Raw genomic sequence first — 54,671 nt, 5'->3', positions numbered from 1 at the left:
AAGCTGCCCGTGTTGTGGTGACCGAGCAGCACCACGAGCAACTGTCGCATCGCGACCGGGAGCTGGGCGAGGTTCATCAGCACGATGACCGCGACGGCTCGACCGGGTAAATTCATAACTTATGAATCTACCCGAGGACGCCGCCCCGAACCTCCTCGGCGCTCTGGCGCTCGCCGTGAACTCCCGGATGCGGGCCGCGGTCGTCGACGCGGCCGGCGCCGGCGGGGCGCTGGCCGAGGCGGTCGTCGTGATCAAGGACCAGCCAGGCAGCACCGCCGAATGGCTCGGCCAGGTGCTCGGCCTCACCCAGCCCGGCGCGGCCCACCTGGTCCGCCGCCTGGTCGACCAGGGCTGGGTACGGCGGCAGCCCGGCGCCGACGGCCGCAGCCGGGCGCTGCACCTCACCGCCGCCGGCCGGGTGGCCGCCGAGCGGATCCTGCGGGCCCGGCAGGTCGCGCTGGCCGACCTGGTCGGGCTGCTCACCGCCGAGCAGCGCCACCAGCTGGCGCGGATCGCCGGCAACCTGTTGCGGTGCGAGGCGGGCGACCGGCGCGAGCTGGCGCGGCTCTGCCGGCTCTGCGACCGGTCCCGCTGCCCGACCTGCCCGGTGCACGACGGCTACCGGGGCGCACCGTGCGCCGGTGCCGGCGCCTCCGGCGGCGCAGCCGGGGCCACCGAGGACCCGACCCCGGCACGGTAGGAGGCGAGCGGCGGCACGGGTCGGGCGCGGTTGTGCGGCGAGCGGCCGGACGGGTCTGGGGCTCGGTTGGGCGGCGAGCGGCCGGAGGCCCGGTTGTGCGGCGAGCGGCGGACGGCTGGGGCGCGGTAGGCGGCGAGCGGCCGGACCGTCGAACTAGCGGCGCCGGGGTGGGCCGGGGCGGCGGGCGCCGGCGCGGGGGGTGCGGCGTACCGGGGTGAGCGGCAGCGCCGACCAGTGCGCCGGCCGGGTGAGCGTCGCCGGCAGTTCGGTGTGCCGGTCGCCGCGGGCCGCGTCGAGCTGCGACTGGTGCAGGAAGAGGCTGCCGGACAGGTCGGCCCCGCGCAGGTCGGCGCCCCGCAGGTCCGCGCCGGTCAGGTCGGCCAGGCGTAGGTCCACCCCGCGCAGGTCCGCCCCGATCAGCAGCGCGCCGCGCAGGTTGGCCGCCCGCAGGTCGGCCCGGCGCAGGTCGGCCCCGAACAGCCGGGCGCCCCGGTGGTCGGGGCCCGGCCGGCCGGCGCGCGCCCGCACCAGGTCGCCGGTGCGCGACAGCAGCGCGTTCACCCGCCCCCGGTACGCGTCGACGTCCAGCCCGAGCAGCGTCTCCGGGCCGGCGTTGGCCAGCCGGGTGGTCTCCGCCAGCGCGGCGGTCAGCTCGTCGGGCAGCGGCCGCGGCGGGCGCAGCGCGACCGCCTGGGTGAGGTACCAGAGCAGCTCGTGCAGCGGCCGCATCACGGCGAACGTGTCGAACATCCGGGCGGCCGTCTCCGGAGCCTGCCGCCAGTCCCGCCCGCCGAAGGTCACCTGGGCCACCTGCTGCCCGGCGCCGAAGCAGTCGAAGACCGTGCAGCCCGGGAAGCCCCGCTCGCGCAGCTCGGTGTGGATGCCGCAGCGGAAGTCCGGCCCCAGGTGCCGGCAGGGCTGGCCGGCCGGCTTGTCGACGGCGAAGTCGGCGGACGCGGCGAAGGCCGGCGCGACGCAGCAGAGCCCGAAGCAGCGGGCGCAGTCGGCGCGTAGCTCGCCGGCCGGCGACGGGGCCTGGGCGGTTACCGACACGCTGACCGTTCTCCTGCCGATCGGGGGACCCTCCCGCCCGGCGGCGGCGCGGGCGGACCTCCCCATTGTCCCAGCCCCGCCGGTCAGCGTTCGGGCGGCGGGGCCCCCTCGGCGGAGCGGGGAGCGGGGGCGCGGTCGTTCGCCCGGCGATGTGGCACCAGCCGCAGCACGGCGCGGCTGCCGTCGGCCGGGCCGTACTTCTGGTCGAAGAGCCGGGCCACCACCGGGGGTGGGACCGGATCGCCGTCGGCCGGCTCCGCCAGCCCGAACACCCCGGGGGTACGCGCCGGCGGCCGGGCCCGCACGGTCAGCGGCCGGACCAGCTTGAACGCCTGGCAGTCGAGGTAGTGCTGCCCGTCCACCGTCACGTACGGCACCTGCACCTCGACCAGGTCGGAGTCCTCGTCCTGCAGGGTGACGGTGGTGGTCCAGTAGCGCTCCAGCGTCGAGGTGGCCTGCTCGTGCTCCCACAGCTCCTCGAACCGGGCGTGCACGAAACCGCCCCACGGGCTGTCCATGTCCACCTCCAGCTGCGGGACGTTGAACGACAGCTTGCCGATCGGGAAGAACGAGATCAGCGCGTGCCCGTCCCACTGGTAGAGCTGGATGGAGGGGGAGGCGTCGTAGACGCGTACCTGGAACCGGCGGGCCAGCTTCGGCCGCAGCCGTAGCGACTCCTGGAACGCGGCGAGATGGCGCAGGTTGGCCCGGATCTGCCGGGGCACGTCCACCCGCTGCCGTTCCAGTTCCTCCGAGCGCTGCTGGGCGGCGGTGCAGTCCGGGTCGAGCAGGAGCAGCTGCACCTCGGCGCCGGACTCCAGGGCCGCCTCGACCGCCCGCAGCGTCTCCGCCCGGTGCTGGTCCTCCAGCAGGATCGTCCAGGTGTCCAGGATCCGCACCCGGCGGCCGGTGCGGCACAGCCGGTCGACGAACGCCTTCTGGTCGAAGCTGAGGTGCTCCTGCACCCGGGCCTTGCGGGCCTCCTCGAACAGCGGGTCGAAGATGACGTACGAGATCGCCGCGAGCACCACGCTGGCTCCGAGGTTGAGCAGCAGGTCACTGGCGAAGCCGGTGCTGCGCCAGGCGGCCAGGAGCATGACAGTGGCGACGACCAGCAGCCCGCCGCCGCCGACGAGCGCCCGCCGCTGCCGGCCGGTGCCCCGCCAGCGACGCCACCCGCCCGCCCCCGCCATCCGGCCCCCTCGGCATCGCGCCGGTCGCGCCGGCCCGCGTGATCACCCGGAAAGCGGAGGATACGTTGCCGTGATCCGCCCGCGCTGTCCCGTTCGCGACCGGTGCGCCGGTCCGGCGACGCGGTGCGGCGCCCGCCGAGGGGCGGACGCCGCGCGGCGTGCGGGTCAGAAGGCGAACAGCGATCCGGTCTCGCGCAGCAGCGCGCACCGGTTGCCGAAGGTCTTCGCCCAGGACACCGGCCGACCCTGCCAGAAGCCGAGCGCGCGGGCGGTGACCGGCGCGTACTCCAGGGTGCACGGCCCCGGTTCGGGGGTCATCGCGCCGAGGTCGCCGTGCACGGCCGCCACCGCCTGGCAGGCGGTCGTCGCCGCCGGGTGCGTCCCGCCGGCCGGGTGGCAGCGCAGCGCGGCCGCCCGCGGTTCGCCGTGCACGTGCGGCAGGACGGTCAGCAACAGCACCGACGTGGGCCGGTCGGTGGCGGCGGCGCGGGCGGCGCGGGGGGTGGTCGCGGCCGTGAGCGCGCCGGTGGCCAGGACGGTCACCGCGAACAGGGCGGCGACCCGCTGGACGAAGGGCATGGTGTGTCCTTCCGGTCGGGGCCCCGGGTGGGGGCCGGCGATCGGCCCGGCCGTCGTGTGACCGGGCCGCCGACCACGCTAAGTGGACACTGTGAACCGGAATGGTCACCAACTGTTACGAGGACTCGACCCGCCGCCAGTCGTCCGACCGCAGCGCGTTGGCCTGCGGGCCCATCATCAGCATGCCGCCGTCCACCGGCCACGAGGCGCCGGTGACGTACGCGGCGGCGGGGGAGGCCAGCAGCGCGACCACCGCGGCCACCTCGCGGGCGTCGCCCGGCCGCCCGACCGGTACGCCGGGGCGCTCCTGGGTGAACGGGTCGACGTCCTCCTGGCCGGTCATCGGCGTGGCGATCTCGCCCGGGGCGACCGCGTTGACGGTGATGCCGTCGGCGGCCAGTTCCTGTGCCATCACCTTGGTGAGCAGCCCGAGCCCGCCCTTCGCCGCGCAGTACGCCGCCGAGCCCACCCGCGGCGCGTGCTCGTGCACGCTGGTGATGTTGACGATCCGCCCGCCGCTGCCGTCCGACCGCATCCGCCGCGCGGCCCGCTGGGAGCAGAGGAAGGGCCCGTCCAGGTCGACCGCGAGCACCTCGCGCCACTGCTCCCAGGCGGTGTCGACGAACGGGACGGAGGTGCCGGTGCCGGCGTTGTTGACCAGCACCCCGATCCCGCCGAGCCGGTCGGCCAGCTCGTCGACCACGGCGGCGGCGTCGGGCAGCCGGGTCAGGTCCAGCCGGGCGACCTCGCAGCGACGCCCGGTGGCGCGTACCTCGGTGGCGGTCCGGTCGGCGCCCTCGGCGTCGGCGTGCCAGGTGACGCCGATGTCGAACCCGGCCTCGGCGAGCGCCACCGCGCAGGCCTTCCCGATGCCGGAGTCGGCGCCGGTGACGATGGCGATTCTCGGATAGTTCTCGTAGCGAGCTGGCATGCGGCCGCAATACCCGTCGTATGCGAATGCAACCATCCGTCGAGGTCGGTCCGTGCAGGGGATTGTCGGCGGCCGATCGCTCTGACATTCTCCAGCGTGGACGCTGCCAGTGACGGTCGCCAATCCGGTGCCGCGCTGCGGCGACGCCTTTTCGTGCCGGAGGGACCCTCGTGAAGCGCAGACGTCGCCATCTCTTCGCAGGACTAGCGGTCGCCGCCCTGGTGGCGTCGACGGGTGCCGCGGGCATCCACTTCACCGGCGCCGAGGTGCCGGCCGCCGCGGCGGTGGGCGACGGCGAGATGCCGGGTGCCACCGGCGCCCACCTCGAGCGGCTGCGCCAGGCGGTGCCGGGCAGCGACGGGATGTCACCGGAGGGGCCGGGCAACGCCGCCCAGCAGGAGTTCCTGGAGCGCGCGTACCCGGCCGACTCGATCAGCATCGCCCAGGTCGACCGGTCCAAGGCCGCCTACGCCGCCGCCGAGCGGCGCCTGCGCGGCAGCCAGCGGTGGACCAACATCGGGCCGAGCGAGGCGCTCTACCCGTTCACCGAGTTCCGCAACGCCTACAACTACGTGCCCGACGAGTACGTCGCCGGCGGGCGGGTCACCTCCATCGACATCGCCCCGGACTGCAACGCGCTGCTCTGCCGGGCCTACGTGACCCCGGCCGGCGGCGGCGTCTGGGGCACCCTCAACGTGCTCGCGCCCGAGCCGAAGTGGTTCTACCTCGGCGGGCCGCTGGGCATCAACGCCGCCGGCTCGGTGAAGATCGACCGTAACGACAAGACCGGCCTGACCATCTACGTCGGCACCGGCGAGGCGAACACCTGCGCCTCCGGCTGCGTCGCCGGCGTCGGCCTGTACAAGTCGACCAACGGCGGCCTGACCTGGCAGGGCCCGCTCGGCAAGGACGCCCTCGCCGGCAAGGGCATCGGCGAGATCACCATCGTCCCCGGTCAACCGAAGACGCTCTACGTCGCCACCACCACCGCGCTGCGCGGCATGTCCAGCTCCTGCTGCACCGGCGTCACCCGACCGGTGCCGGACGCCGCCAAGTGGGGCCTGTACAAGTCCACCGACGGCGGCAAGAGCTGGCGGTTCATCCACAACGGCTCGGCCGACGCCACCCAGTGCACCGGCAGCGCCGCGGAGTACAACAACACCGCCGCCTGCTCGCCGCGCGGGGTGCGCTACGTCAAGCTCGACCCGCGCGACTCGAAGATCGTCTACGCCTCCTCGTACGCCCGCGGGGTGTGGCGCTCGCCGGACGGCGGCGCCACCTGGACGCAGATCAAGTCCTCCCTCAACAGCGCGGTCTTCCAGACCCGGGCCGCGATCGACGTGACGGCGCTGCCCGGCGGCAAGACCCGGATGTACGTCTACGAGGGCAACCTGGGCAACCCCTACTCGCGGCTGTTCCGCAGCGACGACGTGGCCACCGGGGCGCCCACCTTCACCGACCTGACCAGCGCCAACCCGGCCGACCCGGGCTTCGCCACCTACAACCAGTGCACCGGCCAGTGCTGGTACGACGTCTTCGTGCACACCCCGGCCGGGCACCCGGACATCGTCTACACCGGTGGCTCCTACGTCTACGGCGAGACGGTGGCGCACAAGCGGGCCGTGGTGCTCTCCACCGACGCCGGGGTCAGCGGCACCGACATGACCTACGACGGCACCGACGAGCTGCACCCCAACGGCCTGCACCCCGACCAGCACGCGCTGGTCACCAACCCGCGCAACCCGTACCAGTTCTTCGAGGCCAACGACGGCGGCGTGATGCGCTCCAGCGGCCAGTTCGTGGACCGCTCGGCGTGGTGCGACAACCCGGACCGCAACCTGACCACCCAGGCGCAGAAGGACCGCTGCCGGCAGATGCTGTCCCGGATCCCGTCGAAGCTGGACGGCATCAACAAGGGCATGAACACCCTGCAGTTCATCAGCCTCTCGGTCAGCCCGCACGACCACCGGATGCTCCAGGGCGGCACCCAGGACAACGGCACCTGGGAGAACAAGGGCCAGCGGGCCCGCTGGGTGAACACGATGATCGGTGACGGCGGGGCGTCCGGCTTCGACGTCGGCCGCCCGGAGTTCCGGTTCCACACGTTCTACGACGCCACGCCCGAGGTGAACTTCAACAACGGCGACATCGGCAGCTGGATCTCCATCTACGACGGCGTCTTCGGCCAGGCCGGCACGCTCTTCTACGCCCCGGTGATCACCGACCCGAAGGTCAGCGGCACGATGTTCGCCGGCACCGCCCGCTCGGTGTACCGCACCAAGACCTTCGGCCTCGGCGACCGGTCGCTGGCGGAGGCCAACCGGATCTGCAACAGCTGGACCGGCACCTTCGAGGCCCGGTGCGGCGACTGGGAGCAGTTGGGCGGCGTCGCGCTGACCGACGCCGCGTGGGGCGACCGGGCCGGCGGCGCCGTCTCGGTGGTCCAGCGGGTCGCCACGGACTCCTCGACGGCGTACGCGGCCACCAGCACCGGCCGGGTCTTCGTCACCCGCAACGCCGACGCCGAGCCGGCCGCCGCGGTGACCTGGACCCGGATCGACACGCCGAGCACGCCGAACCGCTTCGTGACCAGCATCCACGTCGACCCGGCCGACCCGGCCCGGGCGTGGATCTCCTACAGCGGGTTCAACTCGAACACCCCGACCACCCTCGGGCACGCGTTCGAGGTGCGGCTGGCCGGCACCGGGGCCACCTGGGCCGACCGCTCGTACGACTTCGGCGACCAGCCGATCACCGACCTGGTCCGCGACGACGTCACCGGCGACCTGTACGCGGCCACGGACTTCGGTGTGCTGCGGCTGGCCAGGGGGACGACGAGCTGGGTCAAGGCGGCCGGCGGGATGCCGAACGTGGAGGTCGCCGGGCTCACCATCGTGCCGGGCAAGCGGATCCTCTACGCCGCCTCGCACGGTCTCGGCGCCTGGCAGCTCCCCCTGCGGTAGGCGAACATCGGCACCAACCGGGTGAGGGGCCGCGCGAGCGGCCCCTCACCGCTGCCCGAGCGGGCCGCGCGTGTCTGGCGCACGCTCGGCGCGGCCTTCGTCCTCCTCGTCTTCGTCCCGCCGCTGCTGCTGCTGGTCTCCGGCTCGCTCACCGAGCCCGGCCTGCCGCCCTCGCCGACGCCGCAGCTGGTGCCGGAGCCCGTCTCCACCACCGGTTACCAACAGGCGGTGGAGCTCGGCGGGCTGCTGCGCGCGTCGCTGAACTCGGTGCTGGTGGCGGTGGTAGCGGTGCCGCTGAGCGTGCTGGTCGCCGCGCTGGCCGGGTTCGCGCTGGCCCGGGTCGCCCCGCGCACCACCGCCACCGTGGTCGCGGCCTCCCTGGTCGCGCTGATGGTGCCGGCCACCGCGCTGCTGGTGCCGCGGTTCGCGATCTTCCGGATGCTCGGGCTGACCGATACCCTGGTGCCGTTGATCGCGCCGGCGCTGGTGGGCACCTCACCGCTCTACGTCCTGGTCTACTACCTTGCCTTCCGGGCGCTGCCGGCCGACCTCTACGACGCCTGCCTGGTGGAGGACCTCTCCCCGATGCGCATCTGGTGGCGGGTCGCCCTCCCGCTGGTCCGCCCGGTCACCGCCGCGCTCACCGCGCTCACCTTCGTGCTCACCTGGTCGAACTTCCTCGACCCGTTGGTCTACGTCTACGACCGTGACCTGTTCACCCTGCCGCTGGCGCTGCGCTCGCTGTCGGTGCTGGACCCGACGAACTTCCCGGTGTTCCTGGCCGGGGCGGTGCTCGCCACGGTGCCCGCGCTGGCCGTGTTCGTGCTGGCCCAGCGGCGCTTCCTCCACCACGACGACCCGACGGGACGGAACCGATGAGACCGAAGGCCCTGCTGGCACTGCTGCTCTGCGCCGTGCTCCTGACCACCGGCTGCGGGTCCGGGTCGGGTTCGTCCGCCGACGGCCCGGTGCGCCTGCTGGTCTTCGGCGCGCCCGAGGAACTGGCCGCCTACCGCACCCTGATCGAGGCGTACGAGAAGGCCCGGCCCGGCGCCGACGTGCAGCTCGTCGAGGCCAGCGACCGCAAGGACCTGCTGGCCCGGCTGGCCACCTCGGTGGCCGGCGGCGCACCGCCGGACCTGTTCCTGATGAACTACCGCTTCTACGGCCAGTTCGCCGCCAAGGACGTGGTCGAGCCGCTGGACGACCGGATCTCCGCCTCGGACGCCGTCGACCCGGCCGACTACTACCCGGTGGCGATGGACGCGTTCAAGTGGAACGGCAAGCAGCTCTGCCTGCCGCAGAACGTGTCCAGCCTGGCCGTCTACTACAACCGGACGCTCTTCCAGAAGTACGGCGTGTCGGAGCCGAAGCCCGGCTGGACCTGGAACGACCTGGTCGGCACCGCCACCGCGATGACCCGCGACGCCCGCGGCGTGGTGGTCAAGGCGACCGAGAGCGAGGGCGCCGCGCTGCGCCCGGCCGTGCACGGCCTCGGCGTCGAACCGTCGATCATCCGGCTCGCCCCGTTCGTCTGGTCCAACGGCGGCGAGATCGTGGACGACCCGGCCAGGCCGACCCGGCTGACGCTGGACACGCCCGCCGCCCGGGAGGCGCTGAAGAACCTCGTCGACCTGCGGCTGGCGTACGGGGTGGTGCCCACCGACGAGGAGGTGGAGGCGGAGGACGACGAGTCCCGGTTCGCCAACGGCCGGCTGGCCATGCTGATGAGCTCCCGCCGGTCCACCACCACGTTCCGCTCGATCACCGACTTCGAGTGGGACGTCGCGCCGCTGCCGGTCTACAAGGAGCAGGTCGGGGTGCTGCACTCCGACGCGTACTGCATGACCCGGGGCGCCAAGCGCAAGGACGCCGCCTGGCGGTTCCTGGAGTTCGCCATCGCCGAGGAGGGGCAGCGGATCATCGCGGCCACCGGCCGCACCGTGCCGTCGCACGTCGCGGTGTCGCAGTCCCCGGCGTTCCTCGGCCCGGCCCAGCCGCCGCGCAGCGCCAAGGTCTTCCTCGACGCCATCCCCACCGTCCGGGCGCTGCCCACGGTCTCCACCTGGCCCGAGATCGAGGACGTCACGTACGGGATCCTGGAGAACGCGATGCACCGCGGCGACCGGCTCGACGACGTGATCCGCGACCTCGACCAGCAGACCAGGCCGCTGTTCGCCCGGGGGGAGCACGGGTGAGCGAACCGGGGCTCGTCCTCGACGGCGTCAGCGCCGCCTACCGGTCCTCGACCGTGCTGCACGAGGTCGACCTCGCGGTGCGCCGCGGCGAACTGCTCGTCGTGCTCGGCCCCTCGGGGGCCGGCAAGTCGACGGTGCTGCGGGTGGTGGCCGGGCTGGAGCCGGTCACCACCGGCCGGGTCTTGATCGCCGGGCGGGACGTCACCGGCGACCGCCCCGGCCGGCGCAACGTGTCAATGGTCTTCCAGTCGTACGCGCTCTTCCCGCACCTGAGCGTGGCCGAGAACATCGCGTTCGGGCTGGAGGTGCGGGACACCCCCCGGGCGGTCGCCCGGGAGCGGGCCCGGGTCGCGGCCGAGTCGGTCGGCTGCGCGGCGCTGCTCGACCGCCGCCCCGGTCAGCTCTCCGGTGGCGAGCGGCAGCGGGTGGCGCTGGCCCGGGCGCTGGTCCGGGAGCCGGACGTGTTCCTGCTCGACGAGCCGCTGTCCAACCTCGACCTCGCGCTGCGGGTGGAGATGCGCGCCGAACTGCGCGCCCTGCACGACCGGGTGGGCGCCACCATGGTGCACGTCACCCACGACCAGACCGAGGCGCTGGTGCTGGCCGACCGGATCGCCGTGCTGCGGGACGGCCGGATCGAGCAGGTCGGCACCCCGGACGAGATCTGGCGTGCCCCGGCGAGCACCTTCGTGGCCCGCTTCGTCGGTTCCCCGGCGATGAACCTGCTGCCGGCGGACGGGCCGGTGCGACCGGCCGGCAACCCGCCGCCCGGGGCGCCGGTCACCGAGACCGGCCGGCTCGATCTCGGCTTCCGGCCCGAGGCGGTCACCGTGGCCGGAGCCGACGCCGAGGGCACCCCGGCCACGGTGGACCGGGTGGACGTGGTCGGCGAGGACGCGTACGCGTACCTGCGGCTGGCCGGCGGCGAGCCGGTGGTCGCCCGGGTGCCGGCCGCCCGCCGCCCCGACCGGGGAGCGGCGGTACGGATCGCCGTGCGCTGGGCCGACGTGCACGTCTTCCACGCCGGCTCCGGGCGACGGTACGCCCCGTGACGCGACCGGACACCCGCTCCCGCCGGCAGTTGGCGCTGATGCTGGCGCCGTACCTGGTCGGCCTGGTCGCCCTGGTGCTGCTGCCCGCCGTGGTGACCCTGGCGCTGGCGTTCACCGAGTACGACCTGCTGCGTCCGCCGACCTGGGTCGGGCTGGACAACTTCACCGCGCTGGTCGACGACCCGGTCTTCCGGGTGTCGCTGACCAACTCGCTGGTGTTCGGGCTGGTGGCCGTACCGCTGCGGGTGCTGCTCGCGCTCGGCCTGGCGCTGCTGCTGCACCGCCGTGCCCTCGGTGTCGGCAGTGCCCGCACCGCGGCGGTGCTGCCCACCGCGGTGCCGGAGATCGCCTACGGCCTGCTCTGGCTCTGGCTGCTCAACCCGCTGTACGGGCCGATCAACCAGTTGCTGCGCACCGGTGGCGAGAACGGGCTCACCGCGCTCGGGCGCACCCCGCCGCAGTGGCTCACCGACCCGACCGACGCCCGGGCGGCGATCATCCTGATGAGCCTGTTCACCATGGGCGAGACCTTCGTGGTGCTGCTGGCCGCACGCCGCGCGCTGCCCCGCGACGTGTACGAGATGGCGGCGATCGAGGACGCCACCGGCTGGGACGTGTTCCGCCGGATCACCCTGCCGCTGATGGCCCCGGTGCTGGCCCTGCTCGCGGTGCGGGACCTCATCCAGAGCCTGCACTTCTCCTTCGTGCCGGCGTTCGTGGTCACCGACGGCGGCCCGCCCCCGTACGCCACCACCTACCTGTCGCTGTTCGTCTACCGCAACGCCTTCGAGTACCTGCGGTACGGCTACGCGGCCGCGGTGACCCTGGTGATGATCCTGCTGACCGTGGCGGCGGTGCTGGTGCAGTGGCGGCTGGTCCGCCGCTACCGTGCCTTCTACGGCGTCTGAGGAACCCGGTGCCCGGCCGGACCGTCCCAGCTGGCGGAGGTGTGGTGTCATGCGCAGAGCGTTCCTGCTGCTCACCGCGATCGGTCTGGGGTTGTCGGTGACCGCCTGCTCCACCGGCGACGCGCCCGATGCGGCGGCCACCGGCCAGCCACCTTCCGCGCCCTCGCCGTCCACGGGCCCCCCGTCGCCGCCCGCCGACCCGACCACCGCGCCGGCCCGGCCCACACCACCGGGGGCGACGCCGCCGGGTGGCGGCGAGGTGCCCGGGCCGCTGCCGTTCGGCGCCCGCACCCTCACCGGCACGGTGGAGCGCGAAGGCGAATGCACCATGCTGCTGGTGGGCGAGCGGCGCTGGGCGTTGACCGGCGAGGTGGCGGCGGCGCTGCGCCCCGGCGCGCGGGTGACCGTGCGCGGCAACGTGGCGCCCCGCCCGGCCGCCTGCGGCGACCGGGACCTCGCGCAGACCGTCGCCGTCACGCGGGCCGACCCGGCCTGACCACGACGGGGACCGGTGCCGGCCCGGGGCCGGCCGGCGGAAACCCGGGGCCGGGGTCACCGGGCCCGTGCGATGATCGCCGACCGGGACGGGCAGGGGAGGTCGGGATCGTGGAGATCGAGGTACGGCGGATCGGGCCGGAGCTGGCCGGTGCGGCGGCGGAGGTGCTCGCCGAGGCGTTCGACGGCTACCCGTGGACCGCGTGGACGGTGGCGGCCGACCGGCACCGGGAACGGCTGGCTGGCCTGTTCGCCGCCACCATCTCGGCGGTCGGCCTGCGGTACGGGGACGTGTGGGCGGCGCTGGACGGCGGCGGCCGCCCCCGCGCGGTGGCCGTGTGGCTGCGGCCCGACCGGCCGGTACCCGACCAGGTCTGGGCCGAGGTGACCGAGCGCGGCGCGGAGCTGGCCGGCGAGCGGTACCCCGCCCTGGTCGCCGCCGAGGCGGCGTGCGCCCCGCTGCGGTCACCGGAGCCGGCCTTCCTGCTGGCCACGGTCGGGGTGTGCCCGGCGGACCAGGGGCGGGGGATCGGCGGACGGCTGCTGCGCCCCGGCCTGGCCGAGGCGGACCGGACCGGCCGGCCGGCGGTGCTGGAGACGTCGTCGCCGGCGAACGTCCGGTTCTACCAGCGCCTGGGCTTCGCGGTGACCGGGGAGGTCGCCGTGCCCGGCGGTGGGCCGCGGGTGTGGGCGATGCGCCGTCCCGCCCCCGGCGTGTAACGCCCGCCGCACCGGGTAGGTGGCGCGGATGGAGCTGGTGGAGGAGTCGCCGTACCGGTTCCGGATCGACCGGCACGACCCGATGCGGGTACCGGGGGTGGTCTTCGCGTCCCGGTCGCTGCTGCCGGACGCCGGGGCGGACAAGTCGCTGGAGCAGGTGGCGAACGTGGCCACCCTGCCGGGCATCGTCGGCGCCTCGTACGCGATGCCCGACGTGCACTGGGGCTACGGCTTCCCGATCGGCGGGGTCGCCGCCACCGACGTCTCCGCCGGTGGGGTGGTCTCTCCGGGCGGGGTGGGCTTCGACATCTCCTGCGGGGTCCGGCTGCTCGCCGCCGACCTCGACCGCGCCGAGCTGGGCTCCCGGCTGGAGGCGCTGATGGACGGGCTGGGCGCGGTGACCCCACGCGGCATGGGCAAGGGCGCGGTGTGGCACCTGTCCCAGCAGTCGGAGCTGGACGCGGTGCTGCGCGGCGGCTCCCGGTACGCGGTGGAGCGGGGTTTCGGCGTCGAGCGCGACCTGGCCCGCTGCGAGGACTACGGTGCGGTCGGCGACGCCAACCCGACCGAGGTGAGCGAGCGGGCGGTGGAGCGCGGCGCCCGTCAGGTCGGCAGCCTCGGCTCCGGCAACCACTTCCTCGAGGTGCAGGCCGTCGAGGAGGTGTACGACGACCGGGTGGCCGCCGCGTTCGGGCTGCGCCCGGGCCAGGTCTGCGTGATGATCCACTGCGGCTCCCGAGGGCTGGGCCACCAGATCTGCACCGACTACGTCCGCCGGATGGAGAAGGTGATGGCCCGGTACGACATCCACGTGCCAGACCGCCAGCTGGCCTGCGCGCCGGTCGACTCGCACGAGGGGCGCGCCTACCTGGGAGCGATGGCGGCCGCCGCGAACTACGCCCGGGCCAACCGGCAGCTGTTGCACGACGCGGCCCGCAAGGTGTTCAAGCGGGAGACCGGCCGGGGGCTCGACCTGGTCTACGACATCTCGCACAACCTCGCCAAGATCGAGACGCACGGGGTGGACGGCGGTCGGCGCAGTCTCTGCGTCCACCGCAAGGGGGCCACCCGGGCGTTGCCGCCGGGCCACCCGGATCTCCCCGACGACCTGCGCGACGTGGGGCAGCCGGTGCTGATCCCCGGCTCGATGGGCACCGGGTCGTACGTGCTCACCGGGGTGCCCGGGGCGCCGGCGTTCGCCTCCACCTGTCACGGTGCGGGCCGGGTGCAGAGCCGCAAGCAGGCGGTCAAGGCCGAGAAGGGGATGGACCCCCGCGCCCAACTGGAGGCCCAGGACATCGTGGTACGCGGCGCGTCCCGGCGCGGGCTGGCCGAGGAGATGCCGGCGGCGTACAAGGACATCTCGGCCGTGATCGAGGCGGCCGAGGGGGCCGGGCTGTGCCGGAAGGTCGCCCGGCTGGCGCCGATCGGCGTGGTGAAGGGCTGACCCGCCGCTTCGCCCCCGCCGGGCGCCGACCGGCCTTCAGACGTCCAGGGTCACCGCGCAGGACCAGCGCCCGTCCTCGGGGCCGAAGCGCAGCTCGTGCAGGGCGACCGCCTTCGGTACCGCGCCGACCAACTCGACGGCCTCGGTGTCGGTGGTGCGCCAGCGCACCAGCAGGCCGCCCGCGCCGTCGTCGGTCACCTCGGTGCTCAGCGGCAGCTCACCCTCGGTCTCCATCCGGAAGATCACCTCGTCGAGGACGCTCACCAGCAGGTCCTCGTCGTCACCGGCGGGCGCCCGGAACTCCCGTTCGGCCGCCGGCCGCGCCCCGGCGGTGTCGGTGAACGTGTCGACCAGCGCGGTCACCGCCTCGGCCACGCACGCCTCCCGGCTGGGCGCCCACGCCTCGATCCGGACGTCGGCGGTGTGCGGCACGCATCGGTGTCCCCGGTCCGCTGGTCGCTCCATGCCCCGATCATCCGCCCGGTGCCCGGGCGCGGCAGGCGGTTGTCGGGAGCCGGCCCGGACGCTCGTCCGGGGGAACCCGGAGCGGCCCCGGAAACCGGCCGGATCCACTGGGCAGGCGCGCCATATGCAGTCACGCTACAGGTACCGAACCTACGGGAGGTGCCAGCGTGGTGGCCGGACGACGATCCCTGGCCCGGGTGACCATCGGCGTGCTCGCCGTCGTGCTCGTCCTCTGCTGCGGCGGGGTGGCCGTCGGCGGCTGGGCCCTCGCCCGGGGCGGCACCGACACCGTCGGCCGGGTGGACTTCGTCCGCCCGCTGGCCGTGCCGCCGCTGGCCGAGTCCCGGGTCGACGAGCGCGGACGGCGGGTGTTCGACCTGCTCGCCCGGGAGGGCCGGCGCGACTTCCACGGCGACGGGCGGCTGACCCGCACGGCCGGCTTCGACGGCGACTTCCTCGGCCCCACCCTGCGCGCGAAGCGGGGTGAGCAGGTCGTGGTCAACGTGGTCAACCGGCTCACCGAGGAGACCAGCGTGCACTGGCACGGCATGCACCTGCCGGCCCGGATGGACGGCGGGCCGCACCAGATGGTCCGCCCCGGTGCCACCTGGTCGCCGACCTGGACGGTGAACCAGCCGGCCGCCACCCTCTGGTACCACCCGCACCCGCACGGGCAGACCGAGGAGCACGTCTACCGGGGACTGGCCGGGATGTTCATCCTGGACGACGACCGGGAGGCCGCGCTGCCGCTGCCGCGCCACTACGGGGTGGACGACATCCCGGTGATCGTGCAGGACCGCGACTTCTCCCGCGGCGGCCAGTTCAAGAAGACCCGCAACATGATCGCCGGGATCGGCGTGCTGGGCGACACCCTGCTGGTCAACGGCACCGTCGGGCCGTACCTGGACGTGCGGACCGAGCGGGTGCGGCTGCGGCTGCTCAACGGCTCGACCGCCCGCACGTACGACTTCGGCCTCTCCGACGACCGGCCGTTCGCGCTGATCGGCAGCGACGGCGGGCTGTTGCCGCGCACCGCCCGGGTCGACCGGGTGCAACTGTCGCCCGGCGAGCGCGCCGAGATCGTGGTGGACGTCCGGCCGGGGGAGCGGGTGACCCTGCGCAGCACCCCACCCGAGCTGGGTGCCGGTGCGCTGGCCGACCGCTTCGCCGGCGGTGCGGACCGCTTCGACGTGCTGCAACTGCGCGCCGCGGACACCCTCGCCGCGTCGCCGCCGGTGCCGCAGACGCTGGCGCCGACCGAGCGGCTGGACCCGGCCGACGCGGAGCGGACCCGCCGGTTCACCCTCACCGGCCGCAGCATCAACGGCCGCTCGATGGAGCTGGACCGGATCGACGAGACCGTCACCCGCGGCAGCACCGAGGTCTGGGAGGTGTCCAACCGGGACGGCACCCCGCACAACTTCCACGTGCACGACGTGCAGTTCCAGGTGCTCTCGGTCGGCGGCTCGGCTCCGCCGCCCGCCCTGAGCGGCTGGAAGGACACCGTCTACCTGGCGCCCAACCGGCCGGTGCGGCTGATCATGCGGTTCACCGACCACAGTGACCCGGACATGCCGTACATGTACCACTGCCACCTGCTGTACCACGAGGACGCCGGCATGATGGGCCAGTTCGTGGTGGTCGAGCCGGGCCAGCGAGCCGGCCGCCCGCCGCGGTCGGGCGACCACAGCGGCCACGACTGAGCGCGCCCGCCGTGCCGGTGGCGGCGCGGACCCGGCCGGGCGCCGGTGGCGCCGCGGTCCCTGTCGAGCTGCCCCACCGGTAGGACCATCCGAGCCTGCCCGCCGCCGGCCGGCAGCAACCCGCCCCGGGTCCGGGGGCAGCTCGACAGGGCGGACGAGGGTGAGCGCCACGACGACCACCGCACCCCGCCGCGCCGGCGTCGGCGCTTGGCGGGACGGCAGTTGGCGGGACGGCAGTTGGCGGGACGGCAGTTGGCGGGACGGTGGCGGTGGACGGTAGGGCGTACGGTCGGCGGGTGCGGATCATCAAGTACACCCACGCCTGTGTCCGGATCGAGCTCGACGGGGCGGTCCTGGTGATCGACCCGGGCACCTGGAGCGAGCCGCGGGCCCTGGCCGGCGCGGACGCCGTGCTGGTCACCCACGAGCACACCGACCACATCGACGTGCTGCGGCTGGCCGGCCTCGGGGTCCCGGTCTTCGTCCCCGAGCAGGCGGTGCTGCCCGACCTGGCCCCGCTGCCGGTCACCCGGGTCCGCGCCGGGCAACGGTTCACCGCCGCCGGCCTCAGCGTGACCGCGTACGGCGGGCGGCACGCCGCCATCCACGACGGGCAGCCCGACTGCGCCAACCTCGGCTACCTGGTCGAGGAGAGCGTCTACCACCCGGGCGACTCGCTGCACCGCCCCGAGCAGCCGGTGCCGACGCTGCTGGTGCCGGCGCAGGCGTCCTGGCTGAAGCTCACCGAGGCGATCGACTTCGCCCGCGCGGTCGGCGCCGGGCGGGTGTTCCCGATCCACGACGCCCAGCTCAACGAGCGCGGGCTGGCCAGCGTCAACGGCTGGTTCGGCGAGACGGTGCCCGGCTACCGGTACCTGGCTCCCGGCGACGCCGCCTGAGCCCTGCGCCGTTCCCCCGGCCGCGCGATGGTGGTCTCGGCGCACTGGTACATCGGGGCCACCGCGGTCACCGCCATGCCCCGGCCACGGACCATCCACGACTTCTACGGCTTCCCCCAGGAACTGTTCGACGTGCGCTACCCGGCGCCCGGCCTGCCCGAGCTGGCCGAGGAGATCAGCGACGTGGTGCACCCGACCTGGGTGGGCGCCGACGTGGACTCCTGGGGGATCGACCACGGCACCTGGTCGGTGCTCACCCACGCCTTCCCCGAGGCGGACATCCCGGTCGTCCAGTTGAGCATCAACGCCTTCAAGCCGCTGGACTACCACCTGGAGCTGGGCGCGCGGCTCGCGCCGCTGCGCGAGCGCGGCGTGCTGGTCGTGGCCAGCGGCAACGTGGTGCACAACCTGCGCGGGGTGAACCCCGGAATGGTCGACGAGGGCTTCGACTGGGCGCACCGGTTCGACGAGGCGGCGAAGGAGGTCATGCTCGGCCGGCCGACCGAGGCGGCCATCCTGGACGCCCACCGCGACTTCGACCTGGCCGTACCGACGCCCGACCACTTCATCCCGCTGCTCTACCTGGCCGGCCTGGCCGGCGCCGCCGGCGACGGGTCCACCGTGCTGGTGGACGGGTACGCCTACGGCTCGCTGTCGATGACCGCGTACACGGTGGGCCTGGCCTGCGAGGGCGCCGGCCCGGCGACCGGGGCGCCGAGGCTCCCGACCGACGTGCCGGCCGACTCGTCCAACATCTGACGCGGCCCGTTCCCCCCGCCCGCCGGCCGGCAGGGCGGCCCGGCGGGCGCGGGGGACTCAGAACTCGAAGCGCGGCGCGGCCGGGGTCAGCAGGGTCGTCCGGGACGGCGCGGACCAGCCGCGACGCAGTTCGGCGGCGATGGCGTCGAGCACCCGCGGCACGTCCCGCCCGGCGCCCTCGTGCATCGCCTCCACCACCACCAGGATCGACGCGGTGTCGTCGCGCACGGCCGACCAGCCGCTCTGCCGGTTGGTCCAGCGTCGGGCGTGCGCCCGCCCCTGCGGATCCGCGAAGATCACCTCGCCGGGGTCGGGCCGTTCCTCGGCGCCGGCGAAGGTCAGGTAGCGCTCGTCACCCCGGGCCGGGCGCACCTCGATGCCGCCGCCGATCCGCGTCACGTCCAGGATCCCCACCGGGATGGCGTACGCGGCGGAGACCGCGTTGCCGAGGTCGACCAGCGGGTGCACCTCGGGCAGGTCACCCTCGGTGCGCAGCCGGCGCAGCAGCGACTCCGACGCGCACCGGTATCTCGTCGGGGCGAGTCCCATCCGGGCGAACGCGCGCCGCCACGCCTGGATCTCCGGGAAGCTCGCCTCGGTGCCCCCGGCCAGCCGGTCCCGGGCCACCGCGTGCAGCTCGGCCAGCGGCAGCTCGGCGCGCGGCTTGCCGGCGACGCCCTCGGCGTAGAGCAGGCCGGCGACCAGCCCGGGGTGCGCGGCCCAGACCTCGGGGGAGTGCTGGAAGTACATCGCCGCCCTCCCTCACGCCTCGGCGCGGGCCAGCAGCAGCCCGAGCGCGACGAACGAGCCGGCGAAACCCCGGCGCAGCCAGCGGGTCACCGCCGGCCGGGCCAGCACCCGGTCGCGCACCGCGCCGGCCAGCACCCCGTAGGCGGCGAACACCACGAAGGTGAGCGCCATGAACACCGCACCCAGGCCGAGCATCCGGGCGAACTGGTTCGGCTCGCCGGCCCGCACGAACTGCGGCAGGAACGCGAAGAAGAAGATGGTCAGCTTCGGGTTGAGCAGGTTGGACAGCACCGCCACCGAGATCACGCGGGCGGCCGACGGGGCCGGCTGCGCCGGGTCGACGGCGAACCCGTCGCGGTCCCGCAGGGTGGCCCAGGCCAGGTAGAGCAGGTACGCCACACCGGCGTACTTGAGCACCTGGAAGGCCGTCGCGCTGGAGTGCAGCAGCGCGGCCAGCCCGGTGACCGCCGCGGCCAGGTGCGGGGCGACGCCCAGGGTGGAGCCGGCGGCGGCGAGCACGCCCGCCCGGGGGCCCCGGCCGAGCCCGGCGGCGAGGGTGTAGAGGGCCCCGGTGCCCGGGGTGGCGATCACGACGAGCGAGGTGACCAGGAACGCGATGGTCATCATCGTCCTTCCGACGAGTGGGTGGTGCTGTCTCGCCACCCACTCTGCTGCCATCATGGTCCAATGAGCAGGGCCAAACCACGTTCGCCCGAGAGGTCCATAACCGCCGGGTCGGACTTCCTTCACCTGGACATCGCCGAGGCGCCGCCCGGCGGCCGCGCCGACTGGCTGGCCGCCCGGCTGCGCCAGGCCATCGCCGACGGGCGGCTCCCGGTCGGCGGCCGGCTGCCCGCCACCCGGGTGCTCGCCGCCGATCTCGGCGTCTCCCGGGGCGTGGTCACCGAGGCGTACCAGCGGCTGGTCGAGGACGGCCAGGTCGCCGGGCGGGGGCGCGCCGGCACCGTGGTGGTCGCCGCCCCGGCCGCGCCGCCCGCGCCGCCCCCGGCCGCGGCGCCCGCCCCGGGCACGCTCTTCCCGCGCGCCCCGGGCACCCACGTCTTCGACGCCGTACGGGCGGTGCCGGCGCGGATCGACCTGACGCCCGGCGTACCCGACCTGGCCGCCTTTCCGCGTGCGGCCTGGCTGCGCGCCGAACGGACCGTGCTGCGGCGGTTGGCGGCGTCCGACTTCGGCTACGGCGACCCGCGTGGGGCGCCCGCGCTGCGCGCCGCCGTCGCCGCCTGGCTGGCCCGCAGCCGCGGCGTCGCCGTCGATCCCGCCGAGGTGATCGTGACGACCGGTGTCTCCCAGGCGCTCGGCGTGCTCGCCCAGGCCCTGCGGCCGTACGGCATCACCCGGATCCCGGTCGAGGACCCGGGCTCGCTCGGGGTACGCCAGCACCTGAACAACTGGGGAGTGGACACCCCGCCGGTCGCGGTCGACGACGCCGGCCTGCGGGTCGACGAGCTGGCCGCGAGCGGCGTGGCCGCGGTGATGCTCACCCCGGCCCACCAGTTCCCGACCGGCGTGGTGCTCGACGGCGAGCGCCGCCGCCAGCTCGTCGCCTGGGCGCGGGCCGGCGGGCTGATCGTGGAGGACGACTACGACGCCGAGCACCGCTACGACCGCCCGCCGGTGCCGGCGCTGCGGGCGTTGCTGCCCGACCAGGTCTGTTACGCCGCCAGCGTGTCGAAGCTGCTGGCGCCGGCGTTACGGGTCGGCTGGCTGCTGGTGCCGTCGCGCTACCGGGAGGCGGTGGTGGAGGCCCGGCGCAACGCCGACCTGGGCAACGCGGTGCTGCCGCAGCTCGTGCTCGCCGAGCTGATGACCTCCGGTGCGCTGGAGCGGCAGCTGCGGATGCTGCGCCGGCGGCACGTCCGGCGGCGGGACGCGATGATCTCCGCGCTGGCCCGGCATCTGCCGGGCGCGACCGTGCACGGGGCGGCGGCCGGGCTGCACCTGATGGTCACCTTGCCCGGTGACGTGCCGGACACCGAGGTGGCTGCGGCCGCGCTGGAACGCGGGGTGAAGGTGCAGCCGCTGTCCTGGCACTGCCAGCGGGCACACCGGCCCGGGCTGGTCCTCGGGTACGCGGCGAACCCGGCCTCGACCATCGAGGAGGGGATCGCCACCGTCGGCGCCGTGCTGCGCGGCTAGCTGGGGCCGCTGCCGGCGGGGGCGACCGGTACCGGCCGCGCCGCCCGCTCGGCGGTCAGGGCGTGGTGGGCCAGCCCGACGAGCCAGGCCAACCCGGTGAAGAGCGACAGGCGCTGGAGCAGGCCGGCGGGCGCCGGAGTCCACACGCCGGCGTAGTCCAAGCCGACGAGCGTGCCGGCGCCGAGGAACAGCACGAGGACGGCGACGCCCGCCGCGATCCCGTACGGCCGGGCGAACCGGCGGGCGTAGGTGAAGGCGGTCAGTGCCAGGGCGAGGAACACGGCTGGGCCGGCGACGTCGTGCAGCGCACCGTGCCACGAGGCGGTCGCTGCCGCGCCGGGCGGGTAGTCCAGGCCGGGATCGGTGACGAAGACCCCGGCGGCGAGGAGCGCGACCCCACCGGCGGCGACCCAGCGCGGCCCCCAGACCGCCGCGGGGCCGGAGCGGATGGTCCGCCGCAGCCCGGCCGCGAAGGCGATCAGCAGGACGCCGGTGACCACGAAGTTGGCGATCTGGATCCAGCCGCGCCCGGTGAGGGCCAGCTCACTGATCCAGTTCCGCAGCGGGTCGTAGTACGGCCGGGCGGCGCCTTCGACCAGTGCGACGGCGGCGAACAGCAGGGGGCCGGCGACGCCGGCCCAGAGGAGTCTGCGAGACCACATCTCTTCTCCAAACATAATCTGCACCATGCAGATAAACGATGTTGCAGATTATGCGGCGGTAGAGTCGGGCCATGTCAAGAGCGCGGCAGGAACTGCTGCTGGAGCTGCAGGCCACGCTGACCCAGGCGGTGGCCGACGCGATCCTGGTGCAGCAGGCGGCGGCCGACCGGCTCGGTCTCGGGCTGGCTGATTTCAAGTGCCTCACCGCACTCACCGAGCAGGGCTCGGCGACGGCCGGGGAGATCGCCCAGCGCACGGGCCTGACCAGCGGCGCGGTGACCCGGATGATCGATCGCCTGGAGCGCGCCGGGTGGGTCCGGCGCCGGCACGACACGGTGGACCGCCGCCGGGTGATCGTGGAGCCGGTGCCGGAGCGGCTGGCGGAGATCGAGCCGCTCTTCGCCGGCATGGCAGCCGGCTGGTCGGCCGCGCTCGCCGACTACGACGACGCGCAGTTGCGGCTGCTCATCGACCTGTTCGGCCGGATGCGCGCGCTGGCCCGGCAGCAGGCCGCGGCGATCCGGGTCGACGCCTGACGGCGCCCGCCGGTGCTACCGGCTCCGGAAACGGTTCGACGGCCGGCGCCACCGCCGGGGTGCTCGACCCCGCCGGTGGTGCCGGCCGCCGTCGGTACGCCGGGTTGGCGTACGTCAGAGGCGCTTCGCGACCTCGACCAGCTGGTCCAGGGCCGCGCCCCAGCCCTCGATGAAGCCCATGTCCGCGTGCGCCTTCTTCGCCGAGGCGTCGGCATGGATGGCGGTGGCGGTGTACTTCGTGCCGTTGCCGGCGGGTTCGATGTGCACGACGGCGGTGAACGGGAAGCCGTCCTCGCTGGCCTGCGGCCGGAAGCCGGGGCCGAGGGCCGAGGTGAAGACCAGCGTCGAGTTCTCCTCGACCAGCAGCACGCAGCCGACGTTGGGGAACTCCTGACCCTCCGGCGAGCGCATCACCGTGTTGAACTTGCCGCCGGGGCGCAGGTCGAGCTCGCAGGACGTGGTCGACCAGGGCTTCGGGGTGAACCACTGCACGATCAGCTCGGGCGTCGTCCACGCCTTCCAGACCAGCTCGGGCGCGACGTCGACGGTGCGCTCCAGGACGAGGTCGAGGTTCGGGTCCGCGGAGTAGGTGGTCATTTCTGCTGCTCCTTCAGGTTGTGGAGTAGTGCGTCGAGTTGATCCAGGCGTCGGGTCCACAGCGCGCGCTGACCGGCGAGCCAGCTGTCGACCTGTTCCAGCGGCGCGGGTGTGAGGCGGTAGGTGCGCACCCGTCCCTTCTTCTCCGACGTCACCAGGCCGGAGCGCTCGAGGACGCCCAGGTGCTGGGTGAACGACGGCAGTGCCATGTCGAACGGACGGGCCAGCTCGCTGGTCGTCGCGGGCCCCCGGCCGAGGCGTTCGACGATCCGCCGGCGGGTGGGGTCGGACAACGCGTGGAACACGCCGTCCAAGGCCGGGTCCGCCGGCCCGCCTCCGTCGCCAGATCGCTTAGGCATGTACCTAAGTATGGGGGCGAACGAAGCTTAGGTCAATACCTAAGTATTAGGCGCGTCGGAGGCTTGCGATGCCGTGACCGCCGCCGCCGCAGGGGAGGTGCGCCTTGACATCGGCGGCGCCCGCTGCCCAGCATCGGGGGCACCGGTGTCGCGACCTCGGCGGCCAGCAGGCCGTACGGGCTGAAACGTCGACTCTTCGCGAAGGGACGACGTGATGCACCCGATGCTGCGACGGCTGGACGACCTCGCCGCCCACCTCGCCACCCGCCCGGACGTGGTCGCGCTGCTCGGGCTGGGCTCCGCCGGCGCCGAGCACGACCGCCTCGACGACTACTCCGACCTCGACTTCTTCGTCGTGGTCGACGCGCCCGCCAAGCCGCGCTACCTGGAGTCCGTCGACTGGCTGCAGGCACCGTGCCCGGTGGCGTACAGCTTCGCCAACGACCGCAACGGGCGGAAGGCGCTCTACGCCGACGGCGTCTTCGTCGAGTACGCCGTCTTCACCGTCGCCGAACTCGCCCGGTTGCCGTTCACCGGCGCCCGGGTCGTCTGGCAACGCGACGACGCGCCCGCCGGGCTGGCAGACGCCGGCCCGCCGCCCGCCGCGGTTCCGTACGACACCGTCGAGTTCCACCTCAACGAGGCGCTGACCAACCTCTACGTCGGCTTGCTGCGCGACCTGCGCGGTGAGCGGCTGACCGCCGCGCGGTTCATCCAGTCGTACGCCGTCGACCGGGTGATCGGGCTGCTGAACCTGACCCACCCCGAGGCCGGGCACCGCCGCGACCCCTTCGACGCCAGCCGGCGGGTCGAGCAGGCGTACCCGCCGGAGGTGCTGCCGCTGGCCGCGATGGTGCCCGGCTACCAGCACAACCGGCGGGCGGCGGCGGTCACGCTGACCTGGCTGGAGGTGCGCTTCGCCGTGGACCGGGTGATCGCCGACGCGATCCGCCGGCTCCTGGCCGCCGGATCCTAGACCCGGCCGCCGAAGAAGACCCAGACCTCGGCCACCCGGCGCTGCCGCCCTGCCGAGTTGACCATTTTCTGGGAGCGCCGGCGACCGGGCGCCCACCGTCCCCAACGACTGGGAAGCTGTCCGGCAGTTGCCCGCGGAGAGGAGCCCGGCGTGTTCCCGCCGTCGACCGTCACCGACCCGGAGCTGGTCAGGGACCTGCAGGAGCGGGCCGCCCGGGGCCAGCCCGCGACGCTGATCGAGGACGCGCGCGGGTGGTGGTTGCGCCTCGCCCCCGGCGGCGCCTGGTGGGTGGGCAGCGTCCTGCCGCATCGTCCGGCCCGGGGAGCCGACCTGGCGCAGCGGGTCGCGGCGGCCGAGGAGTTCTACCGGGCCCACGGCGCGCCGCCGGCGTTCCAGATCAGCCCGCCGGCGTGCCCGGACGGGCTCGACGAGCTGCTGGCCGCGCGCGGCTACCGGCGGGAGTGCCCGGTCTCGTTGCAGGTCGCCCGGACCGTGGAGGTGCTCGACCGGTTGGCACCGGGCGCGCTGCGGGTCGAGCTGGACGACCGGCCGAGCCGACCGTGGCTGGACACCTGGCTCGCCGTACACGCGCCCGGTGGCGACCCCGGCGGCGAGCGGGAACTGCTCGACGGGGTGGCATTGCCGTCCGGCTACGCCCGCGCCCTGGTCGGTGACGACGTGGTCGCGGCCGGCCGGGCGGTGGCCGACGCCGGCTGGGCGGGGGTGTTCGGCATGGTGACGCTGCCCGGGGCGCGCGGGCGGGGCGCCGCCCGCGCCGTGCTGGCCGCGCTGGCCGAGTGGGCCGCTGCCCACCACGCCGACCACGTGTATCTCCAGGTGGAGCGCGGCAACGTCGCGGCGCGGCGGCTGTACGGGCGGGCCGGCTTCACCGAGCTGTGCGGCTACCACTACCGCATCGCGGGGTGACGGTCGCCCTGCGTCGGTGACAATCACCTGGTCCATGACTGCCGGGTCGCCCGCGCGCGTCATCGACGCCCACGCCTGTCGGTTCCCGACACACCGGCACCGCCCGACGTGTCGGCCCCGCTCATATCGGGTGTGCTCGATGTCACGCTAGCGTCTGGCCACGCCGACACCACCGCCGGCGCTCGCCGAACCGGGAGCGTCCATGACCACACCGCTGAGGGCCACCGCCGCCCTGGTCACCGCCCTGCTGCTGACCCTGACCACCGCGACCCCCGCCCAGGCCGCCGACCCGTCCACCAAGACCCCGGTCGCCGGTTCGCTGCGCGCCTACAACGTCTCCGCCGTGTACGTCGCCGGAGTCTCCTCCGGTGGCTACATGGCTACCCAACTGCACGTCGCCTACTCGTCCCGGATCCGCGGCGCGGCCGTCTTCGCCGCCGGGCCCTACTACTGCGCCCAGAACAACGTCGCCCAGGCGCTCTACGGCTGCGGCGACAACCAGTACCCGACCAACCTGTCCGCCCTGCAGACCTACACCCGCACCTGGGCCTCGTACGGCTGGGTCGACCCGGTGGGCAACCTCTCCGGCGACCCGGTCTACGTCTTCCACGGCGCGAACGACAACACCGTCAAGAAATCCGTCACCGACGACCTGGTCCGCTACTACCAGCACTTCGGCGCCAGTGTGCAGTACGACAGCGGCTCCTCGGCCGGGCACGCCTGGGTCACCCCGTACGGCACCCGCGGCTGCACCGCGACCGCGTCGCCGTTCCTCAACAACTGCGGCACCGACCCGCAGCAGGCCCTGTTGCGCAAGCTGCTGGGCAGCGTCGCGGCGCCGAACACCGGAGCCCTGGGCGGCACGCTCATCCGGTTCAGCCAGAACACCCACGCGGTCAACGGCTACGCCCCCGGCCTGAGCATGGACGCCAACGGCTTCGCGTACGTGCCGTCGTCGTGCGCCGCCGGCCAGTCCTGCCGGCTGCTGGTCGCCCTGCACGGCTGCCTCCGGGCGTACGGCTCGGTCGGCACCGCGTTCGTGGACCGGGCCAACCTCAACCAGTACGCCGACACCAACAACCTGATCGTGCTCTACCCCCAGGCCGCCACGGCGGGCACCAACCCCAACGGCTGCTGGGACTGGTGGGGCTACCTCGGCGCCACCAACTACCCGATCAAGGGCGGCGCCCAGGTCGAGACGATCATGAACATGGTCCGCCGCCTCGACGGCTGACCCGCGCGAGGTGGCCCCCGGCCGGGTCCCGATCAGGCGTGCTCGTCGGCCGGGGCGTCCACCCCGGCCAGCCGGGCGTCCGCCTCGGCCTGGCCCTCGGCGTCCCGGGCCGCCTCGCAGATCGCTGCGGCGTCCACCCAGTGCCGCCGCGCCTCGTCCGGGTCGCCGAGCGCGGCCGCCGCGTCGCCCAGGTACAACAGCGTCCGGCCCAGCCCGGCGGTGGCCGGCCCGCCCTCGCGCAGCCGCCGGCTCTCGGCCAGCATCTCGTACGCCTGCCGGGCCTGGCCGGGCGCGGCGCCGAGCAGCGTGGCACCGGCGTTGAGCAGCGCGGCGGCCCGGTTCGTCGGGTCCGCCACCGACTCGTACTCGCGCAGCGCGGCCCGCCACGACTGCGCCGCGTCCAGGTGCTCGCCCATCTCGGCGTGCACCAGCACCAGGTTGGTCAGCGCCGCCGCGTAGCCGCGGGCGTCGCCGAGCGAGCGGAAGGTGTTCGCCGCCCGCACCAGGTGGTGGTGGGCGATCTCCAGTTCGCCGCGCGCCAACTGGGCGGCGCCGAGGCCGAGCTGGGTCAGCGCGTGCCCGGCCCGGTCGGCGCTGGAACGGTGCCGGCGGGACAGCTCCAGGTGTTCCACCGCGTCGTCGAGCTGACCCAGGTCGAGCAGGACCAGGCCGAGGTTCATCCGGGCCTGGGCCGTGCCCCGGCGGCCGCGCTCCGCCACGGCCAGGGTCAGCGCGGTCGCCGCGCCCTGCGGGTCGTGCCGGCGCCGGCGCAGCACGCCCAGCTCGTTGTGCGCCCAGCCGGCGATCTCCGGCCGGTCGTCGGCGGTCGGCGTGGCCAGCACGGTGCGGCACACCTCGTCCCACTCGTCCAGCCGCTCGACGTGGGCGAGCCAGCCGCACAGCGCGACCGCCAGCCGGAACCACCAGCGGCGGACCCGCCGGGGCAGCGTCTCGGCCGCGCCCGCCGGCACCTTGACCACCGCGAGCAGCAGCTCCTGGTGCAGGTCGAACCAGCCGTACGGGTCGTCGTCCAGCGGCAGCGGCCGGTCCCGGTCCAGGGTGGACGCGGCCACCGCCAGGCTCGCCACGTGCCGGTCGGCCCGCCGGGCCAGGTGCCGGGTGAGCCGGGCCTGCGCGGCCACCCGCCGGCGCACCGGCTCGTCGTCGCGCAGGTGCATCCGGGCGTACGGGCCGAGCAGCGGGCGCACCTCGTACCGGTCGCCGGGCGCGCCGACCACGAACGCCCCGGCGGCCAGTTCGTCCAGCAGGGCGGCGATCCGGTCCGGTCGCCGGTCGGCGAGCGCCGCGATGGTCGGCCGGTCCACCGGCGCCGGGCTGAGCGACATCAGCCGCCACAGCCGGCGGGCCTCCGCCGAGAGCGCGTGGTAGGCGGTGTCCCGGGCGGTCACCAGCAGCGTGGCCGGTGAGGCGTCGATCTCCTGGTGCGGGGGAGTCCCGACCGCCCGGCGCAGCGCGTCGAGCACGTCGGCGTGCCGCCACCCGTGCTGCGCGGTGCGTCGCCCCAGCTCCGCCACCGTACGCGGCTGCCGCCCGCACAGCTCCACGATGTCCCGCACCGCCGGGTCGGTACGCGGGTCGGGCCGGTGCGGCCGGGCCGCCGGCGCCGCCGCGCCGGCCGCGGCGAACAGCTCGACGGCGTCGTCGGTGTCCGGCTCGCCCAGCCAGTGCGCCGCCACCCCCTGGCTGGCGGCCAGCGCGCCGGTGCCGGCCAGCAGCAGCCGGCAGGTCCGCGCGGTCGGCGGCAGCAGCGGCCGGACCTGCGCCGGGTCGTCCACGTTGTCCAGCACCAGCAGGATCCGGCGGCCGTCGAGCTGGCGGCGCACCTCGTCGGCGGCGTGCGCCAGGTCGTCCGGGCGGCCGGACGCCGGCGGCCGGGTGCCCAGGATCCGGGCCAGCGCGGCGAGCACCTGCCGCGCCGACCGGCGCCGCCCGCCGCGGCGCAGGTCCAGGTGGTAGAGCCCGTCGGGGAACTCGGCCCGGCACAGGTTGGCCGCCTGGATCGCGCACCACGAGGTGCCGACCGCGCGGCGGCCCACCACCGCCACCGCGTGGTGCTGTTTCAGCTCGTCGACGACGGCCTGCACCTCGTCGTCGCGCCCGGTGAACCCGGCCGGGTAGGGCAGGGTGGGCGGCCCGGCCGCCGCCGGCGCCTCGGCGTCCGTCTCGTCCGGCTCGGCGAGCTGGTCGCGCCGGCGCCGGCGCCACTCGACCAGGAAGGAGGCGAGCAGGCCGAGCACCACCACGCCGACGCTCGCCGAGCCCAGCACCTGGACCGACAGCTCGGAGAGCAGGTTGCCGGCGACGTTGCCGAGCAGCGCGCTGACCCCGCCGCCGAGCACCCCGCCGACGGCCAGCAGCACGCTCAGCCGGCCCGGCCCGCGCGACCGCCCGGCCGGCCGGCTCACCGCACGCCCCCGGCGACCAGCCCGGCGACGAGCTGGCGGCGGGCCAGCACCACCAGCAGCACCGGCAGGATCGACGCGACCACCGAACCGGCGGCGAGCACCCCGCTGTTGGCCACGAACCCGCGGGTCTGGCCGGCGAGGAACAGCCCCAGCGGCGCCGCGCCCGGCCCGCTGAACAGCAGGCCGACCACCAGGTCGTTCCACACCTGTACGAACTCCAGTACGGCGACCGCGATCACCGCCGGGCGGTTGTGCCGGGCCAGCAGCCGCAGCGTGCTCCACCAGTGCCGCCCGCCGAGCCGTACCGCGCGCACCTGCTCGGCGGGCAGGTCGGCGAAGGCGTTGCGCAGCACCAGCACGGCGAACGGGATGCCCAGCGCCACGTGCACCAGCGCCAGCCCGCGGGTGGTGCCGGAGGAGAGCACCGCGCCGAGCACCTCGTTGACCGGACCGGCGATCACCTGCACCGGCACCACGCTGGCCGCCATCAGCAGCAGCCCGGTGGCCTGCGCGGGCGGGCCGGTCAGCCAGGCCAGCGGGTACGCCGCCAGCAGCGCGATGCCGAGCACGGCGGCGGTGACGAGGGTGGCCAGCACCAGGGTGAACCCGAGCGTGCGCCACAGCTCGGGACCGCTGGCCAGCTGCCGGTAGGAGTCCAGGCTGGGCGCGCTCGACCACCAGGCCCGGGCGGCCGCGTCGACCGGCCGGTGCAGCGAGGTGGCCAGCAGCACGCCCAGCGGCACCAGCCAGGCCAGCGCGGCGCCGGCGGCGAGCAACCGGATCGACCGGCGCGGCGGCGCCGCCGGCTCCGGGTCGACCGGCCCCGGGTCGCGCGGTGGCGGCCACGCCTGCCGGACGAAGAGCGCCGCCACCAGCATGCCGGCCGCCACCGCCGCCAGCCAGATCACCCCGAGTGCGGCGCCCTCGCCGGTGGTGGTGCCGCCGGAGGTCTGCCAGACCCGCAGCGCCAGCACCGACGCCTCGTCGCGCACCGAACCGGGGGTCATCACCAGGATCAGGTCGAAGGTGCGGCTGGTGCCGAGCGCCACCAGGGCGAACACCACCGCGACGGTGCGCAGCAGCAGTGGGCGCCACTGCGCGTCCCAGAGCACGTCGCGCCGGTTGCCGCCGTAGGCGCGGACCGCGTCGCCGAGGCTCGGCGGCACCGCGTCCAGCGCGGCCCGGAACACCAGCACGGCCAGCCCGACCCAGGCCCACACGAACGCCGACATCAGGGCCACGGTGACCAGGCCCGGGCCGAGCAGCTGCGGCACCTGCTCGGCGGGGCGCCCGGTGAGCCGGGCCAGCAGCAGGGTGGCCAGCCCGCGCTGCGGATCGGGGTCGTAGAGCAGCCGGAAGGTCACCCCGGTGACCACCAGCGGCAGCGCGGTCGGCACCACCAGGATGAGCCGGACCAGCCCGCCCTCCTGGGAGCGGCGGGACGCGGCGGCCAGCAGGTAGCCCAGCACGGTGACCACCGCCGGCACCAGCAGCGCCCAGAGCACCGTCCGGCCCACCACCGCCGCGGTGCCCGGCGCGGCGAACGCGGCCCGGAAGTTCGCCGCGCCGACCCACCGGCCGTCGGTGACCACGCTGGCGTGCAGCGTCCGCAGCACCGGCCAGGCCACCAGCCCGCCGAGCAGCAGCAGCGCCGGCAACAGCAGCGCGGAGGTGGCCCCGGCGGCCGGATAGGCCCGGCCGCGTCGGGGCGGCCCGACGTCGTCGAGGACCGCCAGCTCGCCGAGGACCGGCCGGGTCATCGCCCACCCCCGGCCGCCCGGGCCGCCGCGGCCAGCTGGCCGGTGGCCCGGCGTACCGCCTCGGCGGCGGGCACCCCGCCGGTGACGTCGGCGAAGAAGTCCTGCATGATCCGCCAGATGCCCACCCCGTCCGAGCCGGTGAACGGGCCGGGCAGCCGGTCGGAGAGGTCGAAGCGGACCGACTCCGCGTCGCGCAGCTCGGCGGCGAGCGCGCGGCGCATCGGGTCGTGGTAGCTCTCCAGCGGGACCGTGACGTTCGGGGAGAGGTAGCCGCCCGCGCGCAGCCACGGCTGGAACGCCTCCCCTCCGCTGAGCCAGCGCACCAGCTCGGCCCCGCGGGGCGACCCGGCGAACGCCACGGCCGCGTCGCCACCCAGGATCAGCGGACGGTCCGCCGCCCGCGACCCCGGGAACCGGAAGGTGACCGGCTGCTCCGTACCGCGCTGGAACCGGGCGCTGACGTCATCGACGAAGTCGGCCTCGAACACCATCGTCGCCCGGCGGTGGTGCACCACCTGGATCACCGACTCCTCGTACTGGGTGAGCAGGGCGCGGCGGGGGCCGCCGGGAAATGCGCCGTCGATGCTCCACAGCTCGGCGAGGCGCTCCAGGGCGATCCGCACCGAGCGGCTGCGCCAGTCGGCCTCGCCGCTGGCCAGCGCCTCGTAGAAATCGGGCGCGGCGATGTCGGCGAGCACGTTCTCGAACCAGTCGGTGAGCACCCAGCCGTCGGCGGCGCCGATCGCCAGCGGCGCCGGGGCGATGCCGGCCCGGGCCCGGGCGCCCAGCCGACGGGTGATCGCCACCAGCTGGTCCCAGGTGGCGGGGGGCTCGGAGAGCATCGAGCGGAAGTACCAGAACAGCGACTTGTGGGCCGCCTTCACCCAGACCCCGTAGCGGCGGCCGTCGGTGGCGAGCAGGTCGGCCATCCCGGGCGGCACGGCGTAGCTCGCGGCGGGGGCGAGTTCGCGCAGCCAGCCCCGGCGGGCGTACTCGACGACCAGGCCGGAGCGGGGCAGGATCGCCACGTCGGGGCTGGTGCCGGCGAGGTGCCGGGCGCGCAGGAACGCGTCGATGTCGTTACCGGCGCTGACCACCCGCACCGGGGCGCCGTAGCCGGCCACCACCTGCCGGAACCGGGCCAGCTCGGTGCCGCTCCACACCACCGCCACCTGCACCGCCGGCTCGCCGCGGGAACAGGCGGCGGCGGCCGTGGCGGTGCCCGCCGCGGCGGCGGCGCGCAGCAGCGTACGGCGGCGCAGCCTCACCGGCCCGCCTCCGTGGCGGCGTCGGCCGGCTCGACCCGGACCGGCTCGCCGAGTTCGGCGAGCACGGCCTCGTCGGCTGTGCAGACCAGCACCGCGAGGCCCGGCGCGTCCGGTGGGGCGAGCCGCCCGACCAGGTCGGTGAGCCGCCCGCCGTCGGGGGCGCCACCCGGCAGGTCGATCACCAGCACCTCCGGCAGGCAGGCCATCGCCCGGGCCAGCGCCGCCCGGAACCGCTGGCCCTCGGAGAGCAGGTGCGGCCGCAGGTCGAGGGTCGGCGCCAGCTCCAGCTGCTCGACCACGGCCGCCGCCCAGCTGTCGGCCACCTCGCGCACCCGTTCCCGCTTGCGCTGGCCGTAGGCGATGTTGCGGCGCACGGTCAGGTGGGGCAGCAGGGCGCCGCCGGCCGGGACGTACCCGATGCGGCGGCGCAGCGGCGGCAGGTCGGTGACGTCCCGGCCGCCGACCAGGACGGCGCCGGCCGCCGGCGCGGCCAGCCCGACCACCACCCGGGCGAGCGCGGTGCCGACCCGGGGCGGGGCGGCCAGCGCCACGGTGGCGCCGGCGGGCACGTCGAGGGTCACCGGCGTGCCGGCGGGCGGCACGACGAGTTCGCAGAGTCGTAACGTGACCATCACCTCCGGTGACCCGAGTCGTCGCCCCCAGGGTGGCACATCCGGACGACGGACACGCCCCCGCACCCTCCCTTGTGGAGGCGCGAGCGGCCCTCACCCGTCGGTGGGGCCTCGGCCGGAACGGGCACCGGGCCGGCCCGCTGCCCCCTAGCCTGGCGCTGAGGAGCACCACGGGATCGTCGACGGAGGTCAGCGGTGAGCATCGAGGACGCCAGGGACGCCTTTGCCGGTGCCGAGGAAGTGGAGATCACCGTGACCGGCCGGCGGACCGGCCGGCAGATCTCCCACCCGGTGTGGTTCGTGCAGGAGGAGCAGAGCATGTTCCTGGTGCCGATCACCGGGTCGGACAGCGACTGGTACAAGAACGTCCGGCAGACGCCGCTGATCGAGGTGGCCGTGAACGGGACGGCGGTGAGCGCGCCCGCCACCCCGATCACCGACGCCGACCGGGTCGACCACGTGGTGGAGATGTTCCGCGCGAAGTACGGCCGCCAGTACGTGGACGAGCACTACCCGAGGCGCGACGTCGCCGTCCAGGTCTCCCTCGGCTGAGCCGGGTGCTCAGCCCGGCGGCTCGCGACGATAGAGCGCGGCCAGCGCGGCGGCGGTGTCCGCGAGCCTGGCCCGCAGCTCGGCCGGGGCCAGCACCTCCACCTCGGCGCCCAGGCGCAGCAGGTCGCCGTGGGCGTGGGTGAGCGACTCGATCGGCACCAGCGTGGTCACCCAGCCGGCGGCGTCCGGCGGGCCGGCGTTGCGCTCCGCCGCCCCGGCCACCACGTCGCTGGCGATCTCCCGCAGCCGCTGCCGGCCGCGCGGGGTCAGCCGGATCGTCGCGTCGGCGCGGTGCAGTTGGGCCCGGAACCGCACCACGTGCGCCTGCCACCAGGCCGGCAGGTCGAACTCCGCCGGCCGGTCGAAGCCCTCGTCCAGGGTGGTCAGCGCCAGGATCTGGTTGATCCGGTAGGTCGCCGGGGTGTCCCGGCCCGGCCGGTTGGCCACCGCGTACCAGCGGCCACCCTTGAGCACCAGCCCGTACGGCTCCAACACCCGCTCCACCTCGCCGCTCCAGCTGCGGTAGCGGACCCGGACGCGCCGCTCCCGCCACACCGCGTCCGCCACCGCGGCCAGGTGGGGGGAGGCGTCGCCGTCGGCGTACCAGCCGGGGGTGTCCAGGTGGAAGCGCTGCTGGAGCCGCTGCGCCCGGTCGGCCAGCGCGGGCGGCAGCGCGGCCTGGAGCTTGAGCTGGAGGGCGGCCACCACCGCCCCGTAGCCCAGCTCGGCGGCGGGGCCGGGCAGCCCGGCGAGGAAGAGGCGCTCGGCCTCCTCGGCGGTCAGCCCGGTGAGCCGGGTCCGCCAGCCCTCGACCAGCTGGTAGCCGCCGGCGTGCCCGGCCTCCCCGTAGAGCGGGATGCCCGCCGCGTGCAGCGCCTCGACGTCGCGGTAGACGGTGCGGACGGAGACCTCCAGCCGCTGGGCGAGCTGGGCGGCGGTCAGCCGCCCGTGGCTCTGGAGCAGCAGCAGGAGGGAGAGGAGTCGACTGGCCCGCACTCCGCTGACAGTAGCTGTCAGGGGAGCGGTCCTACCGTCCCGGCATGGCATTTCGCGACAAGGATCTCTGGGTGCCGGGACCGGTAACGGTCGCCGGCCGCGAGCTCAAGCGCTACCACATCGACCAGCCGCACCGGCGGATCGAACCGGAGGTGGAGAAGGCCGCGTACGACCTGCTGCCCCGGCTGCTGCCGGCCGGCCCGGACGACGGCACCCCGGCGGCCGGCTGGGTGGTGCTGCACCGGGGCGCCGACACCGGCGCCTACCTGCTGGCGTACACCTGGGTGTGGGACAACGTGGTGCGGGTACGGATCGCCGCCGCCGGCCAGCCCGCCCTGGACTGCCCGGACGACGATCCGACCCACTTCGTCGAGCAGCACCGGCCGTGGGTGGGCTGCATCTGGGAACTCGGGGTGCTGGAGCACGAGCGGGCCGCCTGGGCCCGGCACGTGCTCGCGCCGGAGCGTCCGGACCTGGCCGGGTGGCGCGCCGACACCCGGGCCGAGGGGCCGGTGGGCCGCTGATGGGCGACTTCGACTTCTTCGTCGGCACCTGGGACGTGGTCAACCGGCGGTTGGTGAAGCGGCACGTCGGCAGCGACGAGTGGGACGAGTTCCCCGGGCGGTCGGTCGCCCGGACCTTCTTCGGCGGCGCCGGCAGCTTCGACGAGATCACCTTCCCGACCAAGGGTTTCTCCGGTGCCACCGTGCGGATCTTCGACCCGGCCGCCGGCACCTGGTCGATCTACTGGATGAACAGCGACCGGGGGAGGCTGGAGCTGCCGCCGGTGGTCGGCCGGTTCGTCGACGGGGTGGGCACCTTCTACGCCGACGACGTCGACGAGGGCCGCCCGGTCCGGTGCCGGTTCATCTGGTCGGCGATCACCCCGACCTCCTGCCGCTGGGAGCAGGCGTTCTCCACCGACGGCGAACGCACCTGGGAGACCAACTGGACCATGGAGTTCACCCGCGCGCCGGCTGTCTGAGTCACCGCTCAGCCGGCCACCGGGGTCGCGTCCGGCCGTAGCCGGTGCGGCATCTCCCAGCCGTCGGCCAGCCGGGACGGGTGCACGTTCTGCCCGCCGCCGAAGAACTCGCAGAACTTCATGATCAGCGGGTCCCAGCGCAGCGGGTCGACATAGCTCGTGCCGGGGATGACCAGGTCCTCCTCGACGTACGCGCGCAGCACCTGCACCTCGAAGGCGGTGGCCTGCGCGCTGCTGCCGCCGAACCGGTGCGTCGCGACGACCCGGCATTCGAGCTGGACCGGGCACTCCGCCACCCGGGGTGCCCGGACCAGTTCCGACGGCTGGGCGGTCAGCCCGGCCAGGGCGAACTTGTCCGGCTCGTAGCGGTAGCCCTGGCGGACCTTGTGCTCGGGCACGTCGGGGCGGCCGGTGGTGAGCGCGATCCGGTCCACCGCGTCGACCATCGCGGCGGACGGCAGGTTGAGCACGCACTCCCGCTCGCGGCGCAGGTTGGCGGTGGTCTGGCCGCTGTCGCCGAGGCCGAGCATGGCGTGCTGCCCGAGCCACCACGCCGACGACATCGGCGCCAGGTTCGCCGTGCCGTCCGGGTTGCGCGAGCTGACCAGCACCACCGGCGTGCCGAAGTAGAGCACCTTGAGACCGGGAACCACGTGCATCCGTACGCCTTCCATCACGGGCGCGACCGGGTGTCGCGCCTCCGCCGTCGACTCTGCGCCGGGGCGGCCGGCCGTTGCTGGCGGCGATCGGACATCGCGTTCGACCCTCGCCGTTCCGGGGCGAACCGCCGGACCTGCGTGCCTATGCTCGGCACGTGGCGCTTCAGCGGATGGACCATGTCGGCGTCGTGGTCGACGACCTCGACGCCGCCACCGCGTTCTTCACCGAGCTGGGGATGGAGCTGGAGGGCCGGACGCCGGTCGAGGGACGGTGGGTGGACCGGGTCGTCGGGCTCGACGGCGTCCGGGTCGAGATCGCCATGATGCGCACGCCGGACGGCCACGGCCGGATCGAGCTGACGAGGTTCCGCACGCCGGCGGCGGTCAGCGCCGAGCCGGCGCACGCACCGCCGCACACCCTCGGCATCCGTCGCATCATGTTCGCCGTCGACGACCTCGCCGACGCGCTCGCCCGGCTGCGCGCCCACGGCGCCGAACTCGTCGGCGAGGTGGCGCGGTACGAGGACGCCTACCGCCTCTGCTACGTCCGCGGCCCCGCGGGCATCATCGTCGCCCTGGCCGAGCAGCTCGACTGACGGTCGGCCGGGACCCCGTGCCGGACCCGCCAACCGGCGGCTTGCCAACCTCTATTCTAGTACTAGAATAAGGCCGTGGAGCTGACGCCGTCCGAACTGGTCGTCCTCGGGTTGATCGTCGAGTCGCCGCGGCACGGCTACGACCTGGAGCAGGTCATCGAGCGTCGCGGGATCCGCCAGTGGACCGAGATCGGCTTCTCCTCGATCTACTACCTGCTCGCCAAGCTCGAGAGTCGCGGGCTCGTCCACGCCCCCGAGGCGCCGGCGGCGGCGAAGTCCCGGCGGGTCTTCCACGCCACGGCCGCGGGGCGGGAGGCCGCCGCCCGCGGCGCGCTCGCGCTCATCGCCGAGCCGCGTCCGGTCGCGCATCCCCTTCTCGTGGGCGTGGCGAACCTGGCCCTGCTCTCCGACCAGGAGTACCGGCGGGCGCTGGGCGACCGGCTCGCCCGGGTCGAGGCGCGGATCGCCGCCGTCCGGGCGGCCGAGGCCGCGCAGTCCCCCCTCGCGCCGCCGGCCCGCGAGGTCTTCTCCTACTCCCTCAGCCTCCTGGAGGCGGAAAGGTCGTGGCTCGCGGCGCGGGCCCAGGTGCGTGATGACGGACAAGACTGACTTCAAGCGGGAGATCGACACCTACCGCGCGAGCCGCGGGCGGTTCGACGTCGTCGACGTGCCCGACCTGCGGTACCTCATGATCGACGGGCACGGCGATCCGAACACCCCGGCCTTCACCGACGCGGCCGAGGCGCTCTACCCGCTGGCCTACAAGCTGAAGTTCGCCAGCAAGCGGACCCTCGGGCGCGACTACGTGGTCATGCCCCTGGAGGCACTCTGGTGGGCCGACGACATGGCCACGTTCACGGCGCTGCGCGACAAGTCCCGGTGGGACTGGACCCTGATGATCATGGTCCCCGACTGGATCGACGAGGAGATGTTCGCCGGCGCCGTCGAGCAGGTGGCGGCCGGGGACCGCCCGCGCCGCCTCGACGACGTCCGGCTCGGGGCGCTCTCCGAGGGGCGCTGCGTGCAGACGCTCCACGTCGGCTCCTACGACGACGAGGCCCCGGTGCTGGCGCGGATGCACCACGAGTTCATCCCGGGCAACGGGTTGCGGATGGTGGGCAAGCACCACGAGATCTACCTCAGCGACTTCCGCCGGACCGCCCCCGAGAAGCTCCGCACCATCCTCCGGCAGCCGGTCGGCCCCTCGGCGCCGGCCCGGTGATCGTCTGACCGTCGACGGTCGCTCGAAGCTCCTTCCGCCCTGACTCGCCGCGGACGACCACTGTCGTCGCGGCGCGACGCCGAGTCGGCCGGCGGGTCAGGCGGGTGGGGGAGGGGTGGTGCGGTAGATCGCGGTCAGCCAGACGTCGAGCAGCACGTCGACCACGTCGCGTTCGGCCACCGCCGGCCCGTCGCCGGCGAAGGTGGCGTACCAGACCCGCTCGTTCATCGAGTTGAGCGCGATGGCGAGGTCCCGGGCGGGCAGCCCGGCCGGCGCGGCACCGCGCCGGCGTTCCGCCTCGATCGCGGTCTCGATGGCCTGCACCCAGCGCTCCATGACGGTCGCCCAGAGCCGGCGCACCTCGGCGTTGGTGCCGCGCACCTGGGCGCAGGCCAGCACCACCGCGCGGTGCCCGCCGAACGTCTCGTGGAACCGGGTGATCAGCTCCCGCCACCGGGCCGGCGGATCCTCCGCCAGCCGGACCAGCACGTCGCCGCAGGCCGCCTCGGCCTCCTCGGTGACCCGGTCCAGCAGCGTCAGCAGCACCGCGTCCTTGGACGGGAAGTAGAAGTAGAAGGTCGGCCGGGAGATGCCGGCGCCGCGGGCCAGGTCGTCGATGGAGATGTCGGCGAAGGCCCGCTCGTGCAGCAGCCGCTCGGCGGTGGCCAGGATGGCCGATTCCCGCTCGTCGCCGGAGGAGCGGGCCGCGCGGCGTCCGCGCGGGGCCGCGGTCGGAGTGGGCGTACGGGCGGGCGTCATGACCGCTCACTCTACACCGGATCGACACTGTGTCGATTGGACTCGACAGGGTGTTGACGGGCGTCGACGGCGGTGGATAGTGTCCGGTGTCACCGCCTCGGGATCGGGAGATGACATGGCCTGCGACCACGTCGACGTGCTCATCGTCGGTGCCGGCCTCTCCGGCATCGGCGCCGCCTGCCACCTGCGGCGCGCCTGCCCGGGCAAGACGTACGCGGTGCTGGAGGCCCGGGGCGCGATCGGCGGCACCTGGGACCTGTTCCGCTACCCGGGCGTCCGGTCCGACTCCGACATGTTCACCCTCGGCTACTCGTTCCGGCCGTGGACCGACCCGAAGGCGATCGCCGACGGCGACGCCATCCGGGCGTACGTCCGGGAGACCGCCGACGAGTACGGCGTCACCGAGCACATCCGCTTCCACCACCGGGTGGTGCGGGCCGACTGGGACAGCGCGACCGCCCGCTGGACGGTGCACGCCCGGCGCGACGACACCGCCGAGGACGTGGTGCTGACCTGCTCGTTCCTGTACACCTGCGCCGGCTACTACCGCTACGACGCCGGCTACACGCCCGACCTGCCCGGCGCGGAGACGTTCACCGGACGGATCGTGCACCCGCAGCACTGGCCCGCCGACCTCGACCACACCGGCCAGCGGGTGGTGGTGATCGGCAGCGGCGCGACGGCGGTGACCCTGGTGCCGGCGATGGCCGAGCGGGCCGGGCACGTCACCATGCTGCAACGCTCACCCACGTACGTCATCGCGCTGCCCTCGCGCGATGTGCTCGCCGACACGCTGCGCCGCTTCCTGCCGGCGAAGGCCGTGTATCCGGTGGTGCGCTGGAAGAACGTCCTGCTCGCCACGGCCAACTTCCAGGCCAGCCGCCGTGCCCCCAGGCTGGTCCGGAAGCTGCTGCGGCGCGCCGCCAAGGGTCGGCTGCCGGCCGGCTACGACGTCGACCGCCACTTCTCGCCCCGCTACGACCCGTGGGACCAGCGGCTCTGCGTGGTGCCCGACGGCGACCTGTTCACCGCGCTGCGCCGGGGCCGGGCCTCGGTGGTCACCGACACCATCGACACGTTCACCCCGACCGGCATCCGGCTCAGCTCCGGCGAGGAGTTGCCGGCCGACATCGTGGTCACCGCCACCGGGCTGAACCTGCTCGCCCTCGGCGGGATGACGCTGAGCGTGGACGGCGCCGAGGTCGACCTGGCGAGCAGGGTCGCCTACAAGGGGATGATGCTCTCCGGGGTGCCGAACTTCGCGATGACCATCGGCTACACCAACGCCTCCTGGACGCTGAAGGCGGACCTGGTCGCCACGTACGTCTGCCGGCTGCTGCGCCACCTCGACCGCACCGGCCAGCAGGTGGTCACCCCGCTCGCACCCCGCGAGGGCCCGCTGGAGCCGATCATCGACCTCAAGTCCGGCTACGTGCTGCGCAGCGTCGACGCGCTGCCCAAGCAGGGCGCCTCGGCGCCGTGGCGGCTGCACCAGAACTACCCCCGCGACGTGCTGCTGATGCGGCACGGCCGGTTGACCGACGTCGGGGTGCGCTTCTCCCGCGCCGCCGCCGACCGGTCGAGCACTCCGGAAAGGAGCACCGCCGATGCGTAGCTTCGACTTCACCTCCGGCACGGCCGTGGTCACCGGCGCGGCCAGCGGGATCGGGGAGGCCCTGGCGCACGGGCTGGCCCGCCGCGGCAGCGACCTCGTGCTGCTCGACCGGGACGCCGACCGGCTCGCCGCCGTGGTCGCCGCGATCCGCGCGGCGCACCCCGACCGGCAGCTGACCAGCTACCTGGTCGACCTCGCCGACGCCACGGCCACCGCCCGGGTGGCCGAGGAGGTCCGGCAGCGGCACCCCGCGATCCGGCTGCTGGTCAACAACGCCGGCGTGGCCCTGGGCGGCCGGTTCGACCAGGTGACCCTGGACGAGTTCACCTGGGTCATCGAGATCAACTTCCGGGCCGTGGTGCAGCTGACCCACGCCCTGCTGCCGGCGCTGAAGGCCGAGCCCGGCGCGCACCTGGTCAACGTCTCCAGCCTGTTCGGCCTGATCGCCCCGGCCGGGCAGGCCGCCTACGCGGCGAGCAAGTTCGCCGTCCGCGGCTTCACCGAGGCGCTGCGCCACGAGTTGGTCGACGACGGGATCGGGGTGACCTCGGTGCACCCGGGCGGCATCCGCACCCGGATCGCGCAGAGCGCCCGGATCGGCAGCGGCGTCTCCGCCGCCGAGTACGAGGCCGGCCGGAAGGAGTTCGAGAAGCTGCTCTCGATGGACCCGGCGAAGGCGGCCGAGATCATCCTGCGCGGGGTGCGCCGCCGCCGGGGCCGGGTGCTGGTCGGCTGGTCGGCCAAGCTGCCCGACCTGCTGGCCCGGGTCGCCCCCGCCTCGTACGGGCGGGTGCTCGCCCTCGGGCTGGCCCGGGCGGCCGCGGACCCGGCGCGGCGGGCCACCGCCGTCCCCGCCCAGCGGCCACCCGGCGACCCCGAGCCGGCCCGGCCGGGCGACCGGTCCGCCGAGCGGGCGGGGGACCCGGCGTGAGCGCGCCGGCCGGCCCCCGGCACGTCACCGTCGACGGGCGGCGGGTGCGCCACCGGGTCGACGGCGAGGGGCCGCCGGTGGTGCTGCTGCACGGCATCGGCCGCACCCTGCGCGACTTCACCGAGCAGCACGAGCTGCTCGCCGACCGGTACCGGGTGCACAGCGTCGACCTGCCCGGCTACGGCGGCTCGCTGCCGATGGCCGAGCCGTACACCCTGCCGGCGCTGGCCCGGTTCGTCGGCCGCTACCTCGACGCGGTCGGCGTCGAGGCGCCCGCGCACCTGGTCGGCAATTCCCTCGGCGGCGCGATCGCCATGCGGCTGGCCGTCGCCGAGCCGGCCCGGGTGGCCAGCCTCGCGCTGGTCAACAGCGCCGGCTTCGGCCGTGAGGTGACCATGATGCTGCGGCTGCTCGCGCTGCGGCCGCTGGGCCGGCTGCTGCTGCGCCCCAGCCGCTCGGCCGCCCGGCGCACCGAGCGGGCCCTCTTCCACGACGCCGCGTTCGCCACCGCCGAGCGCGTCGCGTACGCCCTGGAGGTGGCCCGTCAGCCGCACGCCGCGCGGGTGCTGCTGGAGACCGCGCACAGCCTGGGCACCTTCCGGGGGGTCAGCCCGCAGTGGCGGGAGGAGCTGCTCACCGAGCTGGCCCGGCTGGACGTGCCCACCCTGGTCGTCTGGGGCGACCGGGACCTCATCCTGCCGGCGGCCCACCTGGACGCCGCCCGCACCCGGCTGCCGCGTGCCCGCACCCACCTGTTCACCGACTGCGGGCACATGCCGCAGATCGAGTGCGCCGAGGAGTTCAGCCGGCTGCTGGTCGACTTCTGGACCGCAGCTCCCGCTGCCGAGCCAGCACCGTCACCGCCACCAGGGCGAGCAGCAGCGCCGCGATGAGGTAGAGCGTCACCGGCGCCCAGGGAGTGGCCAGCACCAGCAGCGCGGTCACCGGGAACGCCGCCACCACCACCCCGCGCTGCCGGGGCAGCACCCGCAGCACCCAGACGGTGAGCAGGTAGACGGCCGTCGGGACGGCCACGGTGTGCCCGACCACCACGCTGCCGGCGTGGGCCACGTGCCGGTGGTGGTCGACCACCACCTCCAACCCGGCGCCCACCGCGGCGACCGCCGCGAACACCAGGTAGTGCCCGTACCCCCAGACCAGTGAGGCGGGCAGCCGCGCCGGCGCCTCGGCCTCCCGGTCGAAGTAGAGCCACCACAGCGCGAACACGATCACCATGTCCGCCACCGCCAGCCGCCACAGGCCGCCCTCGCCCGCGTCCACGCCGGTCTGGATGGCCACCGACGTGGCGAGCACCACCTCGCCGAGCACGATCAGGGTGAACAGCCCGTACCGTTCGGCGATGTGCCGCGGGTGCCAGGTGGTCATCCCCGGCCGTTCGGCCAACGCCGGCACCAGCAGGTCGGCCAGGGCCAGCACCAGGAACGAGCCGATCCGCCAGTCGTCGGGCAGCAGCAGCCGGACCAGCCAGCCGACCTGCACCACGGTCACCCCGACCGCGTACCGGACGTCGGCCGCCCGGTGGGCGGGGTCGCTGGCGGCTGCCCGCAGCCACTGCGTCACCAGGGCCAGCCGCATCACCACGTACCCGTAGGTGATGGTGGCGAAGTCGCCCTCGGTGAAGGCGCGCGGCACCCCGGCGGCCAGGATCAGCGCGCCGGCGATCTGCACCAGGGTGGTGATCCGGTAGACGTCGTCGTCGGTGTCGTAGGCGGAGGCGAACCAGGTGAAGTTCATCCACGCCCACCAGATCGCGAAGAACACCATCAGGTAGCTGCGCACCGCGTGCCCGACGTGGTCCTCGGCCAGGTCGTGGTGCAGGTTCGCGGCCGCCTGGGCCACCGCCACCACGAAGCAGAGGTCGAAGAAGAGCTCCAGCGGCGTGGCGGCGCGGTGCGCCTCGCCGCGGTCGCGTGCGGCCATCGGCCGGTACCAGGGCCGCGGCCCGCCCTTCGTGGTCACCGCGCTCTCCTCGCGCCGCCGGCCGGACGGGTTCACCATAGGCAGGTCCCCGGCCCGGCCGAGCCGGGTTTCGGCGCAGCCGCCGAGCATGCCGGACGGGAGGCGCTGGGCTGGGCGCTGCGGTCGACTCAGTCCGCGGCGACCACCGACGGTCGCGGCGCCTGCGGCGCCGCCGGCGGCTCGGCGTCCAGCCGTTCCAGGGTGCGCAGGGCGGCCTCCACCCGAGCCGGCAACCGGCGCCGCCGCGGCAGGGCCCAGCGCAGCTCGCGGGCCGCGTCGAGCAGGGCGCCCCGGCCGGCGGGGTCGCGCGCCACCTCGGTCACCGTGCGCAGCAGCACCCCGGCCGGGCGCCGCAGGGTCGCGGTGAGCAGCCGGTTGCGCGCCTCGACGCGCTGCCGGGTCCGGCGGTCCCGGCCCGCCGGCAGCGGGTGGTGGTGCACCACCAGTTCCTCGGCGTACGCCAGCCGCCACCCGGCCGCCGCCAGGTCCATCGCCAGCAACGCCTCCTCGCCGTACGTGCCGAGGGGTTCGGCGAAGCCGCCGACCTGCCGGAACGCCTCGCGGCGCAGCACCACCGCGCAGGCCAGGAAGCCCAGCACCGCCGGGCCGGGCGCGTCCGGCGGGACACCCAGCGGGGCCCGCGCCATCGCCGCCGACACCGGGTCCAGCCGGCCCTGCGGGCCGACCCGCACCTGCCCGGTCAGCAGGCCGGTGCGCGGGTGCCCGCGCAGCAGCCGGGCCGCGCGGTCCAGGGAACCCGGCGCCCACCACGAGTCGTCGTCGGCGAACGCCACGAACGGGGTGTCGGCGAGCGCCACGCCGACGTTGCGGGCCGCGGCGGCGCCGGCGTTCGCGTGCAGCCGCACCACCCGTACGTCCGGAAAGGCCCGCGCCACCGCCTCCGGGGTGCCGTCGTCGGAGCCGTTGTCCACCACGATCACGGGTGCGGCGTGCCGGGCCAGCGTCGCCACCAGTTGGCTTCGGCGGTTGCGGGTGGCCACCACGACGGTCACATCGGTCATGGCGACCCTGGTACCCCGGGCGCCGCCGGGCCACGCCGTTTCGACCCGGCGGGCGCGGGGGATGCCGGCGGATGCCCGACGACGCGGTGACCCTGTTCCTGGCCGGGGACCTGATGACCGGCCGGGGGGTGGACCGGATCCTGCCCCGGCCCGGCCCTCCGGAGCTGCGCGAGCGGGCGGTCCGCGACGCCGACGAGTACGTCGGGCTGGCCGAGTCGGTCAGCGGCCCGATCCCGCGGCCGGTGCCGCCGGAGTGGCCGTGGGGGGTGGCCCTGCCGCTCCTGGACGACCTGCGCCCGGCGGCCCGGATCGTCAACCTGGAGACCGCGGTGACCGGCCGGGGCGAGCCCGCGCCGGGCAAGGCCGTGCACTACCGGATGCACCCGGACAACGTGCCCTGCCTGACCGCCGCCCGGCTGGACGTCTGCGCGCTGGCCAACAACCACGTGCTCGACTTCGGGCCGGTCGGGCTCGCCGACACCCTCGACGCGCTGGCCGGGGCGGGGATCGCCACCGCCGGCGCCGGTCGGGACGCGGCGGCGGCCTGGGCACCCGCCCGGGTGGGCCTCGGCGCGGACCGCCGGCTGCTGGTCTTCTCGGTGGCCGCGCCGTCCAGCGGCGTGCCGCCGCCCTGGGCGGCCACCGGCGACCGGCCCGGGGTCGCGTACCTGCCGGAGATCTCGGTGGCCACCGCCGACCTGCTGGCGGAGCGGATCGCCGCCGTGGCCGGGCCGGGGGACCGGGTGCTGGTCTCCGTGCACTGGGGCGGCAACTGGGGGTACGAGGTGCCGCCCGAGCACGTCGAGTTCGCCCACCGCCTGGTCGACGCCGGGGTCGACGTGCTGCACGGGCACTCCTCCCACCACGTGCGGCCGGTGGAGGTCTACCGGGACCGGCTGATCCTGTACGGCTGCGGGGACCTGATCGACGACTACGAGGGCATCGGCGGGCAGCAGGCGTACCGGCCGGAGCTGCGGCTGCTCTGGCTGCCGGCGCTCGACCCGGGCAGCGGTCGGCTGCGGGGCCTGCGGGCGGCGCCGGTGCGGATCCGGCGGATGCGGCTGTCGCCGGCCGACCGCGGCGAGGTGGCCTGGCTCGCCGACCTGCTCGGCCGGCTCGGTCCCCGGTTCGACGTGGCCGCCGACGGGCTGCTCACCCTGCACCCCGACGCGCTGTGACGGGGTGGCTTGGGCCACGTCCCGGGCACCCGGCGGGGCGCCGGCCAGGGCCGGCCCGATCATAGATACATGACGCATCCCTCGGCTCCGGCCGCCGCGACCTCGGCCGCCGAGCGGGCCTACCGGCACCTGAAGCGGTCCATCCTGGAGCAGCTCTACCCGGGCGGGCAGCTGGTCAGCGAGGGGGAGATCGCCGAGGCCACCGGGGTGTCCCGCACGCCGGTCCGGGAGGCGCTGCTGCGGTTGGAGGCCGAAGGGCTGGTCCGGCTCTACCCGAAGCGTGGCGCGCTGATCCGGCCGGTCTCCGCCCGGGAGATCACCGACGTCATCGAGGCCCGCCGGCTGGTCGAGCTGCACGCCGCCGAGCGGGTCTGGCCCCGCCGGGCGGCGCTGCGGGCCGAGCTCGCCGCGCGGCTGGCCGAGATGCGCGCCGCGCACGCCGCCGGCGACCTGACCGCGCTGATGGCCGCCGACCGGGCCTTCCACGCCACCGTGGTGGACGCCGCCGGCAACGAGATCCTGGCCGAGCTGTACCAGCGGCTGCGCGACCGCCAGCTGCGGATGGGGGAGGCGAGCTTCCGGCTCTCGCCCGGCTGGGCCGAGGTGGCGCTGACCGAGCACGCCGCCCAGCTCGCCGCCCTCGACGGCGACGACCCGCAACGCTGGCTCGCCACGGTCGCGGCGCACATCGACAACGCCGCCACCGTGCTGCGGACGCTGCGGTGACCGCCGGGTCGACAGCCCGCCTCCGCTCCGGCTGGCTGGTCTGGGGCGTCGCGGTGGGCGCGTACGTCGGGGCGGTGTTCCACCGCAGCTCGCTCGGGGTCACCGGGGTCGACGCCACGGACCGCTTCGCGATCAACGCCAGCACCCTGGCCACCTTCTCGGTCGCCCAGCTCGCCGTGTACGCGGCCATGCAGGTGCCGGTCGGCGTGCTGCTCGACCGGTACGGCTCGCGCCGGTTGCTGATCGCCGGGGGCGCCCTGATGGTCGCCGGGCAGCTCTGCTTCGCCCTCGCCACCGAGGTCTGGCTGGCGGTCACCGGCCGGGTGCTGGTCGGCCTGGGCGACGCGATGACCTTCATCAGCGTGCTGCGGATCGTGGCCCTGTGGTTCCCGGGCCGGCGCTACCCGATGCTGACCCAGTTGACCGGCACGCTGGGCCAGTTGGGCGCCATCCTCGGCGCCGTACCGCTGGTGGCGCTGCTGCACCGGGCCGGCTGGACCCCGGCGTTCCTGGTCGCGGCCGCGCTCGGCGCGACGGTGCTGCTGATGGTCGTCGTCGCGGTCCGGGACACCCCGGACCGCGAGGTCGCCGCCGGCGCGGCGCCGGACCTGGCCGCGGTGCGCCGGGAACTCGCCGCGGCGTGGGCGCAGCCGGGCACCCGGCTGGGGCTCTGGACGCACTTCGTGACGCAGTTCTCCGGCGCGGTGTTCGCCCTGCTCTGGGGCTACCCCTTCCTGGTGCAGGGGCAGGGCCTCACGCCGACCGCCGCCGCGTCGCTGCTGACCCTGATGACCGTCGCCATGCTGGTGTCCGGCCCGGCGATCGCGCACTTCTGCGCCCGGCACCCGTTCCACCGGTCGGTGCTGGTCTTCGCCATCACCGCCAGCACCGCGGCGGTCTGGGCGGTGGTGCTCCTCTGGCCCGGCCCGGCGCCGCGCTGGCTGCTGGTCACGCTGGTGCTGGTGCTCGCGGTGAACGGCCCCGGCTCGCTGATCGGCTTCGACTACGCGCGCTCGTTCAACCCGGTCAGCCGGATCGGCAGCGCCACCGGTGTGGTGAACGTCGGCGGCTTCGTCGCCTCGATCACCCTGGTGCTGGTGGTGGGCGTGGTGCTCGACCTGGCCACCCCGGCCGGCCGGGCCACCCCCGACCTGTCCGCCTTCCGGTGGGCCTTCGCCGCGCAGTACCTGCTCTGGGCGCTCGGCGCGGTGCAGGTGCTCCGCTACCGCAACGCCGCCCGCCGGCAGGTCGCCGCGCAGGCGCTCGCCGCCGCCGCGCCGACAGCGCCCTGACCCGGCGCGCCCGGCGTGCGGCCCGGGTGCCGCCGTCGGGGCGACGGCGGCGGTGGGTCGGGGCGCCGCCGTCAGGCGCGACCGCGGCGGTGCGTGAGGTCGTCCAGCACCAGGGTCAGGCCGGCGCCGAGCATCCAGACGTCCTTGGCCAGGCCGATGCCCTGCTGGGTGGGCCGCAGGCTGCCCTCTTCCCGCATTCCGGGCGTCTTGAGATAGAGCTGGGTCAGGCCGGCGGCGAACGCGGTCAGCCCCAGGCCGACCAGCGCCGACGGGACGAACGGCGCGAGCAGGGCGGCGCCCAGCGCGATCTCGGCCCCCGACAGCAGCCGGGCGAACTTGTCCGGCGGGAACTGTTTGAGCTGGGGGATGGCGTTGACGGCCATCCCGTGCATGCCCTGTGCCGCCTCACCCTCCAGCGTCCGCTTGCTCAGCCCGGAATTGAGGATGAACGCGCCGATGCTCACGCGCAGCGGCAGATGGCTCACCTTCATGGCGCACTCCCGTCCGACGGCAGGATCGTGCCCCCGCCTACCCGGACCGCGCCGGGATAACCGCCGCGCGGCTCTGGGCCGTCGGTGGTGATCGGCGGTAGTTTCGCCCGAGAGCCTGATCCACCGGGTCGCCGTACCCCGCGGCGCCGGATCCCGACGGACGGCGGCGCGCCGCGCCGCGGAGCAGGAGGAGACCGTGAGCCAGCAGGTCCGGGGAGTCATCTCCCGCAGCAAGGGCGCGCCGGTCGAGGTGACCACCATCGTGGTGCCCGACCCGGGGCCGGGCGAGGCGGTGGTGCGGGTGCTCTCCTGCGGGGTCTGCCACACCGACCTGCACTACCGCGAGGGCGGCATCACCGACGACTACCCGTTCCTGCTCGGCCACGAGGCCGCCGGCATCGTGGAGGAGGTCGGGGCGGGCGTCGACTCCGTCGTGCCGGGCGACTTCGTGGTGCTCAACTGGCGGGCCGTCTGCGGCGTCTGCCGGGCCTGCCGCCGCGGCCGGCCGTGGTACTGCTTCGCCACCCACAACGCGGCGCGGAAGATGACCCTCACCGACGGCACCGAGCTGGCCCCGGCGCTGGGCATCGGGGCGTTCGCCGAGAAGACACTGGTCCACGCCGGCCAGTGCACCAAGGTCGACCCGGCCGCCCGGCCCGCCGCGGTGGGGTTGCTCGGCTGCGGGGTGATGGCCGGGCTCGGCGCGGCGATGAACACCGGCGGGGTCACCCGCGGCGACTCGGTGGCGGTGATCGGCTGCGGCGGGGTCGGCGACGCGGCGGTCGCCGGGGCCACGCTGGCCGGAGCGACCACCATCATCGCGGTGGACACCGACGCGCGGAAGCTGGAGTGGGCCCGCCGGTTCGGCGCCACCCACACCGTGGACGCCTCCGCCGAGGATCCGGTCGAGGCGATCCGCGCCGCCACCGGCGGCTTCGGCGCCGACGTGGTGATCGACGCGGTCGGCCGTCCGGAGACCTGGAAGCAGGCGTTCTACGCGCGCGACCTCGCCGGCACCGTCGTGCTGGTCGGCGTGCCGACCCCCGAGATGACCGTCGAGGTCCCGCTGCTGGACGTCTTCGGCCGCGGCGGCGCCCTCAAGTCCAGCTGGTACGGCGACTGCCTGCCCAGCCGGGACTTCCCCATGCTCACCGCCCTCTACCTGCAGGGCCGCCTCGACCTCGACGCCTTCGTCACCGAGGAGATCGCGCTCGACCAGGTGGAGGAGGCGTTCGCCCGGATGCACCGGGGCGACGTGCTCCGCTCGGTGGTGGTCTTCTGATGGCCGCCCGGATCGACCACACCGTCACCGCCGGCACGTTCTCCCTCGACGGCCAGACCTTCGACGTGGACAACAACGTCTGGGTGGTCGGCGACGACACCGAGTGCGTCGTGGTCGACGCCCCGCACGACGTGGCGGCGATCCTGGCCGTCGTCGGCGACCGGCGGGTGCGGACGATCCTCGCCACCCACGCCCACGACGACCACGTCCGGGTGGCGCCGGCGCTGGCCCGGGCCACCGGCGCGCCGGTGCTGCTGCACCCCGCCGACCGCGTGCTCTGGGACCTGGTGCACCCGGACGAGGCACCGGGCGGCGAGCTGCGCGACGGCGACACCGTCGAGGTGGCCGGCGCCGCGCTGACGGTGCTGCACACCCCCGGGCACAGCCCCGGCGCGTGCAGTTTCCACGCGCCGGCGCTCGGTGCGGTGTTCACCGGGGACACCCTCTTCGCCGGCGGGCCGGGCGCCACCGGCCGCTCGTACAGCGACTTCGGCACGATCATCGACTCGATCCGGGACCGGCTGCTCACCCTGCCGGCGGAGACGGTCGTGCACACCGGCCACGGCGCGAGCACCACCGTCGGCGCGGAGGCGCCGCACCTCGACGAGTGGCTGGCCCGGGGCCACTGAGCCGGGCGGCTCAGCGTTCGTCGGGCGGGCCGAGCACCGGCTTGACGTCCAGCACCGGGGTGCCGTCCAGCGCCTCCAGGTCGGCGACCCGCACCCGCAGGCCGTCGACCGCCAGCACCCGTACCCGGTGCAGGCCGATCGGGTTCGGCCGGTGCGGCGACCGGGTGCTGAACACCCCCGTCTCCGGCCGGGACGCGTCGCCGCGCGGGTGCACCGCCAGCACGTCCCGGCGGGCCCGGTCGAGCCAGGTCAGCACCAGCACCTCCGCGCCCACGCGCAGGTCGCGCAGGGCCGTGGCGACCTGCGGCGCGAAGTCCAGGTACGCCTCCGGCGCGCCCTCGTCGCCCTGCCGGGGCGCGGTCGCCGGGTCGGTCAGCGGTGAGACGACCCGCCCGACCGGGCGCAGCCGGAAGGTCTCGCCGGTCACGTGGTCCTGCGCATGTGCAGCCGGACCGCCGTACCGGCGGGGGAGGTGTGCACCAGCACCAGGTCGCAGAGCGCGTGCACGATGACCAGACCCCGCCCGCCGACGCCGTCCGCCGCCGGGGTCACCCGCCCGGCCAGCGGGTCGGCCAGCCAGCCCTGGTCCCGCAGCTCGCAGACCAGGTGCTCGGCGGTCGGCCACACGTGCAGCACCCCGCCGCCCCCGCCGTGCGCGACGCTGTTGGTCGCCAGTTCGGTGACCGCGATCTGCAGGTCCGCCACCCGGTCCGCGGCCAGCCCGGCCGCCGTGGCGTGCCCGGCGACGAACCGGCGTACGGCGGAGAGCGTGTCGACCTGGTAGGCCAGCGCCGCGACCGGCTCGGCGGGCGCGGGCAGCGGCACGTTGTAGCGGGCCACCACCTCCGCCGGGGCGTAGTCCGGGCTGGGCCGCCGCCCCGCCCGGTCCACCAGCACCGGGTGGGTGACGCACGCGTCGGCGAGCGCCACCTCGTCGAGCGCCGCCGTGTCGTACGGGCAGAGGATGGTCGCCGGGCGGCCGGCGAAGGCGGCGTTGATCATCGCCTCGTGCTGGGCGCAGGCCGGATACTCCGCCTCGGTGCGCCCGGCCCAGATCGGCTCGCCGATGATCCGCACGCGCCGGCCGGCGTGCCGGTCGGCGAACGCCTGCAGCACCCACGGGATGATCCGCCCCGGGTTGCGGCCGGCCTCGGTCATGTCCGCCCAGTGCACCCGCTCCGCGCCGCGAACTGCCGCGCGGACCAGCCCCAGGTTGACGCCCGGCATGGCGACCAGCACCGGTTCACCGGCGGCCAGCCCGTCCTCGACGAACGGGACGGTGCCGGCCAACAGGTCGTCGGCGGTGCGGTAGAAGAGCCCTTCGTGCACGAACCCGCCGGCGCCCGGCACCGTCATGCCCGCCGCCCCGGTGTCCCGCCGGCCGGCCCGGCCCCCATCGGGCCCGAGCGGCCGGAGGCGCGGGTCGGGCTCGCATCCGGCGCGGACCGGACGGCGGCACCCACCCGGGCGACCCGGACGTGCCGACCCGGGCGGTCGTCGAGCGGCACCTGGTCGGCGCCGTCGGCAGCAGTCACCTCATCGCCTCCCGGTCGGAGCCCCCCACTCTAGCCCTGCCCGGCCGGCCACCTGGCGGCCGACCTGCTGGCGCGCTGGGTAGGCTCTCCGGACATGGCCGATGATCTCACCCGCCCACCCGCCGTACGTCAACTCCGCCTGGTGGTGGAGGCCGAGGACTACGCCGCGGCGGTGGCGTTCTTCCGCGACGCGCTCGGCCTGCCGGAGCAGGCGGCGTTCACCGGCGAGGGCGACGCGCGGGTGGTGATCCTGGACGCCGGCCGGGCCACCCTGGAGATCGCCAACCCGGCACAGAAGCGGATGATCGACGAGGTGGAGGTGGGGCGGCAGGTGGCCCCGAAGCTCCGGGTGGCGTTCGAGGTCGACGACAGCCGGGCCGCGACCGACCGGCTGGTCGCCGCCGGCGCCACCGAGATCGCCCCACCCACGGTGACGCCGTGGCAGTCCCTCAACTCCCGCCTCGACGCCCCGGCCGGCCTGCAGATCACCCTCTTCCAGGAACTCCTCGACGCCGACGAGCGGGCGACCCTGGACGGCTTCGGCACCGACCGCCCGCGCGGCGAGTGACCCGACGATCGAGCGCTCGCCGCGCGGTCGCCCCGACCAACCCCGCCGCGGGCCCGACCCCGGAATCCGCCGTACCCCGTTCCGATGCCGCCGGAAAACGGGATGCGCCCACCCGGCGGGCACGGCGATGATCCCCGGCGTGCAGTCCGTCGGAAACCCGGCAACCACCCCGGTTCCGCTCACCCCGGCGCAGCGCGCGGCGCTCGACCACGTGCGGCGCACGGCGCTGCGGGACCGCCCGGCCGCCCTGGCCACGATCGCCCGGGCACTGGCCGGGTCGGGCGTCACGCACCAGCCGGAGGAGCTGATCGCCGCGATCGGCCGGCACGGGCGGCTCACCCTCAACTTCCACCCCGACCGGCTGCTCGCCGACGGCCGTACGGTCGCCGGGGCGCTCGCCGACGAGGGGATCTACCGCAGCCAGTTCGAGACCCGGATCTCCAACGGCGGGTTGACCGCGTATCCCGGGGGTGACCGGGACCGGTGGGAGGAGTCGCTGTTCGGCGGCGCCTACCAGACGCCGGGCGTACGCCCCGCCGACCGGCCCAAGTACGGCGGGCTGAACCTCCTCGACCACCCCGACGGCGCCTGCCCCCGCTTCGGCTCGTGCCACCTGCGGCTGCGCCCCGAGGTGCTGGCCCGGGCCACCTTCTGCTTCGGTGACAGCCACCTCGGCCCCCGTGACCTCGGCACCGTCGAGGTGTTCGAACCGGTGCTGGCCGCCCTGGTCGCGGCGACCGAGGGCACCGGGACCAGCCTCGGGCGGCCGGGCATGGACACCGTGGCCCTGGTGCGGGAGCTGCTGCGCCGCCGGGAGGACGTGGCCTGGTCGCCCGGCGCCGCCGGCCGCGCGCTGGACGACTACATCGAGGCGCAGGTCCACGGCGACCTCGACCTCGGCCGGGACGTGGAGGCGGTGGTCGTCGACCCGTCGTTCCGGGGCACCGAGGCGGGCGAGACACTCGCCGGGATCGCCCGTCGGCACGGTTTCGCCCTCTGCTGGCACCGCGGCTTCGTCCTGCCGGTGGACGAGATCGACCCGGAGTTCCGGGGGCCGGCCATCCCGCCGCTCGCGGCCCGGGTGCACGCCGAGTTCGCCCGGCCGGGCGACCCGGTCGACGCCGCCCTGATCGGCCGGGCGGCGGCCTCGGTGGTGCGTGAGCCGGAGCGCTGGGCCGACCGCGGGCCCACCGAGGTGACCCTGCAACACCTCAAGCAGCTCTGGCACGTGCTGGTCCGGTTCGGCACCCCGTACGGCGACTGAGCCCGTCGGGGCTGTTCGTGCCGGTGTGGCGCGGGCCCGGCGGTGCACGTTGTTCGTGCCGGTGTGGCCGGGATCGCCGGGCTGTACTCAACGGGGTGTAGTACCGGTTGGGCCGTAGCGGCCGGCCGCGCTCAACGGGGTGTTCGTACCCCGTTCGGCCCTGGCTGTGCCGCCCTCCCGGTCTGAGCTTCGGGTCCGGTTGATGGCCGCCCGGTCCTGCCCGGGTGTGGCCGCCCCGCTGACCTGCGGTGACCTGGGCCGCAGCCGGTCCAGCTCCGGCGCATATCCGGAATGACCGACACGTGAAGCTGGTTGTGTCCCCCGTACCGCCGGAGCGCAAACCTCTTCTCCGGCACCGGAGATCCCCCGAGAGGTGCTCAACCGGAGCGCTTCACGATCGAAAGGGCAACCATCGTGAAGGTCGACTTCACTCGATGGCTCCCCGCCATCGCGAAGGACTCGTACCGTAAGACCGCACTCAGCGTGGCCGGCGTGGCCGCACTGGGTGGCCTGGCCCTCGCGCCGACGGCCGCGGCGGCGCCGATCACCACCGGCCCCCACGAGGGCGCCGTGGCGGCGATCGAGAAGGCCACCGGCCGGGCCAAGACCGACCGGACCGAGGAGTCCGCACTGACCACCGGCGGCAGCACCGTCAAGCCCGCCGACGAGAAGCCCACCCGCGAGGAGCTGATCCCGCACGGCGTGCAGGGTGCGCAGTCGCGTATCCCGCTGGACGACGCCCAGCTCGCCAACGCCCGGGCCATCATCGACGTGGCCAAGAAGACCGGCGTGGGGGAGCGCGGCGCGGTGATCGGCATCGCGACGTCGCTGCAGGAGTCGAAGCTGTACAACCTCGGCCACCTGGGCATGTACAACGACCACGACTCGCAGGGCCTGTTCCAGCAGCGCCCGTCGTCGGGTTGGGGTACGCCGGAGCAGATCACCGACCCGGAGTACGCCTCGACGGCGTTCTTCACCGCGCTCAAGAACGTCGGCGGCTGGCAGGACCTGCCGCTGACCGCCGCGGCGCAGACGGTGCAGGTCTCGGCCTACCCGTTCGCGTACGCGCAGTGGGAGGAGCAGGCGGCGGACATCGTCGCGCAGCTCTGGTGACAACCACCTGACGAACCGGCCGGTCCCCGCACGGGGGCCGGCCGGTTTCGTATGCGGGGGCCTGCGTTGTTATCGCCGATGTGGCGGTATTGATTCGCCAATGTGGCGGTATTGAAGGGTCCTGCGCGACGAGCCGACGCGGCCATCTGACCGAGGGGCTGCTCCCTGTCGCCGATGTGGCGGTGTCCGCAAGGGGCGTGCGCCGTGTCGGCGATGTGGCGGTGTCAGCCCGGGCGGGATGGCCCCGTATCGGCGGTATGGAGTCGATCATGCGTCGGCTGCGGCCGGCACATGGGCCGCCGCCGTGCCGGTGTGGGGTGTTTGTCGGGTTCGTGGGTGTGATCGGTGGCATCCGGGTGGTGGAATCGGGCCCGGGTCGGGGGCGTTATATCTCGCGGACGATCGAGCAAGGGCTCGCCGCTGGTATGGCCGGCGAGAGGGTCCCGGGCCTGGCGGAATGATCGCGGGCGGCCGGTCGTTGCATCTCCCTGACGATCGCGGGACCGGTCCCGCCGGCACCCGCCGGTTGAGGATCGTGGGCCGGAATGACGGCGGCCCGGTGGTCGTTGCATCCCCCCGAACGATCGCCGCACCGGTCCCCTGGCACCGCCAACGAGGTCGTGGGCCCCGGAATGATGGTGGCCCGGTGGTCGTTACACACAGTCCGGCACCGCGAAGGACACGTCCCCGCGGGTCTGGCCGGGCATCCCGGTACCAGGGCATCCCCCGCCCGCGAGAGCGTGCCGGATCCCCCGAAGTCTTTCTGAGCGCCCTGGTGGTGCTTGCGCCCCTGTGCCCGTTCCCCCTTGGGCTGGTGGCGTTATCCCCCCGAAGGAGCCTTTGTGATGAACACGATCATGCGTAAGAGCGTTCTGGGTATCGCTGGTCTGGCGTTCGCCGGTGGCGTCGTCGCCGGCCCCGCCA

At 74.8% G+C, this 54,671-nt stretch carries 56 protein-coding genes and 2 pseudogenes (1 of these 58 running past the window's edge); 35 read left to right on the top strand and 23 right to left on the bottom strand.

All coding sequences use genetic code 11. The features are described from left to right. Positions 1 to 116 carry the 5' portion of an MFS transporter gene (locus tag SM577_RS28335; protein WP_474588414.1) on the bottom strand. 1,090 nt of this gene lie to the left of the window's left edge, so the window shows 116 of its 1,206 coding nt (coding positions 1-116); its start codon is at positions 114 to 116; its stop codon lies beyond the left edge, outside the window. A 5-nt stretch (positions 117 to 121) separates the two neighbouring features. Here SM577_RS28335 and SM577_RS28330 point away from each other — a divergent pair, with 5 nt between their 5' ends. Further along, positions 122 to 700: a MarR family winged helix-turn-helix transcriptional regulator gene (locus tag SM577_RS28330; RefSeq protein WP_474588413.1), complete on the top strand. Its 579-nt coding sequence runs from the start codon at positions 122 to 124 to the stop codon at positions 698 to 700. A 153-nt stretch (positions 701 to 853) separates the two neighbouring features. Here the strand turns inward: SM577_RS28330 and SM577_RS28325 are convergent, their stop codons facing one another. From SM577_RS28325 to SM577_RS28310, 4 genes are all read right to left on the bottom strand, one after another. Beyond that, the gene (locus SM577_RS28325; RefSeq protein ID WP_474588412.1) at positions 854 to 1,753 is read right to left on the bottom strand and encodes a pentapeptide repeat-containing protein; all 900 of its coding nucleotides are present in this window, start codon (positions 1,751 to 1,753) and stop codon (positions 854 to 856) included. An 83-nt stretch (positions 1,754 to 1,836) separates the two neighbouring features. Further along, entirely contained in the window at positions 1,837 to 2,946 is a 1,110-nt protein-coding gene (locus SM577_RS28320; protein WP_474588411.1) for a DUF5919 domain-containing protein, read from the bottom strand. A 165-nt stretch (positions 2,947 to 3,111) separates the two neighbouring features. Then, a complete protein-coding gene (locus SM577_RS28315) occupies positions 3,112 to 3,525 on the bottom strand; it encodes an SSI family serine proteinase inhibitor (RefSeq protein WP_474579935.1) in 414 nt (137 codons plus the stop codon). 115 nt (positions 3,526 to 3,640) lie between these two features. Next, positions 3,641 to 4,456: an SDR family oxidoreductase gene (locus tag SM577_RS28310; protein WP_474579934.1), complete on the bottom strand. Its 816-nt coding sequence runs from the start codon at positions 4,454 to 4,456 to the stop codon at positions 3,641 to 3,643. Positions 4,457 to 4,626: 170 nt separating this feature from the next. Here SM577_RS28310 and SM577_RS28305 point away from each other — a divergent pair, with 170 nt between their 5' ends. From SM577_RS28305 to SM577_RS28270, 8 genes are all read left to right on the top strand, one after another. After that, positions 4,627 to 7,419 carry an exo-alpha-sialidase gene (locus tag SM577_RS28305; RefSeq protein WP_474588410.1) on the top strand — a complete coding sequence of 931 codons (2,793 nt, stop codon included), beginning with the start codon at positions 4,627 to 4,629 and terminating at the stop codon, positions 7,417 to 7,419. 21 nt (positions 7,420 to 7,440) lie between these two features. Next, on the top strand, positions 7,441 to 8,298 hold the full coding sequence (locus SM577_RS28300; RefSeq protein ID WP_474579932.1) for a carbohydrate ABC transporter permease: 858 nt from the start codon (positions 7,441 to 7,443) through the stop codon (positions 8,296 to 8,298). Next, the gene (locus SM577_RS28295) at positions 8,295 to 9,617 is read left to right on the top strand and encodes an ABC transporter substrate-binding protein (protein WP_474579931.1); all 1,323 of its coding nucleotides are present in this window, start codon (positions 8,295 to 8,297) and stop codon (positions 9,615 to 9,617) included. Before SM577_RS28300 ends, SM577_RS28295 begins: the two co-directional genes overlap by 4 nt. Then, positions 9,614 to 10,669 carry an ABC transporter ATP-binding protein gene (locus tag SM577_RS28290; protein ID WP_474579930.1) on the top strand — a complete coding sequence of 352 codons (1,056 nt, stop codon included), beginning with the start codon at positions 9,614 to 9,616 and terminating at the stop codon, positions 10,667 to 10,669. Before SM577_RS28295 ends, SM577_RS28290 begins: the two co-directional genes overlap by 4 nt. A 38-nt stretch (positions 10,670 to 10,707) precedes the next feature. Then, on the top strand, positions 10,708 to 11,577 hold the full coding sequence (locus SM577_RS28285; protein ID WP_474588449.1) for a carbohydrate ABC transporter permease: 870 nt from the start codon (positions 10,708 to 10,710) through the stop codon (positions 11,575 to 11,577). Positions 11,578 to 11,626: 49 nt separating this feature from the next. Continuing rightward, complete coding sequence (locus SM577_RS28280) at positions 11,627 to 12,073, top strand: DUF5818 domain-containing protein (protein ID WP_474588409.1); 447 nt, start codon at positions 11,627 to 11,629, stop codon at positions 12,071 to 12,073. A 116-nt stretch (positions 12,074 to 12,189) separates the two neighbouring features. Next, on the top strand, positions 12,190 to 12,792 hold the full coding sequence (locus SM577_RS28275) for a GNAT family N-acetyltransferase (RefSeq protein WP_474588448.1): 603 nt from the start codon (positions 12,190 to 12,192) through the stop codon (positions 12,790 to 12,792). A 28-nt stretch (positions 12,793 to 12,820) separates the two neighbouring features. Continuing rightward, positions 12,821 to 14,239, top strand: a complete 1,419-nt coding sequence (locus SM577_RS28270) for an RtcB family protein (protein WP_474588408.1) — start codon at positions 12,821 to 12,823, stop codon at positions 14,237 to 14,239. Positions 14,240 to 14,275: 36 nt separating this feature from the next. On the opposite strand, the gene SM577_RS28265 is transcribed toward SM577_RS28270, so the two are convergent. Then, entirely contained in the window at positions 14,276 to 14,704 is a 429-nt protein-coding gene (locus SM577_RS28265; protein WP_302921912.1) for an archease, read from the bottom strand. A 170-nt stretch (positions 14,705 to 14,874) separates the two neighbouring features. On the opposite strand from SM577_RS28265, the gene SM577_RS28260 reads away from it, so the two are divergent. The 3 genes from SM577_RS28260 to ygiD all read left to right on the top strand — a co-directional run bounded on the left by SM577_RS28260 (position 14,875) and on the right by ygiD (position 18,065). Continuing rightward, on the top strand, positions 14,875 to 16,407 hold the full coding sequence (locus SM577_RS28260; protein WP_474588407.1) for a multicopper oxidase family protein: 1,533 nt from the start codon (positions 14,875 to 14,877) through the stop codon (positions 16,405 to 16,407). A gap of 296 nt (positions 16,408 to 16,703) precedes the next feature. Then, complete coding sequence (locus tag SM577_RS28255; protein WP_302921910.1) at positions 16,704 to 17,306, top strand: MBL fold metallo-hydrolase; 603 nt, start codon at positions 16,704 to 16,706, stop codon at positions 17,304 to 17,306. Between the two features lie 27 nt (positions 17,307 to 17,333). Continuing rightward, complete coding sequence (gene ygiD, locus SM577_RS28250) at positions 17,334 to 18,065, top strand: 4,5-DOPA-extradiol-dioxygenase (RefSeq protein WP_474588406.1); 732 nt, start codon at positions 17,334 to 17,336, stop codon at positions 18,063 to 18,065. 57 nt (positions 18,066 to 18,122) lie between these two features. Here the strand turns inward: ygiD and SM577_RS28245 are convergent, their stop codons facing one another. Then, positions 18,123 to 18,815 (bottom strand): B3/B4 domain-containing protein, encoded by a 693-nt coding sequence (locus SM577_RS28245; RefSeq protein ID WP_474588405.1) that lies wholly within the window; start codon positions 18,813 to 18,815, stop codon positions 18,123 to 18,125. 12 nt (positions 18,816 to 18,827) lie between these two features. Further along, the gene (locus tag SM577_RS28240) at positions 18,828 to 19,439 is read right to left on the bottom strand and encodes a LysE family translocator (protein ID WP_302921908.1); all 612 of its coding nucleotides are present in this window, start codon (positions 19,437 to 19,439) and stop codon (positions 18,828 to 18,830) included. A gap of 63 nt (positions 19,440 to 19,502) precedes the next feature. Between SM577_RS28240 and pdxR the strand changes: the two genes are divergently transcribed. After that, positions 19,503 to 20,975, top strand: coding sequence for a MocR-like pyridoxine biosynthesis transcription factor PdxR (gene pdxR, locus SM577_RS28235; RefSeq protein ID WP_474588404.1), 1,473 nt, complete (start codon positions 19,503 to 19,505; stop codon positions 20,973 to 20,975). Here the strand turns inward: pdxR and SM577_RS28230 are convergent. Further along, positions 20,972 to 21,637, bottom strand: coding sequence for a DUF998 domain-containing protein (locus SM577_RS28230; protein WP_302921906.1), 666 nt, complete (start codon positions 21,635 to 21,637; stop codon positions 20,972 to 20,974). The genes pdxR and SM577_RS28230 overlap by 4 nt on opposite strands. 71 nt (positions 21,638 to 21,708) lie before the next feature. Between SM577_RS28230 and SM577_RS28225 the strand changes: the two genes are divergently transcribed. After that, complete coding sequence (locus SM577_RS28225) at positions 21,709 to 22,173, top strand: MarR family winged helix-turn-helix transcriptional regulator (RefSeq protein WP_474588403.1); 465 nt, start codon at positions 21,709 to 21,711, stop codon at positions 22,171 to 22,173. 114 nt (positions 22,174 to 22,287) lie between these two features. Here the strand turns inward: SM577_RS28225 and SM577_RS28220 are convergent, their stop codons facing one another. Both SM577_RS28220 and SM577_RS28215 read right to left on the bottom strand, forming a co-directional pair. Beyond that, on the bottom strand, positions 22,288 to 22,770 hold the full coding sequence (locus tag SM577_RS28220; protein ID WP_474579922.1) for an SRPBCC family protein: 483 nt from the start codon (positions 22,768 to 22,770) through the stop codon (positions 22,288 to 22,290). Further along, positions 22,767 to 23,075 carry an ArsR/SmtB family transcription factor gene (locus SM577_RS28215; protein WP_474588447.1) on the bottom strand — a complete coding sequence of 103 codons (309 nt, stop codon included), beginning with the start codon at positions 23,073 to 23,075 and terminating at the stop codon, positions 22,767 to 22,769. The genes SM577_RS28220 and SM577_RS28215 overlap by 4 nt, the downstream gene beginning before the upstream one ends. Before the next feature lie 277 nt (positions 23,076 to 23,352). Here SM577_RS28215 and SM577_RS28210 point away from each other — a divergent pair, with 277 nt between their 5' ends. From SM577_RS28210 to SM577_RS28200, 3 genes are all read left to right on the top strand, one after another. Beyond that, entirely contained in the window at positions 23,353 to 24,105 is a 753-nt protein-coding gene (locus SM577_RS28210) for a hypothetical protein (RefSeq protein WP_474579921.1), read from the top strand. 150 nt (positions 24,106 to 24,255) lie between these two features. After that, positions 24,256 to 25,032 carry a GNAT family N-acetyltransferase gene (locus SM577_RS28205; protein ID WP_474588402.1) on the top strand — a complete coding sequence of 259 codons (777 nt, stop codon included), beginning with the start codon at positions 24,256 to 24,258 and terminating at the stop codon, positions 25,030 to 25,032. Between the two features lie 202 nt (positions 25,033 to 25,234). Next, positions 25,235 to 26,266 carry an extracellular catalytic domain type 2 short-chain-length polyhydroxyalkanoate depolymerase gene (locus tag SM577_RS28200; RefSeq protein WP_474588401.1) on the top strand — a complete coding sequence of 344 codons (1,032 nt, stop codon included), beginning with the start codon at positions 25,235 to 25,237 and terminating at the stop codon, positions 26,264 to 26,266. 32 nt (positions 26,267 to 26,298) lie between these two features. On the opposite strand, the gene SM577_RS28195 is transcribed toward SM577_RS28200, so the two are convergent. From SM577_RS28195 to SM577_RS28180, 4 genes are read right to left on the bottom strand one after another with little or no spacing between them, the layout of a single operon-like run. Then, on the bottom strand, positions 26,299 to 28,692 hold the full coding sequence (locus SM577_RS28195) for a hypothetical protein (RefSeq protein ID WP_474588400.1): 2,394 nt from the start codon (positions 28,690 to 28,692) through the stop codon (positions 26,299 to 26,301). Next, complete coding sequence (locus tag SM577_RS28190; RefSeq protein ID WP_474579918.1) at positions 28,689 to 30,452, bottom strand: hypothetical protein; 1,764 nt, start codon at positions 30,450 to 30,452, stop codon at positions 28,689 to 28,691. Before SM577_RS28190 ends, SM577_RS28195 begins: the two co-directional genes overlap by 4 nt. Continuing rightward, the gene (locus tag SM577_RS28185; RefSeq protein ID WP_474588399.1) at positions 30,449 to 31,720 is read right to left on the bottom strand and encodes an ABC transporter substrate-binding protein; all 1,272 of its coding nucleotides are present in this window, start codon (positions 31,718 to 31,720) and stop codon (positions 30,449 to 30,451) included. The genes SM577_RS28190 and SM577_RS28185 overlap by 4 nt, the downstream gene beginning before the upstream one ends. Next, entirely contained in the window at positions 31,717 to 32,352 is a 636-nt protein-coding gene (locus SM577_RS28180) for an ATP-binding cassette domain-containing protein (protein WP_474588398.1), read from the bottom strand. The genes SM577_RS28185 and SM577_RS28180 overlap by 4 nt, the downstream gene beginning before the upstream one ends. A 195-nt stretch (positions 32,353 to 32,547) precedes the next feature. Between SM577_RS28180 and SM577_RS28175 the strand changes: the two genes are divergently transcribed. Continuing rightward, positions 32,548 to 32,904, top strand: coding sequence for a nitroreductase/quinone reductase family protein (locus tag SM577_RS28175; protein WP_302921893.1), 357 nt, complete (start codon positions 32,548 to 32,550; stop codon positions 32,902 to 32,904). A 9-nt stretch (positions 32,905 to 32,913) separates the two neighbouring features. Here SM577_RS28175 and SM577_RS28170 read toward each other — a convergent pair whose 3' ends face one another. Further along, positions 32,914 to 33,900, bottom strand: coding sequence for a helix-turn-helix transcriptional regulator (locus SM577_RS28170; RefSeq protein ID WP_302921892.1), 987 nt, complete (start codon positions 33,898 to 33,900; stop codon positions 32,914 to 32,916). Between the two features lie 44 nt (positions 33,901 to 33,944). Between SM577_RS28170 and SM577_RS28165 the strand changes: the two genes are divergently transcribed. Together SM577_RS28165 and SM577_RS28160 are read left to right on the top strand one after the other, a co-directional pair. Then, entirely contained in the window at positions 33,945 to 34,424 is a 480-nt protein-coding gene (locus SM577_RS28165) for a hypothetical protein (protein ID WP_474588397.1), read from the top strand. After that, a complete protein-coding gene (locus SM577_RS28160) occupies positions 34,424 to 34,885 on the top strand; it encodes a hypothetical protein (protein WP_474588396.1) in 462 nt (153 codons plus the stop codon). The genes SM577_RS28165 and SM577_RS28160 overlap by 1 nt, the downstream gene beginning before the upstream one ends. Positions 34,886 to 34,893: 8 nt before the next feature. Here the strand turns inward: SM577_RS28160 and SM577_RS28155 are convergent, their stop codons facing one another. Beyond that, the gene (locus tag SM577_RS28155; protein ID WP_474588395.1) at positions 34,894 to 35,544 is read right to left on the bottom strand and encodes a flavin reductase family protein; all 651 of its coding nucleotides are present in this window, start codon (positions 35,542 to 35,544) and stop codon (positions 34,894 to 34,896) included. A 155-nt stretch (positions 35,545 to 35,699) separates the two neighbouring features. Here SM577_RS28155 and SM577_RS28150 point away from each other — a divergent pair, with 155 nt between their 5' ends. From SM577_RS28150 to SM577_RS28140, 3 genes are all read left to right on the top strand, one after another. Continuing rightward, on the top strand, positions 35,700 to 36,140 hold the full coding sequence (locus SM577_RS28150) for a VOC family protein (RefSeq protein ID WP_474588394.1): 441 nt from the start codon (positions 35,700 to 35,702) through the stop codon (positions 36,138 to 36,140). 75 nt (positions 36,141 to 36,215) lie between these two features. Beyond that, complete coding sequence (locus tag SM577_RS28145) at positions 36,216 to 36,749, top strand: PadR family transcriptional regulator (protein ID WP_302921888.1); 534 nt, start codon at positions 36,216 to 36,218, stop codon at positions 36,747 to 36,749. Continuing rightward, positions 36,733 to 37,362, top strand: coding sequence for a GyrI-like domain-containing protein (locus tag SM577_RS28140; RefSeq protein WP_474579914.1), 630 nt, complete (start codon positions 36,733 to 36,735; stop codon positions 37,360 to 37,362). Before SM577_RS28145 ends, SM577_RS28140 begins: the two co-directional genes overlap by 17 nt. A 96-nt stretch (positions 37,363 to 37,458) precedes the next feature. Here SM577_RS28140 and SM577_RS28135 read toward each other — a convergent pair whose 3' ends face one another. Then, positions 37,459 to 38,121 (bottom strand): TetR/AcrR family transcriptional regulator, encoded by a 663-nt coding sequence (locus tag SM577_RS28135; RefSeq protein ID WP_302921886.1) that lies wholly within the window; start codon positions 38,119 to 38,121, stop codon positions 37,459 to 37,461. A gap of 115 nt (positions 38,122 to 38,236) precedes the next feature. Between SM577_RS28135 and SM577_RS28130 the strand changes: the two genes are divergently transcribed. The 3 genes from SM577_RS28130 to SM577_RS28120 are packed head-to-tail and all read left to right on the top strand — an operon-like array spanning position 38,237 to position 41,560. Beyond that, on the top strand, positions 38,237 to 39,736 hold the full coding sequence (locus SM577_RS28130) for a flavin-containing monooxygenase (RefSeq protein WP_474588393.1): 1,500 nt from the start codon (positions 38,237 to 38,239) through the stop codon (positions 39,734 to 39,736). Further along, complete coding sequence (locus tag SM577_RS28125; RefSeq protein WP_474588392.1) at positions 39,729 to 40,667, top strand: SDR family NAD(P)-dependent oxidoreductase; 939 nt, start codon at positions 39,729 to 39,731, stop codon at positions 40,665 to 40,667. The genes SM577_RS28130 and SM577_RS28125 overlap by 8 nt, the downstream gene beginning before the upstream one ends. Continuing rightward, positions 40,664 to 41,560: an alpha/beta fold hydrolase gene (locus SM577_RS28120; RefSeq protein WP_474588391.1), complete on the top strand. Its 897-nt coding sequence runs from the start codon at positions 40,664 to 40,666 to the stop codon at positions 41,558 to 41,560. Before SM577_RS28125 ends, SM577_RS28120 begins: the two co-directional genes overlap by 4 nt. Here SM577_RS28120 and SM577_RS28115 read toward each other — a convergent pair. Together SM577_RS28115 and SM577_RS28110 are read right to left on the bottom strand one after the other, a co-directional pair. Then, on the bottom strand, positions 41,469 to 42,686 hold the full coding sequence (locus SM577_RS28115; RefSeq protein ID WP_474588390.1) for a low temperature requirement protein A: 1,218 nt from the start codon (positions 42,684 to 42,686) through the stop codon (positions 41,469 to 41,471). The two genes, SM577_RS28120 and SM577_RS28115, sit on opposite strands and share 92 nt — an antisense overlap. Before the next feature lie 89 nt (positions 42,687 to 42,775). After that, a complete protein-coding gene (locus tag SM577_RS28110; RefSeq protein ID WP_302921881.1) occupies positions 42,776 to 43,669 on the bottom strand; it encodes a glycosyltransferase family 2 protein in 894 nt (297 codons plus the stop codon). 71 nt (positions 43,670 to 43,740) lie between these two features. Between SM577_RS28110 and SM577_RS28105 the strand changes: the two genes are divergently transcribed. From SM577_RS28105 to SM577_RS28095, 3 genes are all read left to right on the top strand, one after another. After that, the gene (locus SM577_RS28105) at positions 43,741 to 44,847 is read left to right on the top strand and encodes a CapA family protein (RefSeq protein WP_474579908.1); all 1,107 of its coding nucleotides are present in this window, start codon (positions 43,741 to 43,743) and stop codon (positions 44,845 to 44,847) included. Positions 44,848 to 44,916: 69 nt separating this feature from the next. Beyond that, positions 44,917 to 45,573, top strand: coding sequence for a GntR family transcriptional regulator (locus SM577_RS28100; RefSeq protein ID WP_302921879.1), 657 nt, complete (start codon positions 44,917 to 44,919; stop codon positions 45,571 to 45,573). Then, positions 45,570 to 46,865: an MFS transporter gene (locus SM577_RS28095; RefSeq protein WP_302921878.1), complete on the top strand. Its 1,296-nt coding sequence runs from the start codon at positions 45,570 to 45,572 to the stop codon at positions 46,863 to 46,865. The genes SM577_RS28100 and SM577_RS28095 overlap by 4 nt, the downstream gene beginning before the upstream one ends. Positions 46,866 to 46,936: 71 nt before the next feature. On the opposite strand, the gene SM577_RS28090 is transcribed toward SM577_RS28095, so the two are convergent. Then, positions 46,937 to 47,356: a hypothetical protein gene (locus SM577_RS28090; protein WP_302921877.1), complete on the bottom strand. Its 420-nt coding sequence runs from the start codon at positions 47,354 to 47,356 to the stop codon at positions 46,937 to 46,939. Positions 47,357 to 47,552: 196 nt separating this feature from the next. Between SM577_RS28090 and SM577_RS28085 the strand changes: the two genes are divergently transcribed. Together SM577_RS28085 and SM577_RS28080 are read left to right on the top strand one after the other, a co-directional pair. Further along, positions 47,553 to 48,638: an S-(hydroxymethyl)mycothiol dehydrogenase gene (locus SM577_RS28085; RefSeq protein WP_474579907.1), complete on the top strand. Its 1,086-nt coding sequence runs from the start codon at positions 47,553 to 47,555 to the stop codon at positions 48,636 to 48,638. After that, positions 48,638 to 49,267, top strand: a complete 630-nt coding sequence (locus tag SM577_RS28080; protein WP_474579906.1) for an MBL fold metallo-hydrolase — start codon at positions 48,638 to 48,640, stop codon at positions 49,265 to 49,267. Before SM577_RS28085 ends, SM577_RS28080 begins: the two co-directional genes overlap by 1 nt. A gap of 10 nt (positions 49,268 to 49,277) precedes the next feature. Here SM577_RS28080 and tsaA read toward each other — a convergent pair whose 3' ends face one another. Next, positions 49,278 to 49,694: a tRNA (N6-threonylcarbamoyladenosine(37)-N6)-methyltransferase TrmO gene (gene tsaA, locus SM577_RS28075; protein WP_474588389.1), complete on the bottom strand. Its 417-nt coding sequence runs from the start codon at positions 49,692 to 49,694 to the stop codon at positions 49,278 to 49,280. Further along, positions 49,691 to 50,623 (bottom strand): sensor histidine kinase, encoded by a 933-nt coding sequence (locus SM577_RS28070; protein ID WP_302921873.1) that lies wholly within the window; start codon positions 50,621 to 50,623, stop codon positions 49,691 to 49,693. Before SM577_RS28070 ends, tsaA begins: the two co-directional genes overlap by 4 nt. Positions 50,624 to 50,896: 273 nt before the next feature. On the opposite strand from SM577_RS28070, the gene SM577_RS28065 reads away from it, so the two are divergent. The 4 genes and pseudogenes from SM577_RS28065 to SM577_RS28050 form a co-directional block, all read left to right on the top strand. Continuing rightward, the gene (locus tag SM577_RS28065) at positions 50,897 to 51,370 is read left to right on the top strand and encodes a VOC family protein (protein WP_302921872.1); all 474 of its coding nucleotides are present in this window, start codon (positions 50,897 to 50,899) and stop codon (positions 51,368 to 51,370) included. A gap of 139 nt (positions 51,371 to 51,509) precedes the next feature. Continuing rightward, positions 51,510 to 52,634 (top strand): DUF3626 domain-containing protein, encoded by a 1,125-nt coding sequence (locus SM577_RS28060; protein ID WP_474579903.1) that lies wholly within the window; start codon positions 51,510 to 51,512, stop codon positions 52,632 to 52,634. Between the two features lie 414 nt (positions 52,635 to 53,048). Then, positions 53,049 to 53,234: pseudogene (locus SM577_RS28055) on the top strand (hypothetical protein); the annotation flags it as partial. Positions 53,235 to 53,303: 69 nt separating this feature from the next. Further along, positions 53,304 to 53,747: pseudogene (locus SM577_RS28050) on the top strand (hypothetical protein); the annotation flags it as partial. Positions 53,748 to 54,671: the final 924 nt, after the last annotated feature.

Source organism: Micromonospora desertarenae (genome assembly GCF_056150265.1).
Note: the sequence above shows the minus strand (reverse complement) of the source record. Positions and strands in the feature narration are given on the sequence as shown.

What these genes read in the sequence shown, in the direction of transcription:
- SM577_RS28330 (WP_474588413.1), top strand. Translation starts at nt 122, where the DNA reads ATGAATCTACCCGAGGACGCCGCCCCGAACCTCCTCGGCGCTCTGGCG.
- SM577_RS28320 (WP_474588411.1), bottom strand. Translation starts at nt 2,946, where the DNA reads ATGGCGGGGGCGGGCGGGTGGCGTCGCTGGCGGGGCACCGGCCGGCAG.
- SM577_RS28315 (WP_474579935.1), bottom strand. Translation starts at nt 3,525, where the DNA reads ATGCCCTTCGTCCAGCGGGTCGCCGCCCTGTTCGCGGTGACCGTCCTG.
- SM577_RS28310 (WP_474579934.1), bottom strand. Translation starts at nt 4,456, where the DNA reads ATGCCAGCTCGCTACGAGAACTATCCGAGAATCGCCATCGTCACCGGC.
- SM577_RS28295 (WP_474579931.1), top strand. Translation starts at nt 8,295, where the DNA reads ATGAGACCGAAGGCCCTGCTGGCACTGCTGCTCTGCGCCGTGCTCCTG.
- SM577_RS28285 (WP_474588449.1), top strand. Translation starts at nt 10,708, where the DNA reads ATGCTGGCGCCGTACCTGGTCGGCCTGGTCGCCCTGGTGCTGCTGCCC.
- SM577_RS28280 (WP_474588409.1), top strand. Translation starts at nt 11,627, where the DNA reads ATGCGCAGAGCGTTCCTGCTGCTCACCGCGATCGGTCTGGGGTTGTCG.
- SM577_RS28270 (WP_474588408.1), top strand. Translation starts at nt 12,821, where the DNA reads ATGGAGCTGGTGGAGGAGTCGCCGTACCGGTTCCGGATCGACCGGCAC.
- SM577_RS28265 (WP_302921912.1), bottom strand. Translation starts at nt 14,704, where the DNA reads ATGGAGCGACCAGCGGACCGGGGACACCGATGCGTGCCGCACACCGCC.
- ygiD (WP_474588406.1), top strand. Translation starts at nt 17,334, where the DNA reads ATGGTGGTCTCGGCGCACTGGTACATCGGGGCCACCGCGGTCACCGCC.
- SM577_RS28245 (WP_474588405.1), bottom strand. Translation starts at nt 18,815, where the DNA reads ATGTACTTCCAGCACTCCCCCGAGGTCTGGGCCGCGCACCCCGGGCTG.
- SM577_RS28240 (WP_302921908.1), bottom strand. Translation starts at nt 19,439, where the DNA reads ATGACCATCGCGTTCCTGGTCACCTCGCTCGTCGTGATCGCCACCCCG.
- pdxR (WP_474588404.1), top strand. Translation starts at nt 19,503, where the DNA reads ATGAGCAGGGCCAAACCACGTTCGCCCGAGAGGTCCATAACCGCCGGG.
- SM577_RS28230 (WP_302921906.1), bottom strand. Translation starts at nt 21,637, where the DNA reads ATGTGGTCTCGCAGACTCCTCTGGGCCGGCGTCGCCGGCCCCCTGCTG.
- SM577_RS28225 (WP_474588403.1), top strand. Translation starts at nt 21,709, where the DNA reads ATGTCAAGAGCGCGGCAGGAACTGCTGCTGGAGCTGCAGGCCACGCTG.
- SM577_RS28220 (WP_474579922.1), bottom strand. Translation starts at nt 22,770, where the DNA reads ATGACCACCTACTCCGCGGACCCGAACCTCGACCTCGTCCTGGAGCGC.
- SM577_RS28210 (WP_474579921.1), top strand. Translation starts at nt 23,353, where the DNA reads ATGCTGCGACGGCTGGACGACCTCGCCGCCCACCTCGCCACCCGCCCG.
- SM577_RS28200 (WP_474588401.1), top strand. Translation starts at nt 25,235, where the DNA reads ATGACCACACCGCTGAGGGCCACCGCCGCCCTGGTCACCGCCCTGCTG.
- SM577_RS28190 (WP_474579918.1), bottom strand. Translation starts at nt 30,452, where the DNA reads ATGACCCGGCCGGTCCTCGGCGAGCTGGCGGTCCTCGACGACGTCGGG.
- SM577_RS28180 (WP_474588398.1), bottom strand. Translation starts at nt 32,352, where the DNA reads ATGGTCACGTTACGACTCTGCGAACTCGTCGTGCCGCCCGCCGGCACG.
- SM577_RS28165 (WP_474588397.1), top strand. Translation starts at nt 33,945, where the DNA reads ATGGCATTTCGCGACAAGGATCTCTGGGTGCCGGGACCGGTAACGGTC.
- SM577_RS28160 (WP_474588396.1), top strand. Translation starts at nt 34,424, where the DNA reads ATGGGCGACTTCGACTTCTTCGTCGGCACCTGGGACGTGGTCAACCGG.
- SM577_RS28155 (WP_474588395.1), bottom strand. Translation starts at nt 35,544, where the DNA reads ATGCACGTGGTTCCCGGTCTCAAGGTGCTCTACTTCGGCACGCCGGTG.
- SM577_RS28140 (WP_474579914.1), top strand. Translation starts at nt 36,733, where the DNA reads ATGACGGACAAGACTGACTTCAAGCGGGAGATCGACACCTACCGCGCG.
- SM577_RS28135 (WP_302921886.1), bottom strand. Translation starts at nt 38,121, where the DNA reads ATGACGCCCGCCCGTACGCCCACTCCGACCGCGGCCCCGCGCGGACGC.
- SM577_RS28130 (WP_474588393.1), top strand. Translation starts at nt 38,237, where the DNA reads ATGGCCTGCGACCACGTCGACGTGCTCATCGTCGGTGCCGGCCTCTCC.
- SM577_RS28125 (WP_474588392.1), top strand. Translation starts at nt 39,729, where the DNA reads ATGCGTAGCTTCGACTTCACCTCCGGCACGGCCGTGGTCACCGGCGCG.
- SM577_RS28115 (WP_474588390.1), bottom strand. Translation starts at nt 42,686, where the DNA reads ATGGTGAACCCGTCCGGCCGGCGGCGCGAGGAGAGCGCGGTGACCACG.
- SM577_RS28110 (WP_302921881.1), bottom strand. Translation starts at nt 43,669, where the DNA reads ATGACCGATGTGACCGTCGTGGTGGCCACCCGCAACCGCCGAAGCCAA.
- SM577_RS28105 (WP_474579908.1), top strand. Translation starts at nt 43,741, where the DNA reads ATGCCCGACGACGCGGTGACCCTGTTCCTGGCCGGGGACCTGATGACC.
- SM577_RS28100 (WP_302921879.1), top strand. Translation starts at nt 44,917, where the DNA reads ATGACGCATCCCTCGGCTCCGGCCGCCGCGACCTCGGCCGCCGAGCGG.
- SM577_RS28090 (WP_302921877.1), bottom strand. Translation starts at nt 47,356, where the DNA reads ATGAAGGTGAGCCATCTGCCGCTGCGCGTGAGCATCGGCGCGTTCATC.
- SM577_RS28080 (WP_474579906.1), top strand. Translation starts at nt 48,638, where the DNA reads ATGGCCGCCCGGATCGACCACACCGTCACCGCCGGCACGTTCTCCCTC.
- SM577_RS28070 (WP_302921873.1), bottom strand. Translation starts at nt 50,623, where the DNA reads ATGACGGTGCCGGGCGCCGGCGGGTTCGTGCACGAAGGGCTCTTCTAC.
- SM577_RS28065 (WP_302921872.1), top strand. Translation starts at nt 50,897, where the DNA reads ATGGCCGATGATCTCACCCGCCCACCCGCCGTACGTCAACTCCGCCTG.